The organism is Microcoleus sp. Aus8_D2 (genome assembly GCF_036702665.1).
Lineage (GTDB): Bacteria > Cyanobacteriota > Cyanobacteriia > Cyanobacteriales > Microcoleaceae > Microcoleus.
The window spans coordinates 206,899-264,569 of the sequence record NZ_JAUBUN010000003.1 but is presented as its reverse complement, the minus strand read 5'-3'; the positions used below and the strand labels follow the sequence as shown (position 1 = coordinate 264,569).

Here is a 57,671-nt window from a genome sequence, read left to right as displayed (position 1 = left end):
GCCTGAAGTTACCGGATGTTACCTGTATACTTTTTAACAAGGTAGCTGTAGGGTGTGTCAGACAGAAAACTCGAATTACCCGAGAAAATGTGAGGCTGCGGGGCACCCTACAAAACTCCCTCCCGGCAGACTGGCGCAGCGCCAGCAGTCAGGATTCAGGAAACAGCAGTAAAATTGCTCCTGAGTTGATAATTTCGGACGGACATCACACACAAGGCAAGATGAAACTGCGTCGGAAAACACTATCCATAGTTGGCCTTACGATCGCTGGACTGACTGGCATTCTCTATGCAGCCTCCTCCAGCATCCTCTTGGGCAGCCTGATCAAAGCAGAGGAACAAGAAGCCACACAGGTGGTCAAGGGAGTTCTCAGCGTGTTCGGGCAAACCGCAGACGACTTCAACTCGCGTTTTGCTGACTGGTCGGCTTGGGATGACACCTACACTTTTATCCAAAACCGCAACTCAGAATTCATTGCCTCAAATTTAGTTCCAGAAGGACTGAATAATTTGAGAGTTCATCTAGCCGTATTTGTCAATACTTCTGGCAAAATAGTTTACGGTACGGGTTTAGACAGCGAAAAGATGAAACTAACGCCTGTTCCAGAAGCCTTAAAACAGCACATTTCTCTCAGCGACCCGCTGTTGCAACACCCCAACGTCAAAAGCAGCCTCGCTGGTATGCTGCTGCTGCCCTCAGGGCCGATACTGATTACTTCCCGGCCAATTGTCACCACAAAAAGCACCGGCCCGATCCGAGGTACGCTGGTATTCGGGCGCAATTTGGATGCTGCGGGCATTGAGAAGCTTTCTAAAATTACTCGCTTGCCATTGATTGTACACAGCATTAATGAGCCTCATTTACCTGCTGATTTTCTGAAAGCGCGGCACAAACTGTCGGCAAAAAAACCGATTTTGGTGCGTCCTGTCAGCGAAGATTTGATGGCAGGTTATGCTTTGATCCAGGATATTTACGATCGACCGGCGCTGCTGCTGCGGGTGGATATGCCCAGAGAAATATACCGCCAAGGTCAAACCAGTTTGCTGTACCTGCTGGTGTCTGTAGGGTTAGCCGGAATGGGGTTTATCGGCTGCACTCTGCTGCTGATAGAGCGTCTGGTGCTGTCTCGATTGAGCAGTTTGGCGAAAGCAGTGAACCGCGTCAGCAGCAGCCAAGACCTCTCGGTGCGGCTGCCGGTGACGGGCGAAGACGAGTTGTCCGACCTTGCACATACTATCAACGGAATGTTAGGGGCGATCGCCAGCGCCGAAAGCGAACAACTAGAAGAAAAAGCCCGCTACCGAGCCGTAGTCGAGCAAGCTACAGACTGCATTTTCCTGTGGGACGCTCAAACCAAACGCATTTTGGAAGCCAATACAGCCTTTAGAAACTTGCTCGATTACAGTCTTGATACGATTTCGCAACTGACTATTTACGAGATCCTCGCTTACTCTAAAGACCTAATTGACAGCAATATCGAGTTCCTGCTGGCGGACAAACAATTGAGAATTGGCGAAGTTCTCTACCGCCGCCGAGACGGTTCCTGCGTGGACGTGGAAGTCAGCGCCAGCGTGATTTCCTACGGCGGCCGCGAGATTATTTGCACTGTTGTCCGCGACATTACCGAGCGCAAGCAAGCCGAAGCCGAACTCCGAGCCTCGGAAGAACGCTACAGACTTTTGTTTAAAAATAACCCCCATCCGATGTGGGTTTACGATTTAGAAACTCTGGAATTTATAGCCGTCAATCACGCTGCTATCGAGCACTACGGCTACAGTCGCGACGAATTTCTCAACATGACCGTTGCAGACATTCGTCCCCCCCAAGAACTGCCGAGATTGCTAGAAAATATATCCCAAGTAGATACCGGTATTGATTTTGCCGGTGTGTGCCAGCACCAGACCAAAAACGGCACAATTATTGATGTAGAAATTACTTCTTATGCCCTGATATTTGATAGCAGAAATGCAGAATTAGTGCTGGCTCACGACGTGACCGACCGCTTGCAAGCCGAGGCAGAACTTTACAATGCAAAAGAAGCCGCAGAAGCAGCTAATTTGGCTAAAAGTCAGTTTTTGGCTAACATGAGCCACGAACTGCGAACTCCTCTGAATGCGATTATCGGTTACAGCGAGATTCTGCAAGAAGATGCTTTAGATTTGGGCGAACAAAATTTTGTGTCTGATTTAGTAAGAATTCACAATGCAGGCAATCATTTACTGGGATTGATTAATGATATTCTGGACTTGTCGAAGATTGAAGCCGGTCACGCGGAACTTGAATTAGAAACTTTTGATGTGTCCGAGGCAGTTAAATATGTAGCGAAAACTGTTGAACCGCTCTTTTTAAAAAACACCAATCGCCTGAATGTTGAGTGTCCTAATAATCTTGGTGAATTGTATTCCGATCAAATTAAGTTTACTCAAATTTTGTTGAATTTGCTCAGCAATGCAGCTAAGTTTACTCAGCAAGGGACAATTACATTCAGCGTTGAAAGAATTAAAAATGATGAGAATAGTTGGGATGCTGAACAGTTAATTTTTAAATGTACTGATACGGGGATTGGGATGACTCCGGAACAGCTACAAAAGTTATTTCAACCTTTTACGCAAGCTGATGCTTCGACTACCCGCAAGTACGGAGGTACGGGTTTGGGTTTGGCAATAGCGCAGAAATACTCTCAGATGCTGGGGGGAGAAATTACTGTGAATAGCGAGTTTGGCAAGGGGTCAACTTTTACTCTCAGGTTGCCGGCACAATTGCAATAAGTAGAAGGAAGAAGGAAGATGGAAGTCGGAAGAAGGAAGATGGTAGAAGGAAGATGGAAGATGGAAGATGGAAGATGGAAGATGGCTATAACGCAATAGGGTTCATGTAAGATTTGTGATTGCGAGGAACGAAGCAATCGCAGAGACTAGGCGATTGCTTCGTTCCTCGCAATGACGAAAGGTTAATCACGACTAACCCGGATTGGGTATCAGATTGTTCTATAACCCAAGCGTATTTGTATCGGTAGGGAAACGGCACTGCCGTGTCCGATGCTTCGCGTTCATTGTCTCCCATACAAATAAGGACACAAAAATGTTATAGCGGTTCTCAGAAAGATGAGGTACGACTGGGCTCCGTGGGCTCCGTGGCCTCCGTGGGCTCCGTGGCCTCCGTGGACTCCGTGGGCATACATCACCACGCGATCGAACCGCTATATGTCCCTACAGAATATCTGTATTTCATCTGTAGGGAAACGGCACTGCCGTCTCCTGACTTGTGCCGTTTCCTTACTTCGCCTTCATTTAACCGAATCTGACATCATTTGAGGCCAAAAATGCTAGTCCTACTTCGCATCAGCAGGGATCAAAACCTTGTCAATTACGTGAATAACGCCGTTGCTAGCTTTGATATCAGCTTTCACAACATTAGCGCCGCTAACACTAACTTTGCCTGCGGCAACTGCCACCTTTAGCGAGGCGCCTTCAACACTTTTAACATCGCCGGATTTCAGGCTAGTAGATAAAACTGCACCCGGAACAACGTGGTAAGTTAAAATCTTAGTAAGTTTGGCTTTGTTGGCTGGTTTCAGCAAATCATCCACAGTGCCTGTTGGCAAAGCAGCAAATGCAGCATCTGTCGGTGCAAAAACAGTGAAAGGGCCTTTTCCTTGGAGAGTTGTCACCAAACCTGCGGCTGTTAAAGCCTTAGTCAGTGTCTTGAATTGAGCGTCGCCAGATGCAATAGCAACAATATCCTTAGCGGCGGCGGCTGTTGCCGGTGAAGCAGTTGGTGCGGGTGAAGCAGCGGTTTTCACATTTCCTGCAACAAGTTGAGTTGGAGTTGCATTTTTCACATTGGTGTTGGAGTTGATGTGAGCCCAAGCCGGGAAACCAATCAACGCGCTAGCGCCGATTACTCCTGCGAAACCTGTGAGTTGTTTCATCCAGCTAGGTACATTTTGATTTTTCATTGCGCTTGGATTTCCTTATGACAATAAAACAGTGAAGGTGAATTCTTGTGTTAGCCAAATTTCCACAAAAGTTAAGGTTGGGAAAGGCACTCGGTAGAGAGAAAATTTTCTGAGCTGAGCGATCGACTAAAAACTCCCTTACTATAGCGCAAGCTCAGGGAAAAAGAGCCTCAACCGCTAAATCTGTAACTCAAAACCTCAATCACCGAACCGGTTTGCGGTAAGTCAGCAGATTTGACCGAAATCGTGTCGTTATTCGATCGGCGTATCGATGTACCATCCATTAGGGCCAAGAATTCATCTAGCGACACTAAATCGCACGCAGCAGCATCAGCGGCTTGGGTTTTGAAGTGTGTGGGAATTACCATTTTCGGTTTAAGAAGTTGCACAGTTTGCTTCGCTTCCGCCGGAGTGTAAGCTTTCGGTCCTCCGCCCACGGGAATTAGCAAAATATCCGGCCGCCCGATTAAGATTTGTTCTTCTATGCCGATCGGGCCAGCGACTCCACCCAAGTGTAAAATCTTAACACCGGCTTGCTGCCACAACCAAGCCACATTCACCCCAAACCGCCTTCCTCCCTCACGGTCTTTTTGTGTGCGAATGCCTTGAATCTTCAGCCCGTTAGACCTATAAGTGCCTGGTTCGTACAAAAGACCAGGATTGCCCGAAAATCCGTCTACCGCCCCTTCATCGAGCAATCTGCTGCTAATCAGAATCAAATCAGTTGGCACTTTAGGAGAACGATAGCCTGCCGTACAGCCCAGGGGGCGAAAAGGATTCACCAGCACCCTCGCACCGCCACCGGCGAACAAGAAGCAAGTGTGCCCCAACCACTGAACCGACAAAGAATCAGCAGTTTGAGCTTGATAGCTTTCCCATCCAGAAGGCAAACCAGTGAAGAAAGCCGCTAGCAAACCCGTCTGTGCGTAACGTATTAATTGTCGCCGTTTCATCTTTTGGTTGCGGTTATCGGGTGTTGGTCGTATGACGTTATACCATAAAATGCCACAACGTGCGAAATGTGCGATCGAGTTTTATGGTAAATTGCGTAATGCGTACTCTACAAATCCAGAGAAACTCAACTAAGGAACGACAATTTAATAACTTAAACATTTTATATAATCCTTTTTGCTATAAGCTGCGAGGTAAAATGAGGCAGAGCCTCAAGATATTCGTTACCAGGAAGAGCCTGGTAACAAGAAATAAGCTGGCTGTGTCTGTCTTCTTCCTTCTTCCTTCTTCTTTGTTCCGACTTACTTCACGCTTGATTTCTTCCTGACATCCGTTACATCCGTTACATAATCCGTTGCCGAACTTCCTTCTACTTAAAGCCGTTCCAAAAAATTCCGTAATAATTGCTTTCCGGAAGTAGTCAAAATACTTTCCGGGTGAAACTGTACGCCTTCAATGTGGGGATATTCCCGATGCCGCACGCCCATAATCGTGCCATCTTCCACCCAAGCTGTAACTTCCAAAACTTCTGGACAACTCTGCTTTTCAATTACCAAACTATGATAGCGAGTTGCAATCATCGGCGATTCTACACCTACAAAAACTCCGACTCCTGCGTGTTCTACCTGAGAAGTTTTGCCGTGCATTAATACTGGTGCGGAAACAATGTTGCCGCCGAATACTTGACCGATACTTTGATGTCCGAGACACACGCCTAAAATTGGCAGAGTCGGCCCCAATTCTGCGATCAATTTCAGAGAAATCCCCGCATCTTCCGGCCGTCCCGGGCCTGGAGAAATCACCACTGCTGCGGGCTGCAATCGGCGAATGTCTGATAAGGAAATTTGGTCGTTGCGGTAGACTTGGACTTCTTTTGCTACGGGCAAATCAGCACCTAGTTCTCCTAGGTACTGTACCAAATTGTATGTAAAACTGTCGTAGTTATCGATGACTATAATCACGGGTTAAATTGGATTTTAGGTTTGAGATTTTTGATTTTAGATTGACTCGCTGCCTGAATGCAATAGTTTGAAGATTTTAGATAGATGCCCGAGATTAAAATAGCTGCAATATGTTACGAATCAAACCAAAAATCTCAAATTTGTCATCTAAAACCTAAAATTTAGCTTGCCCAGTCAAGTTTACTAACGGACGATCGCAATTTGAACAACTACCCACAACGGAGGAAGCAGCAGTGCACCAGCTACAATCGCCGCAGCCATTGCCGATACCAATACGGCTCCGGCAGCGCAGTCTTTGGCAATTTTCGCGAGTTCGTGGTAAGATTGCCCGACGGTTAAGTCTACCACTGATTCGATCGCCGTATTCAACAATTCCATTGCTAAAACTATACCAATTGTGACGCCGATCACTGATATTTCTACAGGTTTGAGGTGCAAAAATAGTCCGAGTCCGATCGCCAAAGTTCCTATAACAGTGTGAATCCGAAAATTGCGCTGAGTTTCAAAAGCATAGATCAAGCCACCCCAAGCATACCGAAAACTCGTAGCTAAGCTAGATGCGATTTTCCAGGAAAGCTCTCGCTTGTATTTCAAGGCTTTTTTAGGCTCGTGGACTGTAGGCATGGCAGAATCTGGAGGCACGATCGCAAACGGTGGGATGTTTGATGAAATTGACGGTTGATCTAGTGTCATAAACAACCAACTTTAAGTTACAGAGATTAACGAAAGCTAGACTTTGAAAATTTCCTTCACTAAGTCTAGTTAACTTTCCTAAGTTTTTACTAAAGTTTTGGTATGATTTCAGAAAGTTATGTTTGGCTTGACATGATTGGTTAAGTCACCATCAACGTCAGTTATGCTGTTTGGATCTCAAGTCCGATCGCCCGCAGCAGTGTTTCTTGTCGATCGAGCATTTGAGTCAGACTCTCCTCATCCGGGTGATCCCAGCCCAAAAGATGTAGAAAACCGTGGGATGCGAGCCAAGCTAGTTCAGTCTTCAGGGGATGTCCTTGCTGCTGGGCTTGTCGCTGCGCTGTATCGATCGAGATTACGATATCACCCAAGTATAGAGGTTCCGATGACTGGATTTCCTCTAGCTGAGGACAGTCTACCTCTAAAGCTGCGAAAGCTAGGACATCGGTCGATCGATCTTGTTGGCGATACTGGGCGTTGAGGGCTTGGATATCAGCATCGGCGGTTAAACGCAGACTGACTTCGTAGCCAGGGGCCTCTGGCACATCTGCTTCCTGGTTTTCTAGCCAAATGCTAAACCAATTTTCCCAGGTTTCGGCGGCAATCTCCCCGCTGGGTTGATTCTCCGGGAGGTTGTCAGCGTCGGCTAGTCCATAACAGTCTTCGACGTTCACCTCAATTAGCATTTTTGGGTTCTTTTGTCAAGGGATGTATTGAGTTTTTTGATAAGTGAAAATTGGGCGGGGTAATCGACTTTTTGCTTTTAGGAGGCAGATTACAATAATCTGCTGAAGATTGCAATGGGTCGATCGCACGATCGGATCAAACGGCGCGGTATTTAACCCGCTCTTAGAGTGCGTGAGTGTCTGTACCGACGCGGTTTCAACCGGTATTCTAAGAGTTGAAATAGCGATCGAGAAAAGCCAAACCGACGAGTACGCCCAAAAGTCCAGCCGCCGTCAAAGCAAAATGAAACAGAGAAGTCGCCCGCTTGCGAACCATATTCCGCATCGCTAGCTTGACATAACTCGGTGGAGGTGCATTGTTTGTGGGGGCGATCGGGGTTTCGGGGGCGGACTCGGAGGCGGCGGGAGTTGTGGAGGGAGGTTGAGTCATAGCGGTTATTTTAGAAGGTTAACACCAGAGGCTGCGGAGGACAGACTCGCCACGATGTTAACAAATTTGTAACGTTTTGTGTAGGATTTTTTAGCTTTCGGATGGCAGGAGGCTGGTTTCGCGCAGCAGAGAATCGGCCCAAACAGCATCGGATTCTGAAAGTGCAGGGACTAACTGGGCCGTATAATCGAGGGTAAAGTCATAGGCGGCGCGATCGTACACTGTATTCAGCAACGCCTGCAAATCGACGATCGGCTCAACATCGCCTCCCCGCAAAGGCAACGGAAAACAAGGGCTCGCATCTGGTAGATTAAATAAGTATAAATCCGCCCCAGGTCTTTGATTGCTCCGACTCACCAAAATTCGATAATGGGCTGCAATATCATTATCCAAAACTGGGAGAGGTTCCCAACCCCGCAACAAATCAATCTCCACAAAATTAGTGCGACTTCCGAATATCTTATCCCGCTTTTCCTCATACATTTCGCGCCCTTTTCCCGGACGTTTATTAGCAGGTGAAAGCACCTCAATTACCGTCACAACTTCCTTCGTTGCCATATCTATAACCTCTAAATATCCTTCTCTCAACTCCTCAGACATTGCTAATCTTACTTTCAAAGGTTCAGTAGTTCGTGTAGCCACAGCTACATTAGATGTACTTAAATTTCTCGGAATCGGATTGTGCGGGATCGAAACATCAGGAATCCCGACTAACAGCGATTGTTCTCCCTTAATTTCATAAATTCGCTTTTCAATAGCCACTCGATATTTGGGGATCAGTTGGGGAACTAAAGACTCCTGAATCATGCCAATCAGCAAGTGATGTACTTCTGGCCAAAAGTCAGGGCTTTCTAAATAGGGATTCATTCCCGGAAATGGATTAGGCATTGATTTAACTCCTGTTGATTGACCTACTGAGGACTTATGCAGGGGTAGCTAGAAACCGGGTTTTTTCGAGAAGATCGATACACCACCCAAAAACTGCGAAAAACCCAGTTTCTTTGATTTTGGGTGTGGCCAGAAACCGGGTTTTTTCCGATAAAAGCGATACACCACCCAGAAACTGCGAAAAACCCGGTTTCTTTGATTTTAATGCGTTCAGCCACTGTTATCATCCCCTCAATCCCCTCTCCCGCAACCAAGCATCAGCCCAAACAGCATCGGGTTCGGCAAGCGGCGGCACGGGTTCGGTAGTATAATCGATTCTAAAATCATAGGCGGCGCGATCGTACAAATCATTCAACAACGCCTGTAAATCTACAATTGGTTCCGCATCGCCGCGCAAAGGCAAAGGAAAAGCCGGAATTGCATCCGGTAGATTAAACAAATACAAATCAGCCATAGGGCGACAATCTCCCCGACTCACCAAAATTCGGTAACTTCCCTCAATATTGTCCCCAAAAACAGGCAGAGGTTGGTAACTTCGCAGCAAGTCAATTTCCACTAAGTGCGATCGCCCTGCGAACACTTTATACCGCTTTTCCTCATACATCTCGCGCCCTTTACCGCGCTTGTTTGTCGGCGAAAGCACTTCTATTACTGTAACTACTTTCCGAGTTTCCTGTTCGATTACCTGCAAATAACTTTCTCTAACTTCCACTGTTGTAGGCACTCTCACTCTCAAAGCCGTCACAGGCGATGCCATAACAGCGACATTTCCAGTGCTAGAAGTTGCTTGAATTGGCGATCGCTGCACCGCCACATCGGGAATACCGACTAATAAAGCATCTTCCCCGCTGATTTGATAAATTCTTTGTTCAATGTCCACCAAATACTTAGGTAGCAGTTGCGGAGTCAAAAAATCTGCGATCGCCACTATCAAGCGATTGTGAACAGCCCGCCAAAATTCAGGACTTTCTAAATAAGGATTCATCCCCGGAAATGGATTAGGCATAGAAATTTTAGTTGGGAAAGCGGGCAGTTTTTGCTGAGTTTGTACCCTTGATAGCTCCATAATAAACCATTAGCTCAAACGCCTTTCGGCAAATCACCGTTTTAGCTAGCACAAAGCAACGCTGACGCCGCTTGACGAGCGTACTGTGCCGCCGCCGGCCCGCCCTCCATACTTGCCATTACAATTGCTCCCCCGAACAAAATTACAAATTGCTGCGAAAATTCTTCTGAATTAGGCGAGCCAGCCTCCTCAGCAAGCTTCTGCACGTAAGTGCGAATTGCGTGTCTCGGGCCAAGTGCGGCCCGGTGTGCCGGATGTTCTGAATCAGCGAGTTCCGCCACGGCATTGATAAAAGGACAGCCGCGAAACTCAGGACTTCCAAACCACTCTTCCAACACGTCAAACATCGCAATTAGCCGCTCTTTCGCAGTGCTTCCCCGCTGTTCAACAGCCCCAAAAAACCAGCGGCACCACTGTTCGTCTCGATACCGCACAGTTTCTAAAATGAGTTGGTCTTTTGAGGGGAAGTGCTTGTAAAGCGTCATCTTGGCAACTCCAGAAGAGGCAATCACCTCATCAACGCCAACGTTGCGGATGCCTTTGCGGTAAAAAAGCTCTGAAGCTGTGGACAAAATTTTCTCGCGGGTCTTGCTAGATTTCGGTGGCATAAGTTATTCTATACAGACAGGTCTGTATATATTACAGGCTAGAAAGAATAGGACTTGCGCAGACTGAGGCTGTCCTGTTGACTTTTTGCAGTGGCAATTCAGCAATTGCCCCTACAAATAAAGCCTGATGCGCAAATCCTAAACCAAATAAACACAAACTATTTCTATTATGGCAACAACATCGAAAAAACCGGATCTGAGCGATCCAAAATTGCGGGCTAAGCTAGCAAAGGGCATGGGTCACAATTACTACGGCGAACCAGCTTGGCCCAACGAACTGCTTTATATTTTTCCAGTAGTAATGCTGGGGACATTTGCCCTCTGCGCTGGCTTAGCAGTTCTCGACCCCGCTGCGGTGGGGGAACCGGCCAACCCCTTTGCAACCCCCCTAGAAATTCTCCCAGAATGGTACTTGTACCCAGTTTTTCAAATCCTCCGCATTGTTCCCAACAAGTTGTTAGGAATTGTGGCAATGATTGCGATTCCGCTAGGTTTGATGCTAATTCCCTTCATCGAGAATGTCAACAAATTTCAAAATCCATTTCGCCGTCCAATTGCGATGGCAGTTTTCTTGTTCGGAACTTTAGTTGCCATTTGGCTGGGAATTGGTGCTACTTTCCCTATTGAGAAATCTCTCAATTTAGGGTTGTTTTGAGTTCGATATTTAATCGCAGATTAACGCAGATATACGAGGATACATCAAATATCATTATCTGCGTTAATCCCCGTGCATCGGCGGTTAAAAAAATCCCTTAAAAATCGCCGTAACTACTAATAGCAGCCTGCAATCTCCCAAGAACTTCATCAACCGAAATCGACCCCAACTCCCCAGAAGCACGAGTCCGAATATTCAAACTATTCGCCTCAACCTCCTTAGCACCCACGACACACATCACCGGAATTTTATCCTTCTCAGCATTGCGAATCAACTTGCCCAAACGCTCGCTACTCTCAACTTCCGCGCGAATATTCAGCGCCTTCATCCTCGCTTCCACTTCCTTAGCAAACGGCAAAAACTCCTCGCTGACAGGCAACAACCGCACCTGAATCGGCGCTAACCATATCGGGAAATCCCCCGCATACTGTTCGATCAAAATCCCGATTAAGCGTTCCAAAGAACCAAAAGGAGCGCGGTGAATCATTACTGGACGCTGGCGACTGCCGTCTTCAGAAACGTATTGCAAATCAAAACGTTCAGGCAAATTGTAATCTACCTGAACAGTTCCCAATTGCCATTCTCTATCCAACACATCTTGGAAAATGAAATCGAGTTTCGGCCCGTAAAAAGCTGCTTCCCCAATTCCCTCAAAATAATTCATGCCCAAAGTTTCCACCGCGCGGCGGATCGCACCTTGCGCCTTTTCCCAAGCTTCATCGGAACCGATGTATTTCTCTAAATTTTCTGGATCTCGGAAACTCAAACGCGCCTTAAAATTCTTCAGTTGCAGGCTCTTGAATACTGACAGAATCAAATCCACCACACTCAAGAATTCCGCATCCAACTGTTCCGGCGTGACAAACAAGTGGGAATCGTCCACCGTAAAGCCGCGAACTCTGGTCAAACCGCCCAATTCTCCCGATTGTTCGTAGCGGTAAACTGTGCCAAATTCTGCTAAGCGCATCGGCAATTCCCGATAGGAACGCAGTTCGCTTTTATAAATTTGAATGTGAAAAGGGCAGTTCATGGGTTTCATGACAAAACCCTGTTCGTTGGCTGCCGATTCTGCATCTTCCGCCATCAGCGGAAACATATCTTCTTTGTATTTCTGCCAATGTCCAGAAATTTTGAACAAATCGACTCTAGCAATGTGCGGAGTCACTACTTGCAAATAGCCGCGCTTGATTTGTTCTTGTTTCAAGAAATCTTCTAAAATACTTCTCAAAATAGTGCCTTTGGGCGTCCACAAAGGCAAACCGGGGCCCACCGGATCGGCAAAAATAAACAAGCCTAATTCTTTGCCTAATTTGCGGTGATCGCGTCTTAAGGCTTCTGCTTTGCGGTGCTTGTAGGCTTCCAATTGTTCGGGTGTTTCCCAAGCAGTGCCGTAAATCCGCTGCAATTGAGCTTTGGTTTCGTCGCCGCGCCAGTAGGCGCCTGCTAGGCTTTCAAGCTCGATCGCCCTTCCGTTCAACTCACTGGTATTATCCAAGTGGGGCCCAGCGCACAAATCCCACCATTCGTCACCCAAATGGTACAGAGTAATCGGTTCAATCAAACCCGCCAAAATTTCTAATTTGTAAGGTTCGTTTATCTGCTTAATTCGGCGTTCCGCTTCCTCGCGGGTGACTTCTTCCCGAATTACAGGCAATTTGCGATTGATGATTTTGATCATTTCTTTTTTAATTGCTTTGAGATCCTTTTCGGTAAAAGGTTCGGGGCAATCAAAATCGTAATAGAAACCATTTTCAATCCAAGGGCCGATTGTGACTTGGGCCTTGGGGAATAACTTCTGCACCGCCATCGCCATAACGTGAGATGTCGTGTGGCGAATTTTTTTTAGTTGTTCCGACTCACTCGTGCGGAGCAACTCAATCTTAACGGACTCTTCTGGAGCGTTCATGGATTCTGAGCTAGACATCGGCTGAATTATCAATTAATTTAGTTGCACTTGCTTCTATATTACTCAGGTTGGGACAGCAAGCGCCGACTTCCGGCTGGGGAACTGTTACAGGAGTGCTAACTAACCGTAGGGTGCGTCAGCGGGGCCAAGTCTTTAGTCTGGGGTAGTCAGATTCAGCCGGCTGACGCACCCTACAATCTAACCGTAGGGTGCGTCAGCGGGGCCAAGTCTTTAGTCTGGGGTAGTTACATTCAGCCGGCTGACGCACCCTACAATCTAACCCTTCGATCGTCATTTCCGGTTCCCCCCTTCTGAAGGGGGGCGCCGGGGGGATCGGCGGCCTAATCGTCAGACAGCAGACGGGTAGTGCGTTTGACCTTAAGTTGATACCTGTGGATGTTCTTGATTTTTGAAACTGTTGCTTTTGTTGTTTTCTGTATAACAAGCCTTCAGCTATACAGGCGCTGTATGAGCCGATATTTGGCAAAATTTGGGGATTTTGACTCAAAAATCGCTGCTGACACTGTTAAGTTTATGCACACCCACTGACTAATTTTTGTTAAATTATTGAATTTTTGTTAAAAATATGTTACAATTTGTAAAGCACGTTTAAGGTTAGAATAAATAAATAACCCAATTTTAATCCATGCTTAATTCCAACGTGCCCGAATCAGAATTGCTAAAAGCGTTACTGGAACCGCTGTTAGAGGATTTTAAATACTGGTTTGAGCGATCGACCACCTTCTTAGAAACTGAGGAAATTCATTTTCTGAGCGACGAAGATCAATCCGACTTGCTGGCGCGAGTGAAACAGGCTCAGCAAGAAGTAGGCGCAGCTAAAGCTCTATTTCAAGCAACCGGAGGGCAAGTTGCCATTGAAACCGCAGCACTCATGCCGTGGCACAGACTGCTCGCCGAATGCTGGCAAGTATCGGCGCGCTTTCGCTCATCGCAGTCACATTCCCCTGGAAAATAAAGAGGCGAGTTCAAGTTAAACCGGCAGTCAAATCCCACACCTTGGGAAATGTCTCGGCTCGCTTGACAAGCTCCAACAGATTTCCAGTTAATAAGTTATTACTTGCTGAAACACTTTTGTAAATTGCTGTGTGGCTATAACAGCCCGGAGGAGAAAATAATGTTACACCTGCTTTATATTTTAGCTTTCACCGTTCTTGCCTTTCTGGCCGTCGGTAACTTAATCCGCAGTCTAGTCACCGTAGGTATGGAGTCCCAGCGCCCCCAACAATTCAGGGCAAACAATCGCTACGCATCCTTTCCTCGCTCTCAAGCCGTACCCCATCCAGAACTGTTAGACGAATATGGAAATCTTGTCAACGAACCGCTGTTAGTCATGCGTTCGCTGACTGTCCAAGACGCCCGCGAACAATTAGATGCTCTTTACAAATCATCTCCCGGCGGCAGCGACGAAGGCGGCGAACTGGCCTGATTCATCGCACTCCGAGCATTTATACTCAGAGCCGATCGCCCTAAAAAAAATAATTGGCCGTTAGTTTATAACTAACGGTCAATTTGTAGTGAGTTTTGAGAGATACTTAAAAGGGATCGATCATAAGTTAAGTTCGATCGCTCCCGTTTTGTCATCGGCAAAAGTGCACGTTTTAAAGCTAGATGATCGTCCCAATTTCGCTACTGGCAGAACTTCTGCAAGCTTTGCCCCAACTCCGGGCACAAATTTATTTCAAATCTTCCATGACAGCGCTGTCTCACGCGATGGAAGACTTGGTTTTGGCGGGTTCCGACGACGAACCCCTAGTCATTGCCAGCTTTCAGCGAGAGCGCTTCTACCGCCAAGAAGCTCACCGCTACCGACGAATTGCCGATCGATCTTCTCAGGTATACGTGCTGGCTGCACCGGAAACTGAGTTTAAAAATTCCTCGGAATGTCACGAAAATGTGGCGTTTGCACCGGAGGACGGATTGAGTAAAGAGTGGCACTTAGTGGTGCTGGGGGAACACTACTCAACTTGTCTGATTTGTCAAGAAAAAATTGTGCCGATCGACAATCAGGACGATCGCGGGCCGCTGTTGATGGATCAAGCTCGCAGATTTGAAGGAATTTGGACGTTCGACAGAGAGGTAAGCTGCAAAGCTGCCGAGTTGTTGCTGGATAGAATAGTAATATATCGCCCGGAATTGGCAGAAAAGATCGATCGAGCGCGCGCAACTTACAATCTGGGCCAAAAACCCAAAAAAACGCGGAAATCCGCAGCTTCTAAAACAGCAAAACCCAAAAAAATTGCGGCCAAAGACTCAAGAATTCCCAATCCCAAATTGAGCGACGCTTTTGCTGAACGCTTAGTCACCTACTTGCAAGCAGGCCAGCACAAACTGCTGAAAGCATACAGCGCGATCGCCGCCCAGGAACGCAAAGAACGCCTCGTAAACTTAATTACCACTGCCATGCGGCAGTCTCTCAACCCGCAAGAAATCGTCGAAGTCGCAGTCCAAGAATTGGGAACAGCCCTGTCAGCAAGCCGCTGTTTGATTTATCGGTGCAAAGCCACAGATATTGTCGTCAAAATAGATCGCGAGTTTTTGCGTGTCGGCGCTACTTCTCTGCTAAATCAGACTTGGCCGTTGCAGGAAAATCCCATATTTCGGGACGCAGTAACGCGACAAGAGCGAGTTTACATCCAAGACACAGCACAACACCCGCAGATTGTCAATACAAAATCCCTCGGCGAAATTGTCAAAAATTGGCAAATTGTCTCTTGGTTGATGGTGCCAGTGCTTTATCAGGGGCGGGTGTTGGGGATGGTGGAAATGCACCAGTGCCGATCGACTTCGCCTTGGGAAGAAGACGAAATTGCTCTCGTAGAGGCGATCGCCACCCAACTCGGAGCAGCCTTAATTCAAGCGGAAACCTACGCTCATTTAGAAGAACTCAACCAACAATTAGAAGCATTAGACCGCACTCGCAGCAATCTAATTGCCATCACAGGTCACGAACTCCGCACACCACTTTCTACCATTCAAGTGTGTCTAGAAAGTTTGAACTCCGAGCCAGATATGCCCCAAGAATTGCGGCAAATAATGTTAGAAACAGCCCTCGGTGATGCTGACCGAATGCGGAAACTCGTGCAGGATTTCTTAACTCTTTCTCACTTAGAAAGCGGGCGAGTTCAATGGAATGTAGAATCGCTGACACTGCAAGAATGCGTTGACTTGGCCCTCAGCAGCGTGCGATCGCGCGGCGGAGTCGATCGACAATTACCCGAAATTATCGCCGAAGTGTCCGCAGAATTGCCCCTAGTGCAAGCAGACGGCGAATGGTTGGTGGAGGTGCTCTCCAAACTCCTAGACAACGCTTGCAAATTCACCACACCCCAGGGAAGCGTCACAGTACGCGCGAAATGCAACGGTTCTCGGATGGTGGAAGTGCTCGTATCCGATACGGGGAGGGGAATAGAGGCGAATAGTTTGAAAGTAGTGTTCGATCGATTTTATCAAGAAGAAGGAGCATTGCGGCGCAGCGCCGGCGGCACCGGTTTGGGATTAGCAATTTGCAAGCAAATTGTTGCCGGCTGGGGCGGTAAAATTTGGGTAGATTCCCCAGGAAAAGACCGAGGAAGCGAATTTCACTTTACAATTCCAATGGTTTGACTAATGACTGATCCTATAGAGTCCGAGCGATCGACCAGAATAAAATAGGTTCGTAGTGAGGACTTTAGTCCTATGATTGTGCGGACTAAAGTCCTCACTACAAACCATTTTTATGACTTGAAATTCAAGAAAAATGACCAATAGACCTCTTGCAAAAATAGTTAGGAACGGGCTCTTCTGCCCGTTCCACAAAGATATTTGTTTGTGGAACGGGCCGGAGAGCCTGTTCCTAAAGTTGATTAAAAAGACTTTTGCAAGAGGTCTAATGACCAATGACAACTGACAACTGACTAATGACAACTGACTAATGACAACTGACTAATGACAACTGACTAATGACAACTGACAACTGACAACTGACAACTGACAACTGACAACTGACTACATAGGAAGACTAATCACAAACTCTGTCCCACCTCCTAACGAAGACAAACATTCCAAAGTTCCTCCATGTTTTTCAGTGACTATCTGATAGCAAATAGACAGTCCCAATCCCGTACCTTTACCTTCTGCTTTAGTTGTAAAAAATGGCGTAAACAATTTTTCTATGACTGATTCTGGCATTCCCAGTCCATTGTCAGCAATCTGAATCACAATAGTGTCGATGATGTCCGGTTCTTGCTCGCAAACACCCACCGTAGAAATCATAATTGTATTCGGATTTTGTTCAAGTTCTGCGTAGGTTTTTCCGGCATTGGATTCTTCCAAAGCATCGATCGCATTAGCAATCAAATTCATAAATACTTGATTGATTTGTCCCGGATGGCATTTGAATTGTGGCAAATCACCGTAATGTTTAATAATTTTAATGGCCGGTCTGTTGTGCTTGGCCTTGAGGCGGTGAGATAAAATCATTAAAGTAGTTTCCAGGCCTTCATGGATGTCAACTGCTCTTTTATCCTGACTGTCGGTGCGGGAATAGTTCCGCAGAGATTGCATAACGTCGCGGATGCGATCGATTCCCATCTTCATGGACGCCGTAGTTTTCGGCAAGTCGGCTAATAGATATTCTAGGTCGATCGATGCAATTTCTTCTTCAATTTCTGCTCCCGGTTCGGGAAACTTTTCTTGATAAATATTCACCAACTTAATTAAATCATCAATATATTCTTGGATGTGATGCAAGTTCCCAGAAATAAAACCAATAGGATTGTTTACTTCGTGCGCTACTCCAGCCACCAGTTGTCCGAGTTGCGAGATTTTTTCTGTTTGAACTAATTGCGCTTGAGTTTGTTGCAGTTCGATTAGTATGACTTCTAAATTTTCAGCTTTGTCTCTCAGTTGAGCTTCTGATGTTTGTAAAGCTTGTTCCGCTGCTTTGCGCTGGCTGATATCGCGAATCACTGACAAAGCATGGGGTTTCCCTCTGTATTCAAAAAACTTTGCTCTTACCTCAAGATCAAATTCTGTACCGTCTTTGCGCCGCACCACAGCTTGACAATAAAATTCTTGTCGGGAGCTGATGGTTGTCATAAACTCGTCGAAGATATATACGTAGTTAGGGTGCAGGACACTTGAGATACTTAAGCTCAAAAATTCTTCCAGACAATAACCGTAAATTTCGCAGGCTATGGGGTTTGCTGCCACCATTTTTGCTGTTTCCAAATCGATTAAAATAAGTCCATCTGCTACACTATCAAAAATAGTTCGGTACTCCTCTTCTTTTTGGGCGAGTTCGGCTTGAGATTGTTGCAGATTTTCTAGGGATTCAGCTAACTGGCGGGATTTATCTTGTTCGCTAGCGTAGGAACGCGCATTTGCAATGGCAATTGCTGCTTGTGCTGTCAGCATTTCCAAAAGTGTCAAGCCTTCGCGAGTAAACGCTCCAGCGACTAAGTTGTTTTCTAAATAAACTATACCGATCGACTTTCCTTGATAGACAATTGGCACACACAAAACTGACTTAGGTTGCTGATGTTGAATGTAGGTATCGAATTGATAAAGTGTTTCTTGCGTCGCATCGACCAGCAGCAGCGGTTCCTGGGTTCTGGCTACGTAGTTGACGATAGAAAGAGGCACTTGGCAGTTATTTTTGACAGGGTGCAATTCTTCAAATATTGCATAATTCTGCGGATCGCTATCCGAGACTTCAACGAATAAGTATCCGTCTCGTTCCAAAAGAATGCACCCGGTTTGGGCACCTGCATTTTCTAAAATAATATGCAGCAGTTTTGTTAACAAGTTTTCTAAGACGATTTCGCTAGAAATAGCCTGAGAGGCTTTGATTACTGTTTTCAAATCAAAAATATTGGCATCAGTGGCGGTACTCGCAGTTGTATTTATCGTGATCCGCTCGTCCCTGATTTTGTTAAACCAATCTGGATAAGATTGTTCTAGTTGATGTACTTTGGCGGTTGCACCCCACTCGATATAGCAAAAGCGGGCATCGTTGAGATAGATTTTGGCGAGATTGGCACGATTTTCTGCTAGGTAAAATCTCGCAGCTAATTCATTAGCTAGCGCAGCATTTTGGACGAAGCCATTTTTGAGGGCGGAGGCGATCGCCCAATCATAATGTTGTGCTGCTGTATGGCTGTCTCCTGACAACCTGGCGATTTCTGCCTGAATTAATGAATATTTGTGCAGATAGTTTGCAGGACAGTGTTCTGCCAAATCTCGAAAATTCTCCAGACTAAGATTGAGCTGTTTTCGGTATAGTTTGTACTCGGTATCATTGGCGTTTGTGCAAGCAGCAGCTAGGGCGATCGCGTGATGGAACCGAAAAACTGGGTTGACAAAATGACCGGCACCACCTTTCAAAAATTCCGCGCCTGTCAGAGCATATTCTAAGGCGCGATCGACCTCGCCAAACCAATTAGCCTGGGTGAGCTTGTAAAGATAAATGACAAAAACAGTGGTAAGATCGGCTGAGGATTTTGCAAATTGTAAAAGCTGGTGTTCGTCGATGAAGGTTTCCGCCTCTGGGTTGGTTTCTGGTGAGCTGGTAAGTTGGGCGATCGCATTTTTGGTCAGCAAGTGATAAGCTAGCATATTGCGATCGACCTTTGAGAGTACGGGAATAAATTGAGCGGCAATTTCTGTAGTTTTGCTCAAACATTCGTTGCCAAAAAAGCAAACCCACAGATAATTAATCGAAGCATATCCCGACCATTGATAAGCACCTGTTTCTAAACCGCTATTGAAAGCTTTTAGCATAAAAGGCTTGCACTCATCAATATATTTCATGTAATGTAAAGTTAAAGCCCCCCACATATGAAAAATACAAGTACCTAACTCTTTATTGTCACAGCCTTCGTAGAGGTTGAGCGAGAGTTCTCCGGCGGCGCAGCCCGCCTTGATTTCGCGGTATTTGTTGACCAAGGTAAAGGCGTACAAAGTGTAACCAAAGGCGGAAAGTTGGGAATTTCCGTATAGGATGCTCGTCTGTACAAACTTCATCGCGCAGAGATATTGAGCGTTGGGACTGGTAAAATAGGCGATCGGGAAAAGTTCTTTCAAAATCCGATGAGCAGCGAGTTGTAGCGGATCGGTAAGTTCGGGTAAATCTGCTAATATATCGATCGATTGCCCGATCGTCCTCTTCGTCTCTGCTAATTCTCTGGCTAGAAATTCATCATCCGGGTACGGTTCAATCTCAACCCCCAAAGAATTTAACGTTTCAATCCCTAACTGATAAGCAGCAGATAAGTCATTCTTCATCCGCAGACAAGTTATTTTCAATTCTGCGATCGCACACTGTTCTAACAAAGTATTAGTTTGAGGCAGAATCCTGTCAATAATTGCTAAAGCTGCATCATTCTTGCCATTTAAATATTCTGCTTCTCCCAGCTCTAAATGTAGCGCGAAACTCAATGTATAATTATCTTGCCAACTTGAGACAGGCAAACAATCGCAGCCCGCTTGGAAAAAAGTAAGCGCATCTTCAAAAGCTGAAGCAGATGCGGCAGTTTTACCGGCTTGTAAATTTAATTGTGCTAATTGATAAAGTTCTTCAGGATTAGCAATCAACTCGCGAGCAAAGTTCAAATGATTGACAATATCAAAAATCAGTTCTTGGCGTTGGGCCTCATTACTTCCTTGCAACAACAAACGTCCCAGCTTCCAGTGAACCGATTGTTTTTGCGAGTCAGGAATCATCACATAAGCGGCTTGTTGAACCCGATCGTGCAAAAACTTGTAGCGCACTTTGCCGACTATTTTACCCAAATTTTCTAATTCCTGCTGCTCAAATACTTGCGGTACTCTATAGGCGCCACCTACAGGCAAAATTAACCCTACTTCCAGCGCTTCCCACAAATCTTGCGCTGTCTTTGTTAAAGATTGTTCGCTCGCTACTGACAATATATCCAAACTAAATTCGTTGTCTATACAAGCAGCCAACTGTAAAATTTTCTGAGTTGGCTCAGACAAATGTTGAATTTTTTGCACCATTAAATCCACCACATTTTCGGAAATATTCTGGTGCTGAATTTCCTGAGTGTCCCACTCCCATTCGGCAAATTTAGTGTTATAAATCAGCAGTTTTTTTTGATGCAATGAGTGCAGTAAGTGCTTGACAAATAAAGGATTGCCGTGAGTTTTTTCTACTAGCAATTTACTGAGAGATCCCGATTTTCTAGGAGAACAGTTCAAGCTGTCAGAAACTAATCGATTTACATCATAAATTGCTAAAGGTTCCAGGTGAATATTTGCGATTGAAATTCCTGTTGCCCTCATTGCCTCATTTACCAGCATGAAGGGATGCGTTGGACTTACTTCACGATCTCGATAAGCAAGAATAACCAGCAAGTAAGAGTTTTCTCCCATGCAATTGTGTTGGTACAAATTGATGGTTCCAGCATCCATCCACTGACAGTCATCGAGAAATATCACCAACGGATGTTCGGCGGTGGCAATTGCTTGGACAAACTTCTGCATGACTCGGTTGAAGCGGTTTTGAGATTCAATAGCACCGAGTTCGGGTACGGGAGGTTGCTCGCCCAAAATTAATTGTAACTCGGGAATGGCATCGATCGCAATTCGAGCATTTTTCTGCAAAGCGTTTAGTAGTGTTTGTCGCCATGCTGCTAGCTGAGTTGGGCTTTCCATCAAAATTTGCTGCACGAAATTGCCCATAGCTTGAGTAAAAGAAGCGTAGGGAACATTCCGTTTAAACTGGTCGAATTTACCGGAAATGAAATAGCCGCGCTGCCGCGTTATATCGCGGACAATTTCATGAACTAATGCAGATTTGCCGATGCCGGAATAGCCGCTTACTAGGACAATTTCACTGCTGCCTTTGCAGGCGCGATCGAATACTTCTAATAGTTCTGCTATTTGGGTTTCTCGTCCGTAGAGTTTCTGAGGAATTGACAACTGACTCAGGGCATCGAGTTCTCCGGGAATAAAGTTGGAAATTGTCCCTGAATTATTGATTTGATTTTGACAGCGTTCTAAATCCGCTAACAATCCTGTGGCACTTTGATACCTATTTTCGGCATTTTTTGCCATGAGTTTTGCCACAATTTTGGTCAAAATAGGGGGGATTTGTGGGTTTAATTGTTGCAGGGAAAGGGGTTGTTTGGCTATGTGACAGTATACCATTTCTAAGGGGTCACTGCTGGTAAATGGTAATCGTCCTGTCAGCAATTCGTAAAAGGTGACGCCGAGAGAGTAGAAATCAGTGCGGTAGTCGATGGAACGGTTCATGCGCCCGGTTTGTTCCGGAGACATATAGGCCAGGGTTCCTTCTAGGCGATGGGGATTTTTTAAGTCGGGCTGTTCTTTTCTTAACTGGGAAGCGATGCTAAAATCAGCAAGTTTTACTTGCTTTGTTTGGGGATTTATGATAATGTTATGCGGCTTAATGTCTTTATGGATGATTTGATTTTGATGCAGGAATACTAAAGCTTTTGCCAAGGGCAGGGCTGTGTTGAAAAATTCGGTAAGGGATAATGGGTAATTGGTGGCATTCGCTGCTGAAGTTTCGGTTTCGCGCCCGAATAATTCTGGTTTATCTGCTAGGATTTTGAGCCAAAATTTCAGGGATAGCCCTCCGATATCTTCTAATACTAACACTAAAGAAAAATGATTAATTTCGAGTCGATAGACTTTGATGACATATTCAGAGTCGAGATGTTTTGTGATTTGATATTCGTGTTTTAAACTGGCACTCTGTTCTAGGGTGGGACAGTCTGTGTTTAAGACTTTTAGAATGACTAACTGTTTGTCTGCTGTCGATATTGCCCGATAAATAACTGTGTTAGTTCCTTGGTGAATGAGTTCTTGTAAGTTGTAACCAGAAATCCCTGAAGCTGGCAGCATAGTTGATTTTCCTAGTAGATTATCAATCAATTCCCTATTCTAGAATGGCACATATGGAACCCAGATGAATGGCGGGCGATCGCCGCTGGGCCAACAAGCAGCTTGGAGCGATGTATCCATAGATCGCACAATTTTAAAATTACTTACGTATTTACAGGTGTTTCTTTAAAAGAGGTCGAGCGACCGAGAAATTGCAACCCTTGATTTTTCCTTCCTCCTGTGGAAGTGTTACAGGCTTTTAATGAAATCTTACAACATCGCGCCTAGCGTTGTAAATTAGTTTATCAAACTTTAATAATAAAAGTGAGGGAGTAGATAAATAGCTGGTGATGGCGAGTTGGGGAAAGCAATCGCAGAATTGGGAGATTGCTTGACCCAACAAAAAATCACAGAAATACCTGGTTTTTATAGGTAAGTAAGGCGCACTTGACTTACTTACAAAATTTTATTGTAGGGTGCAGGGGCTCGCACATTACTTACGTGTGAAAGATTATTTTAGACTGCACGCTGCGGACATTACTTAGCTAAAAACTCTTTTTGTAGGCGGCGGCCGGCGCAAATTCACAATAATTGCGTAAAAACTCGGTTTTTTAAGGAAAATAGTTGGTTAAAACCCAGAAACCCAGTTAAAAAACCGGGTTTCTGAGCGTCTCAGGGCGTAAGTCTCGATCGAGTTAGGAATGAGAATTAAATAACTTACAATTTGATGGTTCTTGTGGGATGGGCTCTTGTAGCCCGTCCCACAAACTTGTGTAAATTATTTAATTCGCGATCGACTGTCGATCGATGCACGATAGCACAGAAAAATTTTCACAGCCAAACCAGCCTCCGCTGCCACACCCCCTCTCACCCCGCCCAAAAAACGGATACAAGTTTCCGACACTCAGAGTGAAGATCCCAAAATTTTAGACTCTGGTTCGGGCTCCGGTGATTAATCTGTGGATTCAGTTGACCTGTGACCGCTTGACCTGTGACCGCTTGAGGGCACTTGACAAAGGAAGTCCGAGGATTGGAGTAATGAATCGTCTTCTTTTAATTTCTCCCGATCGGGCGGGCGGGCTTTAAACCGATTTTTTCTGGTAAATCTAAAATTATTCAATTCTTTAATCTCAAATCTAAAAATGGAAAATCGACTCACCCTCACCCTGTGAGATAGGTCTTACAGGTGATGCAGCCCGGCGGTGTTGGGCCTTAGGATCGAAAGTATCAAAGCAGATTCAGGATGCGTTTGCCCTCTTAAACCCGGTTTTTCGGCAAAATTTAGGGTTTGGCCCTAGGGATGCTTGCGAGAATGAAGTCGGAAGGTGCACGCCTCTTGAGGCGGTAAAAGTCGATCGAATCTGTTGAGACATTGGGGGCGCCAGTGTTGATTCGTGAAAAGTTGAGGATGCCAATATTTCGCCCGGAAAAGGTTTTGTGGCAGAAGAATACTCAAACCTCAAGGAAAATCGATTATGTCACCTACAACCAAGATGAAATCTACCCAAGCTATCGCCAACAAGCCGCAACTGCAATTAGGTGCTCAAGGTCAAGCGGTATTGGAACTCGAACAACTGCTAACCAAGTTGCGGGTTTACCGGCAACCTGCTAAAGGAATTTTTAACTCATCAGTTGAATTTGCCGTGAAACTGTTTCAGTTTCGGGTTTTCTTGTCGCCGGACGGCATTGTGGGGCCGCTGACTTGGGAGGCGCTTTATACTGAAGCTCCTGTGAATATGCCGGTACTTAAATTGGGCAGTTCTGGGGAAGCAGTCACTACTGTTCAGGAAGTTCTCAAGATTTCCAAGCACTATGGCGGCCAAATTGACGGCCAATTTTCTACTTTGACCCAGAAGGCTGTGCGCGCATTTCAGAAAAGCTTTGGGATGAAGGCCGACGGGATTGTCAACCAAGAAACTTGGACTGCTTTGAGTCAAATTCCGCGCGGCTATGACCCGAATTGGTTCTTGACTTAGGCTGCGGTAAATTGTGCGATGTGTGTGTGTGGGGAATTGGGGGAATGTGCGATGCTTCGGGTGCTTATAGCGCACCCGAAGCATTCCTATTTTTTTGATTGTTTTTTCGGGATTTGTGAAGATAGAATTCTATTTTATAACTTTGGTGAAAAATCCCAATTATCAATTATTAAATACTAATTAGCAATTATCATAAAAGATCGAGCGCCAAAAAACTGTTAATTTTCCTTACAATTTTGAGAACAGCGTACAGCCTTGATGATAGGATGCCGTAAAAATCCTTTGGATATATCTATGGCAGAAGAACTGACTGGACAACCTCCTCTCTTCGGCGGCAGCACCGGCGGCTTGCTGACAAAGGCGCTAGTTGAAGAGAAGTATGCTATCACTTGGACTAGCCCCAAGGAGCAGGTGTTTGAAATGCCTACAGGTGGCGCTGCGATTATGCGTCAAGGCGACAACTTGCTGTATCTGCCTCGGAAAGAGCAGTGTATCGCTTTGGGCGGCCAGCAACTGCGGGCGAAATTCAAAATCTCGAACTACAAAATTTACCGCGTTTTTCCTGACGGTTCTACTGAGTACCTGCATCCCAAGGATGGCGTGTTCCCTGAGAAGGTGAACGAAGGTCGTGTTGCTAATGGTAGTGTCCCTCGCAATATTGGCAGCAATCCCAATCCGATCAAGGTGAAGTTCACAGGTAAGAAGACCTACGATCCTTAAGCGATCGCTCTATTGCTGAGCAAAACATAAGTAATATTGCTTATTTGGGACTCAGTTAAGACTGATCCCCCCTAGCCCCCCGATAGTCGGGGGGGACAGGAGCATTCTCTTTCGTCTCCTTCTTAAAAAAGGATAGGACAAGAGCATTCTCTTTCCTCCCCCGACTATCCGGGGGATTGAGGGGGATCGGGACTCGGATCAAAGCGAGAATACAAAGGTTTTTAGGGTTAATTGGGCAGCAAAGGGCAGGACTCAGCTATACTGCCAACTTCCAATATAATTAAGAATTAATCGTTAAATTAAAAATGAATGTCGCAATCAGGCGATCGCAGATTTCTGATATCGATGCTTGCGCTCGCATTAATTATCAAGCTTTTAAAGATATTTCCGATCGCCATCAATTCCCTACAGATTTTCCGACGCAGGAGTTTTCAACCGAAATTATTGGCCTTCTGATCGAAAATCCGTCATATTTCGGCGTTGTAGCCGAGAGTGACGGTGCGGTTGTCGGCTGCGGTTTTATGGACGAACGCAACCCGATTCGCGGTATCGGGCCTGTGGGTGTCGATCGCACTTTTCAAGGCCGCGGCGCAGGGCGGGAAATCATGAAAGCCTTACTGGAACGGGGAAAAGACGCTCTGGGCATCCGTTTGGTGCAAGAATCTTTCAACATGGCTTCGCTGTCGCTGTACGCTTCTCTGGGTTTTGAGGTGAAGGAACCTTTCGTGTTAATGGAGGGGAAGTTTCACAGCCCGCCACAGTATGGGTTTGAGGTACGGCCGATGGCTAGTGAGGATGTTGGCGAATGCGCGGCTTTGTGCGAAAAAGTCTGTGGGTGCGATCGAACTTCCGAGATTGAATACGCCCTGAATCACCTTTTTCCCTTGGTTACTTACCAGCAACGTCGGATTGTGGCTTATACTTGTGCGGTGTCCACTTTGGGTCACAGCATCGCCGAAACCGAGACAGATATGCAGGTTTTGCTCTTGGGGGCTGCTGCGTACAGTTCCGAAGAAATGCTAGCTTTTCACTTGCCGCTGAGATATGCAAGTTTGTTTCGGTGGTGCTTGAAAGAAGGGCTGCGCGCCGTCAAACCGATGGCGGTGATGGCAGTTGGCGAGTACCAATCGCCGGAAGGATGTTGGTTTCCGTCTTTTGTTTATTGATTGTATAGCAAAGTTAGTATATGATATTTCCCGATTTCTCACAATTTTCGGAACTGGCGAAACAAGGCAATTTTGTACCCGTGTATCAAGAATGGGTGGCTGATTTGGATACGCCTGTATCTGCGTGGTATCGGGTTTGTGCCGGTCAACCCTACAGTTTTCTGCTGGAGTCGGTGGAAGGCGGGGAGAAGGTTGGGCGTTATAGTTTGTTAGGGTGCGATCCGTTGTGGATTTTGGAGGCTAGGGGCGATCGTACAACTCAAGTTTACCGCGACGGTTCTCAAAAAGTATTTACGGGCGATCCGTTTGCCGCTTTAACCGAGTGTTTGCAGCCTTACAAACCGGTGAAATTGCCGCAGTTACCGCCGGGAATCGGCGGGTTATTCGGTTTTTGGGGTTATGAGTTAATTAAGTGGATAGAATCGCGAGTACCGGTGCATCCAGCGGGCGAGAATGATTTGCCGGATGGGTTGTGGATGCAGGTTGATAATTTGCTGATTTTTGACCAGGTGAAGCGGAAAATTTGGGCCGTCGCCTATGCGGATTTGCGCGAGACTGGCGTTGATTTGGCCCAGGCCTATGGGGTGGCGTGCGATCGGGTTTCTCAGTTAGTTGATAAACTGAAATCGCCGCTTTCACAACAATCTACTCTGATAGAATGGACTCCGCCGAGTTACGGGCAAGATGCCAGTTCCACAACTGAAAATACAGAATTAGCTTACAGCAGCAATACCAGCCGTGACAAGTATTGTGAAAATGTATTGAAAGCCAAGGATTATATCAAAGCCGGAGATATTTTTCAGGTAGTGATTTCGCAGCGGCTGGAAGCAGAATACAGCGGCGATCCTTTTGCACTTTACCGCTCTTTGCGCCTGATCAATCCTTCTCCGTACATGGCATATTTCAATTTTGGAGATTGGCAGATTATCGGTTCCAGTCCCGAGATTATGGTGAAAGCCGAAAATACGGCTGACGGCAAAAAGATGGCAACTTTGCGGCCGATTGCTGGAACCCGCCGCCGAGGTGCAACTCCAGAATTAGATGATGCTTTGGCTGCGGAATTGTTGCAAGATCCGAAGGAAATTGCGGAACACGTGATGTTAGTTGATTTGGGCAGAAATGATTTAGGCAGAGTGTGCCGCAGCGGTACTGTAAAAGTTGATGAATTGATGGGAATTGAGCGTTATTCTCATGTGATGCACATTGTGAGCAATGTAATCGGAGAATTGGCTGAAGATAAGACAGCTTGGGATTTGTTGAAAGCTGGTTTTCCTGCGGGTACGGTTAGCGGTGCTCCCAAGATTCGGGCGATGGAAATTGTGCACGAGTTGGAAGGTTGCCGTCGCGGCCCGTATTCTGGGGTTTACGGGTATTATGATTTTGAGGGACAGTTGAATAGTGCGATTACAATTCGGACTATGATTGTTCGTTCTCAGGGAGGCGATAAACATTCGGTTTCTGTGCAAGCTGGTGCTGGTTTGGTGGCTGATTCTAATCCGGATATGGAGTATGAAGAAACTCTCAATAAAGCCAGGGGTATGTTGCAGGCTATTCGCTGTTTGAAGTAGCAACTTATGAGGACTAAAGCATTGGTGTCAACAATTGCTTAACACCCTTTTGATCTCTTGTTTATAGCCGAGGCCAGATCCCCCTAAATCCCCCTTAAGAAGGGGGACTTTGAGATCGCTCCGGTTCCCCCCTTCTTAAGGGGGGCTAGGGGGGATCGAGACTCGGCTATAAACGAGAGATACAAATGGTTTTTAGTCTTAAGTTGACACTAATGGATATAAAGTCCTGACTGCAAACCATTGTTGAAAGAGAGAAATATGAATTTTTATATAGTTGACGTATTTGCCGAGTCAAAATATGCAGGCAATCAGCTAGCTGTGTTTTGCGGCGCGGGAGTTGCGGAGCTCTCCGAAGCCCAAATGCTGCTGATAGCAAAGGAAATCAATTATTCGGAAACCACGTTTATTCGATCGCCCGAATCGCGAAATAACGGCTACGACGTGCGGATATTCACGCCCAAGAAGGAATTGCCGTTTGCCGGCCATCCGACGCTGGGGACGGCGTTTGTGTTACAACAAGAGATAATTGGCCAAAAGGTCGATCGGGTAATTCTCAATTTAGCCGTTGGTCAAATTCCAGTCACCTTTAATTATCGCAACGAAGCCGCAGATATCTTGTGGATGCGACAAAAGCCGCCAACATTCGGTCAAGTTTTATCAGCCGAAAGTCTCGCCAGCGTCCTAAATTTAGAACTCGATGAAATTGATTCTAGATTTCCGATTCAAGAAGTTTCTACCGGAGTACCGTTTATAATTGTACCGCTGAAAACCCTGGCATCGCTCAAAAAAGCCAAAGTCAACTTAGACAAATATTTTGAACTAATCAATACCACAGAAGCCAAAGAAATTTTAATATTTTGTCCAGAAACTTACAGCGACATTAATGATTTAAACGTCCGAGTTTTCGCCCATTCCTTAGGAATTCCAGAAGATCCAGCAACGGGGAGTGCCAATGGCTGTTTAGCTGGATATTTGGTAGAATATACTTATTGTGGGGAATCAAAGATTGATGTCAGAGTCGAACAAGGTTATGAGATTGGTAGACCTTCACTGCTGTTGTTGAAAGCAGAAAAAAATCAGGAAGAAATAGAAATTTTGGTCGGAGGTAAAGTGGTGATGGTAGCGAAAGGAGAATTTATTTAAAATCGTCAAATACAGGTTCATATATAGGTTCGTAGTGAGGACTTTAGTCCTTCTTTGTTGCGGACTAAAGTCCTCACTACGAACCAATTCAGCTCTAGGTTCGTAGTCAGGACTTTAGTCCTTCTTTGCTGCGGACTAAAGTCCTCACTACGAACCAATTCAGCTAATATGAGGTAGCTCATATTCATTGCTGTGCGTTACTGGCATAGTGAAAGCATCATCTCTACTAAATACTTTCCAATGTTACCAACATTTTCGCGCACTTTAAATTTATCCCCTGACGATTCCGAAGCCCTGCTTGCACTTCCATTAACCAGCTTGCTAGATTCACCGGAATTAAATCAACTGTTGGGAAGTCTGGATACTGGTTTGCTCAAAGAAACTTTGCCAACTGCTGGCGCTGTTTTATCCCAAAAACTCCCAGCTTTTTATGACTGGTTGCAAACTGAATTAAGAATTACAAATGTCCCGGACAGTCCCGATCATGCCACAAAATGGGTAGTTGGTTTTCTGAAAAATCAAGAAAGTTTAACTCATCTAGTTGAGATGCACAAATCGATTCCCAGCAAAGCATTAGAGCGATCGATTCCTCGGTTAGTTGGCGCCTTTGATGAGGTTCAACCCACCGCCGTCAAGAAAGAGTGGGAAAAAGCGATCGCAGCGCTTTGTCTGGTACTCGCCGCCGCAGCACGAGAAAATCAGCCATCGGCGGTATCAAAGGCTTTGGTAGGCGTTTAGGTAAAGCGGTTTTTTCGGAAAATTTGCAGTTGCGCGCGATCGATCTCAACGACTACCGGCTTTTTCTGGTTGAGGACGATCGCATTATGCCGATTCAACAACAGCCACTGAGCCAATATTACCACCAGGACTCGCCTTTTGCGAAACTTGCGTTCAAAATGAGCCATGCGGACGATCGCCTCTTCGATTTTATACCACCAGTTTTTCCCTTTCTGGGAAATTATCAAAACTGTTCCCGGTATGTAATCGCCTCCATTTGCCCAGAAAGCATACCTTTCGCCTAAAGTAAAGTAGTGAAAAACATTCTTAGCGGTGCAAGTTTGAGCTAACTTTTCCGCAACGCCCAAAGAATTAAACGTTAAAGTCGATCGCAAATAATCCGGGTATTTTGCTACAATCTGTTGAGCAACCTTGCCGCCCAAACTTTCTCCGATGACATCCGCCGGACTTCCGCTGCGAAATTGCTGTTTAAGCCAATCTATAGCGCCTACAGTTTCCGCCGCTTTTAACTGGCGTTGTACTTTTGCCATAAATACATCGGGCGTATCTTCCAAAACGCGATCGAAAGGATACCACGAACCGTATCCGCGAATCACGAGCACGGGCGGATTATTCCCAGAAACCGGAAGGCGACTTTCAGCATAAAAACCAGTGCGAATGTCTTCAAAGACTTTTTCTATGGTATAATTTCCATCAACAACTTGCCCCGATTCGTGCCGAACATAAATTGACGGATTGCTGGGCTCCTCAGTATCGTGGAGTTGGGGTTTGGCAAACTTTTCGTAGAGGGAATCTAGCAAGTGCCTTCCTGTAGGGCGATCGACAAAATCCAAGTTTATTGATCCATACTAAACTAAAAAAGCTCTAAAAATGGTTCGTAGTGAGGACTTTAGTCCGCAAGAAGAAGGACTAAAGTCCTCACTACGAACCTGGTGGAATTCTTACAAAACTCGCAACGTGCTCGCAATACTATCGACTGCTTCCATCGCCCGAATTTCATCGAGCGCTTGCTGAAAATTCCCTTCCCGAACATCGTGAGTCACCACAACAATTTCTGCTAAATCGCCGTGAATTCCCGTTTGCACAATTGATTCCAAACTCACCTTGTAGTTCCCGAAACAAGTGCCGAGTTTGCCAATTACCCCCGGAGTATCCCGCGTCAGAAAACGCGCGTAAAACCGAGTCACAAGTTCCTGCATTTCGGCAATTTTGCAGTAATGTTGGTGAGAGCAACTCAGCAAAGGATGGGGAATCGGCACAGTTTCGGTTTTCAAGATAGCCGCCACATTCAAAATGTCCGATACCACCGCACTCGCAGTCGGCCCAGCCCCCGCACCGCGTCCGTAAAGCATCAATTGCCCGATCGCATCTCCTTCGACTAAAATTGCGTTATAAACCCCGTTAACACTCGCCAGCGGATGAGCTTTCGGGACAAAAGTAGGATGCACCCGAATCGAGAGAAGTTCCCCTTCTGCATCTCCATTTTGCGCGGAAATTTTGCTGGTTTCTGTAGCAATAGCCAACAATTTAATTACAAATCCCAGCTTGTCGGCGTAGTCAATATCAGCCGCGCTAACTTGCGTGATACCTTCGCAGTGAATATCTGCTAATTTGATGCGCCCGCCAAAAGCCAGCGAGGCTAAAATAGCAATTTTATCAGCCGCATCTAATCCACCTACATCCGCTGTCGGGTCAGCTTCAGCATAACCTAATTGCTGAGCGTCCCTGAGCACTTCGGCAAAGTCTGCACCTTCTGTCTGCATCCGCGTCAGGATGTAATTAGTTGTGCCATTAACGATGCCGGTAACACTTTTGATGCGGTTTGCACCTAAAGATTGTTTGAGGGTTTGAATGACTGGAATGCCGCCGCCGACAGCGGCTTCTAGCATTACGTAAACGCCTTTTTCGTTAGCAGCGTCGAAGATTTCATTACCGTAGCGGGCGATAACTGCTTTGTTGGCGGTGACTACGTGCTTCCCGTTGGCGATCGCTTGCAGAATGAGCGATCGCGCCGGTTCCAATCCGCCAATCAGTTCTACTACAATATCAATTTCCGGGTCAGTGGCGAGATCCTCTAGGTCAGTTGTCAGCACATTTTCTGGCAATTGTAAAGACCGAGTTCGAGAAATATCGCGCACTCCCACCCGATAGATTTCCAATTCCTGTAACAGCGGATGGCGGCCGTCTGGAGAGAGCAAAATCTCTGCTGTTCCCGCGCCAACTGTACCTAAACCTAGCAAACCAATTTTGAAAGCCACGACTTTGACCCGTAGAAAATCACTTAATCTACCATCATTGTATGACAACCGGGCATTCACAGAGTACCCACAGGCTCGACTTCTTTAAAAAGTCAGACTCTATATCATATCATATCCGGTCAATCACTCGTAATAAAAACGGTTCGTAGTGAGGACTTTAGTCCGCATAATTTGAGGACTAAAGTCCTTACTACAAACCAATTTGATTGGGATAGTTTTCTGCGGACACTATCTGACTAATTCATCCAGACTTTGAATAGCAATTTAAAGTTCTGTATCCATCTCTACACCCAAATCTCGGAGCTGTTGCGCCAATATTTCGGCGCGCTGCCTTTCTGCAATCACTTGCTGTTCGAGTTGCACATTTTGCTGTTCGAGTTGCACATTTTGCTGTTCGAGTTGCACATTTTGCTGTTCGAGTTGCACATTTTGCTGTCCTAGTTGCTGAAGCTGTTCTTCTTCTTCTCGAATTAAAGCTTCTACTAGGGGCGGATCTAGCACTTCATTCACCGATAAAATAAATTCAGCGAACTGCACAGATTGAACTTGCTCTCCCGGCAAAAATTCCTGATGAGAATAACTGCTTTCATTTTCGGGACGGCTGCATACTCGTATTTTAGGTCGAGTGGGATCTACAATCCAATATTCAGGGATATCAATTAAGTCATATTCTGCCCGTTTGCGAATGTAGTCGTCCCGCCAATTTTGACTGGTAACTTCGACAACTAACAGCGGTTTTTCTTCAAAGTCCAGCACTGCGGAACCAGGTTGCGCGCAGACTTGTTCCCACAGACTCTGAGTGCAAATTACCACATCAGGAATGCGGGAAGAGTTTTCCTCAGTTCGCACTGCGGTAGTCACAATTGCAACAAGAGGTAGGTTGTGTGTTGCAAAGAAGCGCCGGAACTGGTAAACCAAAAATTCGCAAATTTTGATATGTATGGCTGTAGGTGTTGGCATTTCGATTAGATTGCCCCGATATAATTCATAACAAACACCTGACTCTCCCTGATAGTTCAGATATTCTTCAAAGGTGAGTTTTTGGGTAGAAGTTATAACCATGTTCAGTTATCCCCCTTTTTCGGTGAGCTTACTGTATATTTTACACTTGTATTGGGTGAATAAGCTGCTACGGTTATTAACCGTATATAAATTATCTGTCCTCGCGTCATAACTCTCGGCCGGACACGGCAGTGCCGTTTCCCTACAGGTGAAACCGTATATAAATTATCTGTCCTCGCGTCATAACTCTCGGCCGGACACGGCAGTGCCGTTTCCCTACAGGTGAAAATGTCTAATTTCTGATTCTGCAATATTTCTTTAAATTGGTATTACTCAAAAATTCAAACAGTTTCAAAAAATATAGGGCGAGCCAAAGCCCGCCCTACAAATCAAATTAAATCAAGCTACACATTAATAAGTTTCAACGTGCCAGCGATGCTCTTTCTTCAACTGTTTCTGATAGCCAGCCCAGTCAATGCCATGCTTGCTAGATGCAGCCGACATTCCCTCATCGATGCCGCCTTCCATGCCCTTCAAACCGCAGATGTAAGTGTGAGTTTTTGGCTTTTGAACCAATTCCCACAGTTGGTCTGCGTTCTCTTGAATCCGGTTTTGAATGTACATCTTACCGCCGGCTTCAGTTTTTTGCTCGCGGCTGATCGCATAAGTTAAGCGGAAATTATCGGGGAATTCGCGCTGCAATTGCTCCAATTCTTCTTTATAAAGAATGTTGGGAGTGTAAGCAACTCCAAAGAACAGCCAAGCTAAACCTTTGAATTTGTAATCTGGATTATTTTCTTTAAACATCCGCCACAAATAAGCTCGGAAAGGAGCAATACCCGTACCAGTAGCCATCATAATCACGGTGGCATCTTCGTCTTCGGGCAACAACATTTCTTTGCCTACCGGGCCGGTGATTTTGACATCATCCCCAGGCTGCAAACCTGTTAGAAAAGTCGAACAAACGCCGAACACTCTTTCGCCACTGTTCGGGTCATTGTACTCCAGCCGGCGGACGCACAGAGAGACAGTTTTGTCATCTACATCGTCGCCGTGACGGGTAGAGGCGATCGAGTAAAGCCGAATTTTGTGAGGTTTACCGTTTTTATCAGTCCCATCGGGAATAATCCCGATACTTTGACCTTCGAGATAGTGCAAATTGCCACCAGAAATGTCAAATTTGACGTGGCGGACTGTGCCGTCGCCGCCTTCTCTGACCAATTCTTCTGTAGAAATGCACTTACCAATATAGGGATTGGCCGGCTTGTAGAGGTTAACAGGAACCTGAACTTTTTCTTTGGCTTGAGTCATGGGCTTAGTTTTTTCTCCAGATTTCTGACTCTGTAGCCCTGCTTCTGGTGCAACTTTGCCATTGGTTTCGGGAGCGCCGTTTGAGGGGCGGATGCTGACGATTTTGCCACCCATGCGAGCAATTCTGCGCATTTCCTGATTCATGCGATCGTAGGGCACGGAGATAAACACGCTGCCGCTACTGCGAATCTGGTGACTTGTTTGGTCAGTTGCTTTGCTCTGACGCATACCCTCCACTTCGTAAACAAAGATGCGGCTGCCTGATTCTGAGTTGGCAGCTACACCAGATATGCTTGGGCTGTACATTTGTTGCTTGTCCTTCACGATACAGAGTTATAAAGAGAGAGAATGTGACGTTAGACTCAATTTACTTTTTTCTTAAGGCCACCTGGACTAATTGCCCGCGCGAATCTTTGGGCCTCGCCGCGCAGGCGGGAGTGTCAAGTTGAGATCGCTCTGCCTCTAATTCCCCATTAGCCGATCGCCCCGCAAGGCATGGCCCGGCTGCGTTCAGGTGTTGACCTATAGCTATTGTTGTCTGCGTACTGGCAATATTTTACCCGATCGGGGGATCTGCCCCGATAACTCGTTCTGATTTGGGGAGAGCGCGAGATAGTCCGATGGGGAGACGATCCCATGGGGACAGGATTTGACGATTTTTCCTACGGCTGAAATATACAATTTAAATGCTGTCTTGCTGAAAGTAGGATTAAGCTAAATGACGTTGAGCTTGTAGGGGGCGGACGCATTCTGGTAAGATTAACCACTAAAGTTAGTATTAATTTCTTGCCTTGAAGATTGCTTGGGTCTTCCCGGGCAGGCAGTCAACTGACTCCTGTATGCTGGTGAGTGCTCGATCCTCTCGGGGTAGCAAACCCGCAGAAAGCCTGCTTGTAGCTACCTGCGGGCTGAAATTTTGTGGAATCTAGACTTCAGTTACTTAGTAAACAGTGATTTTGTTAGAGGGAAACTATGACCAGTAAGCCGGATCGCGTGGTTTTAATTGGCGTAGCCGGAGACTCCGGTTGCGGAAAATCTACTTTTTTGCGCCGATTGACAGATTTGTTCGGGGAAGATTTCGTGACTGTAATCTGCCTCGACGACTATCATTGTCTCGATCGCAAGCAGCGCAAGGAAACAGGGATTACCGCCCTTGACCCCAGAGCGAACAATTTTGACCTGATGGCCGAGCAAATGAAGGCCCTCAAAGAAGGTCGGGGAATAGACAAGCCGATTTACAACCACGAAACCGGTCTGCTCGATCCTCCAGAGCGGGTAGAGCCGAATCACGTGATTGTGATAGAAGGGTTGCATCCGCTGTACGACGAGCGAGTGAGAAATCTCCTCGACTTCAGCGTCTACCTCGACATCAGCGACGAAGTAAAAATTGCTTGGAAAATCCAGCGCGACATGGCGGAACGGGGCCACCGTTACGAAGACGTGCTGTTTGCGATCAATGCTCGCAAACCGGATTTCACAGCCTACATCGACCCACAAAAGCAATATGCTGACGTGGTAATTCAAGTATTGCCGACCAACTTGATCAAAGATGACAAAGAACGGAAGGTTCTGCGCGTCCAAATGATCCAGCGCGAAGGTATCGCCAACTTTGAACCTGCGTATTTGTTTGACGAAGGTTCGACAATTAACTGGATTCCTTGCGGCCGCAAACTGACTTGTTCCTATCCTGGAATTAAGATGTACTACGGGCCAGATGCTTTCTACGGCCACGAAGTCTCGATTTTGGAAGTAGACGGTCAGTTCGAGAATCTCGAAGAAGTGATTTACATCGAAAGCCATTTGAGCAAGACTTCTGCGAAATACGAAGGCGAGTTGACTCACCTGTTACTCCAACACCGCGAATATCCTGGTTCCAACAATGGAACAGGTTTGTTCCAAGTATTGGTCGGATTGAAGATGCGGGCGACTTACGAGAAGTTGACTGCAAAAGAATCAAAAGTTGCTGTTAGTGTTTAGAACTCTGACATGAAAGATTTGAGAGGCGCGAGTGCGCCTCTTTTTTTTGTGGGTGAAATGAACGGCCGACGGTGATTCAGTTGACAGTAGACAAGTGACAGTAGACAAGTGACAGTAGACAAGTGACAGTAGACAAGTGACAGTAGAGGGCGACCTCTACCTAGAAGGAAGAGGATTGGAGTAATGAATCGTCTGATTTTAATTTCTCCTACAATGGAGAGGCTTTAAACCAATTTTTTATGGTGATTTTGGGGCAGAGAAGAGTTAGGGCATAATATAGCAGTTGACAGTTGACAGTAGACAAGTGACAGTTGTGGCAACCAAATCAAACCGCTTATGCTGGAGGGGTCAGGAATCTATTCATGAGTTTATTTCTGTCCTAACCGATGTGGCGGTTGCTATACAATTCATTTCCGAAATATCGGAATTTAAAAAAATGCCTGTATTGCCTATGAAATCGTCAGATGAGATTCGTAAAAAAGCGTTAATCCAAGCATACAGAGTTAGGGTAGAGTGTTTGATAATAGAGAGTTTACAAATGTTTTTCAGGCTTGATTGAGGGAAGTTCTACTTTCTTGAATTATCTATAGCGGCCCTCCCAAAGATGAGGTAAGCTGTTACGCATTTAAACCACTAACGAGGCCCTCCGGGTGCGTCAGCTCGATCGCCCCAAAGGCTAAGGGAAACGCTGCGGCCCGTGGCACCCTACAATACTATTTTAAATGCGTAACAGCTTATTCACCAATTCATTAACTAACGAGGCCCTCCGGGTGCGTCAGCTCGATCGCCCCAAAGGCTAAGGGAAACGCTGCGGCCCGTGGCACCCTACAATACTATTTTAAATGCGTAACAGCTTATTCACCAATTCATTAACAATTACAAAATCCCGTAATCCCCGAATCCTCCAATCCTCGAATCCTCCAATCCCCTAATCTAAAATCTAAAATCTAAGTTGTACCTCATCTTTCTGATAACCGCAATAATTCGATGCAACCCTGTCTGAATATCGATTAAGAATGCCAAAAACTTTACTGCTGCACCATTACCTCTTCCAGCAATAGCTTGATTCGGTTGCCGATCGCCCCGACATTGGGTTCCTGTAAAATACCGAGATGGTCTCCAGGTATATCGTAAATGGTCAGATTGTCTTTGAGATAAGGTTTCCAGCCTAGATCCGGATCGAGACTGACACTTTTGCCATCTTCAGAATCCAGCGCTCGAAACATGACTACTTGACCAGCATACGGTTTTGGCACGTAAGCTCGTTCTGCTTGCTCAATCCTCTTGTCTGTCATCAAATAGTCGGTGGTGCAAGACATTAACTCTGTAGGTTCTTCCGCCTTAATGTATCGCCCGATCGTTTTGCGGGCTAGCATTGTCATTCGATCTGTAAGTGCGATCGCGCGATCGACGACGCTACTGACGATGTAACCTATACCCTGCTTAGCAATTTTTTGGGCATGGAAGCGCAGCCGCTGCTGAATGGGTAGGGGCTTGTAGGCAGAGGGTAACATGGAATCAAACATCACTAATAACGCTGTTTCCTGTCCTCTAGCTGCCAATTGCTGAGCTACCTCAAAGGCCACAATACCTCCAAAGGACAAACCACCCAAATAATAAGGGCCCTCTGGTTGCAGCTTCACTAGCTCATTGATGTAATAGTTTGCGATCGCCTCAACCTGATTGACTGGCCCATTCACGCCATCTTTAACAAGAGCAATTAAGCCATATATCGGCCGATCTAGCCCCAAATATGGAATTAACGGATGATAAAGAGACACTCCTTCAAACAGAAATAGTGGTGGCTGAGAACCCTGCGGTTGAATCTCAACTAGGGAAAAACTTTGGTTGGGGATATCGCCTTGACGTAGAATCTCGGCTAGTTGTTTGATGGTTGGGGCTTGGAAGATAATTGATAGTGGGAGACTCTGCTGCAACTTTTCGTCAATTTTGTCAGCTAAGCGAGCGGCTAACAGGGATGTACCGCCTAAATCCATGAAATTATCGGTTGTGCCGATCGGCTTAATATTGAGCACTTGCTCCCAAATTTGGACGAGTTGAGCTTCTAGTCCATCAATAGGCAACACAATTTCACTGTACTGAACCAGATCGGCAACCTGCGGTTCTGGAAATGCACGACGATCGACCTTACCATTAGGCATCATCGGGAAGCTCTCCATCACTACAACGGCTGCCGGAATCATGTATGCCGGTAGCTTTGTTTGTAGAAAACTACGCAATGCAGACACCTGAATTGATTGCCCGTGCTTCGGAATGATATATGCGACTAAGCGCTTTTCACCGGGTACATCTTCCCGTGCCAAAACTATGCCTTGCTGCACAGATTGGTGCTGTTCCAAATAGGTTTCAATCTCTAGTAACTCAATCCGAAAACCTCGAATTTTTACTTGAAAATCGATGCGGCCAATAAACTCCAAGGTTCCATTGGGTAAATAGCGGGCAGTATCCCCTGTTCTGTAAAGTTTGGCTCCAGGTCGATCGCTAAATGGATTAGCAATAAACTTACTTGCAGTGCGTTCTGGCAAATTGAGATATCCCCTCGCCAGCCCTGGGCCGCCAATATACAGTTCTCCAATATCGCCATCTGGCACAGGATTTAGGTTTTCATCGAGAATGTAAATTTGGCTGTTGGGAAGAGGACGACCGATCGGAATGTCTGCTTCACTGCTGAGATCGTAACCTTCAGCGATCGGGTCAAAAATAGTTGCCGTCACGGTGGTTTCAGTCGGCCCGTAGGTATTGAGCCAACGGGGATATTCCCCAACCAATTGCCGCCATTCAGCATAGATAGCCCGAGAGGCTTTTTCACCGCCCACAATCACCAACCTTACATCTGGGGACATGGGAACGCCTAGCAATGAGAGTCCGCTGACAAGGCCATGCCAAAAAGCAGTTGGCAAGTCCAGAATAGTAATGCGTTCTTGCTCAATAAATTCGAGGAATTGGCGGGTAGAGCTAATACTGTCCTCAGTTCGCAACACGATAGTTGCGCCACTTACCAAGGATGGAAAAACTTCTTCAATGATGATGTCAAAGCTCATGCTAGAGAATTGCAGTACCCGATCGCCCAATCCGAGAGCAAATTCCTGTGCGATCGCCTTACTATGGTGAATCATACCCTGGTGGGTAATCATCACACCCTTCGGATTCCCCGTCGAACCAGAAGTGTAGATCGCATAAGCCAAATGCTCGGGCTCTGTCAGTACAGGCAGATTTTCTGTGCTGTAGTCCACGATATCGTGCCAGTCTGTATCTGGACAAATCACACGAGCATTGTGTTCGGGCAAAAATTCAACCAGATGCTGTTGAATCAAAATGAATCGCACAGCGGCGTCTCGTAACTTGTACGCTCGACGTTCGTGGGGATAGGCTGGGTCGATCGGCACATAGGCCGCACCAGCTTTCATCACGCCCAAAAAGCAAATCACCATTTCCATGCAGCGATTCATACAGATAGCAATCAGTTCATCCGGTTGCACTCCCAGTGCTTGAAGGTAATGGGCGAGCTGGTTTGCGCGTTGATTTAAGGCATCGTAGGTTAATTCTTGCCCTTGAAATGACAGGGCGATCGCATCAGGAGTCTGCTTAACCTGTGCTTCAAACCATTGATGGATACTCGCATAGTCAGATGGAGTTAGATCGACTTGAGAGTCCTCGACAGAGGAAATATCCTGACTAGATAATGGAAGATCGACACAGACATCGTGGGTAGTTTTTGGTGCATCAGTTTCTTTGTTGGGTAAGTACCCATCACCACTCGTCAAAACATCTTGAGAGTTCATCATATTTGTGATTTAAGTAGGGCGAGCGAGGTTAAGAGATGGCACCCTGTGGGTAGTTCCTTGTCCGGCATTCATCCAGCTCACAGCTTTTTGTGGATTGCTTCTTGTGCAGTGTCGAAACTGTCACAGTGCAGTAATACTGCGTCGAACCAATCTATCACAGTTGCCAGGTCTATCTGAATATGGCGGCGCAAATCAATGCGCTTTTGGGGAACGGAAGTTGTTTCTGGATAATTGCTTTTTATGCTTCTTGCATTATACGACTTATTAATTAAGCTGTTGTACATCGAGACAGTTTTGGGGAGTGTCTCATTAGCGATCGGCGGCGATCGCGCTAAAAAAGTAAAACAGAGATGCTCCCTTACAGATTCAATGGAACCCAACTGCTTTATCTGTAAAGGTTTCAGGTATTTGCTTTTTTTGCGTGTCTTGACAATTTGGACGTTTTCTTAACTTATCACCGAAAAACGGTGTTTGGAAGTAGAGAGCTTAAAAATATCTTTCCGGCTTCAGTGAGAGCGTCATCTAGCGAAAATTTGAGACTGCGAACTCGGATATCGCCAAATGTCTTGTCTAGTGGCTGTTTGAGGTCTTGCGGGTAGATGAGAATAGCATTTTTACAGTTTACTGCTGTTGCGTAGGCAATTATTTGATGGCGGTCACTACTGGCTACTCGATCGGGAGCTTTGTATTTGGTATCGAGGACGTATTGAACTTTTCCTGTTTCAATATCGCACAGGAGTAAGTCAATGCGATCGGAATAATTTTCGTCATGTATGACTCGGCGTTGTTGCTGGACAAAAAAGCCTTTTGGTGTATTTGCGTTGAGCCATTCAGCGACAAATTGTTCATATAAATTAGCCATGTCTATGAGAAAAGGAAGCATTTCGCGATCGCCTTTTTCATGACTTGGCCCAGTATTCTCCAGAAAGAAGCGACAGAGGGCGTGTAATATTTGATAATCTTGATTCAAACGGTGATAATTTCTATCAATACAAGCTTCAGGTTTAAAAGATATTAGAGTGACAAATCCTTGGAGTGCGTGAAAGGCTTTTCGCACAGTCGATGAGACAGATTCGCTGCACAAACCGCTGCGGCAAATAATGAAGAGTGTCCAAGCCAGAATTTGATTGTCTTCGATATCGCCTGTTTGTTCGTTATAGTGGCATTTTAGTTTAACCTCCCAAGGTTTTTGCACAGCTTCCCTGACATCAATCCGACCGCGAATATAGGAAAGTTTTTCTGTTTTGGGTAAGTAATCGCGATATAATCCTTTGCGACAGCGTTCGAGAATTTTCTGAGCAAGGATGTTAGCTAATCTTTCATAGACTTGTTCTAAATATTCGCACTCAATCTGTCCATTCGGAAGATTTATCTTAAGCTTGTAGGCATAGTCAAGCATTCCGAATAAATTTGCGATCGGAACCTTTGGGCGGATGACCATGTGAAATTCTGGAGTGATTGGAATATTGCCAACAATGCCTTTAGATGTTAATTCCCATTTATCTTGAGTTTTACGGTTGGGAAATTCTATATTTATTTCCTTGGCATAATTTTGGTGAATTTTCTCTCCTACTAATTCGGGTATTGCATCTCGGTCAAAAGTAGCTAATTGATATTCTGTGAGTTCGATGATTTGGGGTGATTCTCGTTTCATAGATGCTATAATATCAACTTTTATAATTATTGCAAAATTATTCGTAGGGTGTGTCGCCACCAACAATCCCTCAATAAAAACCGACAATCTCACAGATCCGCACCTTACACCTAAATTTACTAATTTTTACAAGATTATTCGTAGGGTGTGTCGCCACCAACAATCCCTCAATAAAAACCGACAATCTCACAGATCCGCACCTTATACCATTTATAAAAAAGCTTGCTTAATACAAAAATGTTGGGCGGAGTGAAACAGAGGGTTGATTTCTCAGAGCGCGATGGAGCAGGTGCGTCGCTATTAGATTGTCGCTCTTGATTGAGGATTGTCGATGTATCCACACCCTACGGCTACTTGCTCAATTTATCTTTAATTTTATCCCATACAAATTCATCCATTTTTCCAACATCATCAAAAAAGTATTCTTCGAGATATGACTCAATTTCCATTTGCCAAATATCTGGGATATCTTCACCTAAGGTTTTGGTCAAAAAGAAGGAAATGCCGAGTTCATAATGTTTGTTATTAATTGCCAGATTGACATTTTTGAGAATGCCAATTAATTTCTCAACGGCAAAACCTGTTTGCTCTCTCTTATGATAGTTTTGCAGCAGTTCATAGTTAGGATAAAGAGGGATGAATGCGAAGCGGCGGCGGAGGGCTTGATCGACTAAAGCAATAGAACGGTCTGCGGTGTTCATTGTACCAATAATGCGGACATTTGTAGGGATTCTAAACTTTTGACCGCTAGCTAGTGTAATAAAACGTTTTGTATCTTGTCGGTCATCTAGGAGATACATTAATTCGCCAAAGACTTGGGAGAGATTTGCGCGATTAATCTCATCAATAATGAGAACACAAATATCTTCACAGGCTGCGGCTTTTTCGCAGAATTCCAGGAATCTACCGGGAACTATTGGATAAGTTAATTGCCCATCTTGACTTTGGGGACGGAGGCCTTGAATAAAGTCTTCATAAGTATAAGCTGGATGAAATTGGATCGTGTCTGAGAAACCGTCACCGCCACCGATTAAGTGTTGGGCTAGTTTTTGGGCGAGGAAGGTTTTTCCGGTTCCGGGCGGGCCTTGGATGATGGTTTGGCCTTTGCGGTTAATGGTGTGTATCCATTGGGTTAGTTGGGTTGTTTGAAAACCAGTAGTTTGTGAAATCTCTTCTAGTTCATACACTGGATTAAATTCCTTTTCATATACTGAGAAATATTGACTTACAAGAAGAAGTATGTCATAATTATCGCAATGAGATATTAACAATAAAGGAAATAATTTTTTAAATGCTTGTGCTATTTTGTAAATTAACTGTTTAGCAGAATATCCTAATAATTCTTCCGAGTTATTAAGTGACAAGGCGACGAGAATATTATCATAAGAAACCATTCCCTCTTCTATTGAATCGATAGTAATTTCTTCCAAAATACTTTCTAATAGATCATAAATAGATTTGTTTGGTTTCATTGTGCGATCAAACTCCTCCCAACCATTATAATGATAAGCTTCACCGCCATATTTTAAACGATACTGATGCCTATTGGGAAGGTTATAAAGTTTAAAAAAATTGAGTAAACCCACATCATGTCTATAATGACTTTGGTAATTTATTACCATACGACTCAAAAAAGCATCTGCTGCATGAAAGCCAAAAATTAATCTTGATTCTTGAAGTAGTAATATTAACTTAGAACTGTCATCGCTCTCGTGAAAACACAAGCCTAAACCGTAAGCTGGTGATTGCTCATATTTTGTTTCAATGTCAAAAGCCCAGATCTCATGCTTTATATTTAGATATTTTTTCATAAAATCAGGCAACTGCTCTTCTACCTGGCTTAAAATATACTTTAATGGATCTTCTACATATTTTAAGCAATTTTTTTTGTGTGCCATGTAAAAATCTGGGCTTTTGCCTGCATAAAATTGTGCCAATAGGTTAAATGTCTCTACTGAAAAAGGGCATTCAGGATGTACAAAAACTTTTTCCATGTTTTCCGTGTTTTTAAGGTGACTTAATTGTTGTGATTAACTTATTGTACCCGATCGCCCTTCGTGAAACCAGACATCTGAAAGGCGATCGCACCCGTCGCATTCCCGTATCACACTAATAGCAAAAAAGGAAGTACCAACGGAGCAACCACCCCAGAGCCGCCACTCCAGACAAACATCCGAAAGTTATGCCAAACTTACCTAAAAGTGCTATATTCAACTGCGTAAACCCTGAACAGCGCTTTCAGGTCTGCCAAAATTATCAACGAGTCAACTAAATGCCCTTTACTTTCAAGAAATTAGCTTCGATCGCAATCTTCTTCGTAGCCGTAAAATTTTTAGTTGACTCTCCGCAGTTCCAACAAGCTGCCAATGATATCACACACAGAAACCCAGCAAGTGCCACATCAGACACCGAAACTCTGCGGCAGAAATCCAGCAGCCCCGCAGCCACAGAACCCCACAAATCACCCGATCAAAAGTTCGATGTAGTAGTATATGGTGATGAAGTACCGGGGATATGTGCAGCTATATGGGCAAAGAAGACTTTAGGTGAAAAGGGAAAAGTTGCTGTGGTGCGATCGAACTACGCAACAGCTCTTTTGGGTGGCGTACTCACCCGCGGCGGTTTGGGTTACGTCGATTTAGATAAAATCCCCGACTGGTACCGCCAACCCTACGCCCAATGCTTCCGCGAATTCTTAGACAAAGCCAATGTCCCCGAATCTTGCTTAGAACCAAAACTGGCAGACAAAGCTCTCAAAGAGATGCTTGCGGAAGCAGGAGTTAAAGTTATTTCCCACTCAACTCTTACTCCTCACGTAGTCAATCAAAAAATTGAATATGCCGAAGTTAAAGAGAGCAATATCAAAATTCAAGCTAACTCTTTTATTGACGTAACCCAAGACGCGGAACTGGCAAGAAAAGCCGGATTATCTTATTATACAGGATATGAATCGCAAAACATCAAATCAAAAAATGAAACTTTAGCTGTATCTGTAGTTCCGATAATTACGGGGCTAACGATGGGAGACTTCCGCAAAATAGAAGATGACATTCTTTACGACACCCCTTTAGTAGAAAAGATTAAAGCAAGCATTACCAAATATAAAGACCCCGCAAGTACAGAATTCTGGATGAGAAATTTCTGGAGTACGATTTATCAGGCATATCGAGACGGCTACAACATCAGAAGCGTAGCCCTAGGGGCGGCATATCACGTAGACAGGAACTTGCCCTTTACTCAAGATAAAGGATTCTTCTTTGATAAAGCCAATGTTTGCGTTTATAAAGATAATTCGCTGTCGTGGAACGGGTTTTTGTTTAAATACCAAGTTGATGAATTGATGAAGATGGAAGCTAACGGCAGAAAACCGACTCCTGAGATGGTGAAAGAAATGTCGCACCTCCAAGAATGGCTGCAAAAGAAATCTGGTAAAGATGTGAGAGTGTTTATCCCGGAAGAGATTTATATCAGACAAACATTGAATGTCCGCGATGTGGTAGCTCCGCTGACGGGGAAGGAGATTATTCAAGGGGGAACATTACCCGAAAAATCGATCGGCAGTTTTTCCTATGATTTCGACTTGCGGGGTGGAGTCAAGGATTTAGGTTCGAGAATTCCGCCGCTGCCGACGTATAATTTTGGAATAGAGAGCGCTTTGGCTAGTAAAGTGAGTAATTTGGCGATCGTAGGGCGATCGTCCGGTTATGTCGGTATGGCGGTATCGGTGGGGCGAATTGCGACGGTAAATATTTATCAAGGACAAGGTGTGGGCGTGGCGGCGGGTTTGGCTAGCAAGTTGGGAGTGCCGCTGAATACGATTACGTCGAGTAAAACGAGGGAAACTCTGGAGACTTTAACGGGGAAAACTACGTATTTGTCGGGGAGAGATACGAGTTATGGGGTGGATTATAAGGAAGTGAAATAGATATTAAGAGGATTTTACCGCAGAGGGCGCAGAGGGCACAGAGAGGAGAGGGAGGAGAGGGAGGAGAGGGTTTTTTAGGAGAGGATGAGGCGGCGGATTCCTTCTTTTAAAAAGCGGACATTAAAGTTGATGAGAAGGGCGAGAGGATGACCTGTCATTTTGAGGTAGGATATAACTTGAGCTTCATGGATAGGAGCTAGGGTTTGGACTGATTTTAATTCAACAAGGAGAGTGTTCGCCACCAGCATATCGTATCTGCCTTTCCCAACCAGAACACCCTTGTAAATCACATTGACTTTAGGCTGAGGTTGAAAAGGAATTCCCCGACGATGGAGCTCTTCACGTAACGAATTCTCGTATACCACTTCCAAAAACCCCGGCCCCAACTCCTTATGCACCTCCATAGCCGCCCCAATCACAGCATAAGTCAACTCATTGAGCTCATCTCCCAACTCTCTTCTCTCTGGGTTCTCTGGGCCTCTGCGGTTCATATCTCTTCCCTTCTCAAACAGATGTCATAATTTTAATCCTAAAAACCGCACACCACAATTCTACCCACCCAAAAACCCTCCCAACACTCTTCCCTCAGTGTCCTCTGCGCCCTCTGCGGTTCATATCTCTTCTCTTCCCTCTCCTGTGGCACAATCTTAATATAAAACCTGCACCCTCTCGCCAATGACCGCAAACCTACCGCCCCAATACGACCCCTGCGCCACCGAAACCAAGTGGCAAAAATACTGGGAAGACAACCAAACCTTCAAAGCTGACCCCGAAGCAGGCGGCGAACCCTACTGTGTCGTCATCCCGCCGCCCAACGTGACCGGCAGCCTCCACATGGGACACGCCTTTGAAGAAACCTTAATTGATGTCCTCGTTCGCTATCACCGCATGATTGGACGCAATACCCTGTGGTTGCCGGGAACGGATCATGCTAGTATCGCAGTTCAAACTATTCTCGAAAAGCAACTCAAAGCAGAAGGCAAAACTCGCCACGATTTAGGTCGAGAAAAATTCTTAGAACGGGCTTGGGAATGGAAAGCTGAGTCTGGCAATACTATCACTAATCAACTGCGTAGTTTGGGCGTGTCTGTCGATTGGTCGCGGGAACGCTTTACGATGGATGAAGGCTTATCTGCTGCGGTTTTAGAAGCTTTTGTCCGCCTCTACGATGAGGGGCTGATTTATCGCGGCAATTACTTGGTGAATTGGTGTCCCGCGAGTCAGTCTGCTGTGTCGGATTTGGAGGTTGACCAGCAGGAAGTTGAGGGGCATTTGTGGCATTTTCGCTATCCTTTGACGGATGGTTCCGGTTATTTGGAGGTGGCGACGACTCGGCCGGAGACGATGTTGGGCGATACGGGAGTAGCTGTGAATCCAGAGGACGATCGCTACAAGCATCTTATCGGTAAAACTGTGACTTTGCCCATTGTCGATCGCGAAATTCCCATTTTTGCCGATGAATTAGTTGATGCGACTTTCGGAACCGGCTGCGTCAAGGTGACTCCCGCCCACGATCCGAATGACTTCGAGATGGGTAAGCGTCACAATTTGCCGTTTATCAATATTATGAACAAGGACGGCACTTTAAATGAAAATGCCGGAGAGTTCAACGGACAAGACCGATTTGTTGCTCGAAAAAATGTAGTAAAGCGGTTAGAAACTGACGGCGTTTTAGTAAAAATAGAAGATTACAAGCACACAGTACCGTACAGCGAACGCGGCAAAGTTCCCGTCGAACCGTTGCTATCTACACAATGGTTTGTCAAGATAGATCCGCTTTCTAGGCGCGCCTTAGAAGCATTAGACCAAAGTAACTCACCAGTCTTTGTTCCTGAGAGATGGACAAAGGTTTATCGCGATTGGTTGGTGAAGCTGAAAGATTGGTGTATTTCTCGCCAATTGTGGTGGGGACATCAAATCCCCGCTTGGTATGCTGTTAGCGAAACTAACGGCGAAATTACTGACACGACGCCGTTTGTGGTGGCAAAAACTGATGCTGAAGCCAGGGAAAAAGCGGAGGCTAAGTTTGGCAAGGATGTCGAACTAGCAAGAGATCCAGATGTATTGGATACTTGGTTTTCGTCGGGATTGTGGCCTTTCTCAACTATGGGATGGCCGGATGAAACGAAGGATTTGGATTTTTACTATCCGACAACTACTCTGGTGACTGGTTTTGATATCATCTTTTTCTGGGTGGCTAGAATGACGATGATGGCAGGACATTTTACTGGTAAGATGCCGTTTGAGACTGTTTACATTCACGGTTTGGTGTTGGATGAGAACGGTCACAAAATGTCTAAGAGTAAAAATAACGGTATCGATCCGCTGCTGTTGATTGCTAAGTACGGTACTGATGCTTTGCGCTACACTTTGGTTAAGGAAGTGATTGGGGCCGGGCAGAATATTCGCATGGAGTACGATCGCAAAACTGATGAATCGAAATCAGTCGAGACTTCCCGGAATTTCACGAATAAGTTGTGGAATGCGGCCCGGTTTGTGATGATGAATCTGGAAGGACAGACTCCGCAGCAGTTGGGTAAACCTCTCACTCAGGTTCGTAGTGAGGACTTTAGTCCGCAGGGGGAGAGGACTGAAGTCCTTACTACAAACCAGGTTCGTAGTGAGGACTTTAGTCCGCAGGGGGAGAGGACTGAAGTCCTTACTACAAACCAGGTTCGTAGTGAGGACTTTAGTCCGCAGGGGGAGAGGACTGAAGTCCTTACTACGAACCTTACTACGAACCTTACTACGAACCTTAGCGATCGCTGGATTCTTTCTCGCTATTATCAAGTTGTGCAACAAAGTCGCACTTGTTTGGAAAATTACGGTTTGGGAGAAGCGGCGAAGGGACTTTACGAGTTTATCTGGGGCGATTTTTGCGACTGGTATATTGAATTAGTCAAGTCTCGCTTGCAACAGGATGCTGAACCGAATTCTAAGAAAGTAGCCCAGCAAACTTTTGCTTTTGTGTTGGAAGGGATTCTGAAACTGCTGCATCCTTTTATGCCGCACATTACTGAGGAAATTTGGCACACTCTGACTCAAACGGGTGATGACAAATGTTTGGCTTTGCAAGCTTATCCTGAACCGGATACATCGCTAATTAATCCAGAATTAGAACAGCAGTTTGAGTTGTTGTTCGGGACTATTCGCACTATTCGCAATTTGCGGGCAGATTCTGACATCAAACCCAGCGTGAAGGTAACGGTGATTTTGCAAAGCGAAAATGAGAAGGAACGCCAAATTCTCTCGGATGGAAGCGTTTATATCAAAGATTTGGCAAAAGTCGAAAATCTGACGGTGACAGCTAGTTTGGATGCAGAACCCCCCCTTAATCCCCCCCTTGGTAAGGCGGGACAAGGGGGGTCAATTGCTGGGGTTGTCGGTACTGTACAAGTTTTGATTCCTCTGGCTGGAGTGGTCGATTTGGTGGCTTTGCGTGGTAAGTTGGAGAAGAAGCTGGCCAAGGTGGAAGCTGAAGTTAAGCATACTGCGGCGCGTTTGACTAATCAGAAGTTTGTGGATAAGGCTACTCCTGATGTGGTTCAGGGCGCGAGGGATGCTTTGGCGGAAGCGGAAAAACAAGCTGAGATTTTGCGCGATCGGCTAAAGTTGTTTTAAGGAGTCATTAGTCAGTAGTCAGTAGTCATTAGTCATTAGTCATTAGTCATTAGTTGCGGGTGAGGTGAGAAACCGGGTTTCTTATAAATTTTCTGTTTGGTTACGATAAATCTCGCAAGAAACCCGGTTTCTGAGGTTATTACAACCACTCATTCGCGGGTGAGGTGAGAAACCGGGTTTCTTATAAATTTTCTGTTGAGTTACGATAAATCTCGCAAGAAACCCGGTTTCTGAGGTTATTACAGCCACTCATTCGCGGGTGGGGTGAGAAACCGGGTTTCTTATAAATTTTCTGTTTGGTTACGATAAATCTCGGAAGAAACCCGGTTTCTGAGGTTATTACCATTCTTATTTATTGTGAAGCCTCGCTTCATAAAAAACCTCCCCAAATCCTGTAGGGGCGGGTTCACCAACCATCTATGAAACTCACCAATAATTTCATAAACCCGCCCATCTTCGCGATTGTTTACACCAACATTTTACAAATCAATTCACCGTACATTTTTATTGTTCGTGGGCGGGGGCGGGTTTATAATATTACTCGTTTTTACCAGAAATGGTTGGCGAACCCGCCCCTACAAATTGGTGTTTAAATAATCTAACAATTTCTTATAACACGGGCAGTTACAATTCCCAATTCCCAATTCCCCATTCCCCATTCCCCATTCCCCATTCCCCATTCCGCTGATGCTATATTTAGCCCAAGTACAAAAGAAGGAAATTTCAGGTAAGATAAGTCTGCAATTGTTGGCTTGTCAAAATTCCGATCGCACTTGGGCTATGCTTTTTCAAGAAAATGCCTTGACGCTACCGCCAGATTTGGCTCAAACTGTTTTAAATGAAGGGATGCTAGTATTAGCAGATATTGGCGAAAATAGCAAGGTTTTGCATATTCAATCGGCTACCAACTGGGTGCTAGAATTAGTTCAGAAGTATTTAACCACAGGCTTTTCTCCCGATTTTTTACAGCAAGAAGCCCAGAAGGCGGAAGGGTGGCGGCAATCTCTCACTTTGCAGAGTCAAGAGTTGTCTCGCCGATCGATCGAAGTTGAAGCCCGCCGGGAACAAATTCAAAATTTAGAGGCAAAACTACAACAAGAAAAGGAATTGCTCGAAAGTACGATCGCCCAATTGAAAAATTCACCGACTACACCACCAACTTGACTTAGATTAACACGCGACAGTTAAGGACACGGCACTGCCGTGTCCCTACAAATCTTATCTGCAATTTGCTGGACATCATATAATTTGTAACTTCACAAATACCCCTTACCCGTTGCCGAATCGCCAGCCAAATTGCCCGCTGCTAAAGCACTTTTGACTTTAGCCAAGCGGCGGGGATGCACAGCAGTTTCTGAGAATTGCTAACATAAGCCCGCTTCTGAAACACATCGTACTGATTGCGTTCGATCGCATTTAAGATCTTACTGTACAGCATCGTCGCAGCCCAAACTGTCCAGCGGATATCGGGACTGAGCACTTTAATTCCCGGTTCGGCGCTGGCGTATAATTTGCGAGCTCGCTGAATTTGAAACTTCATCAATTCCCGCCAGCGGTTGTCAATCACACCGTTGAATAAATCTTCTTCAGTGTAGTTAAACAGCGCTAAGTCTTCTAGGGGAATGTAAATGCGGCCTCGGCGGGCGTCTTCTCCCACATCGCGCAGAATATTCGTCAACTGCTTAGCAATTCCGAGGGCGACGGCTTCTTCTTTGGGAATTTTATTCCCCCAGTGCCAATTCCAGTTGGCAGCGGAGTTGGATTCGTCTACGCCCATCACAGACATTGACATCAGCCCCACAGTACCCGCTACTCGATAACAGTAAAGATTGAGCTCTTCAAAAGTTTCGTAGCGGCTGCGGTACAAGTCCATTTGCTGGCCCGCAATCATCTCTCGAAACGGCTGAATGTCGATCGGGAAACGAGACAGCGTATCCACCAACGCCACGTCATAATCGTCGTGGGGATGGCCCGCAAACACCGATTCTAGACGTTTTTCCCACAAATTTAGAGTTTCAGGGGTCGTAGCCTCAGAACCCGGCCCATCCACGAGTTCGTCGGTGCGGCGGCACCAGACGTAAATCGCCCAGATTGCCCGACGCTTGGCTTCGGGCATGAGTTGAGTGCCTAAATAAAAATTTTTGGCATAACTCGCTGTGACTTGGCGGCACAGTTCGTAGGATTCATCCAAAGAGGCCAGAGTTCTCATGCACTGGAGTTTTGACAGTTGCAGCATCCGAGAATAAGAAATTTAAAGATTAGAACTGACATTCCCTCGTTGAGACAACGGGAGATTTTTTTACATCTTTAGGACTTACGCATCTGAACAAAGAAACCGGGTTTTTGAACCGAGATTGAGGGTTTTAAGCAAATATTTTGGCTAAAAACCCAGTTTCTGGTCGCCCGTGCGTCAGTCCCAGTCTTTATGAAAAATTCTTAATTTTTCATTTTTTATTGGCTGTTGAAATAGCCTGCGCTGTCAGCTTACCAGAAAGCACAGCACCTTCCATACTCGCAAGATAACGCTGCATTGTATAATCCCCCGTTAGATAGAAATTGCTAATCGGAGTTGTTTGGGTGGGACGGCACTCTTGACGGCCGGGGGTGGCTTTGTAGACGGAACGTGGGGTTTTGACTACGTGATATTTGAGCAGTTTGGCGGGTTCTGGGATTTGGTCGGGAAAGAGCTTTTCTAACTCAACCATTGTGGCGGCGACGATATCTTCGTCAGATTTGCCTATCCAGTCTTTGGCCGGTGCTAAAACCAGTTCCAGCATGGATTTGTCTGGGTTGGCATATTCGCGGCAGGTGTTGCTCATGTCGGCGTAGACGCTCAGCAAGGGCGATCGCGAGAACAGCAAATGGTCGATATCTGTGAGTTTGCGATCGAACCACAAGTGTACATTAATCACCGGTACTCCCTCCAAACCTTCGAGCTTTTTGAAATAATCCATTTCGCCCCAAGGTTTCGGCATCATCAACTTCAGCGGGTCAACCGGCATCGCCGAAACGTAAATATCAGCCGTCAGAATTTCTGACTCTGCCCCCTTGACGCCGCCAATGTGGAAACCGCGCACCGTGTTGTCATCGTTGAGCAAAAACTCTCTAATGGGTGCATTCAGCCGGACTTCGCCACCGCGTTCAGTTATGTAGTCTACCATCGGCTGGCACAACCTCTCTGTAGGGGAACCGTCTAAAAAGGCCATTTTCGAGCCTTTTGTCTCTTGCAAGAAACGGTTGAGGGCTGTCAGCAGAATGGTTGCAGATATTTCGTGGGGGTCGATAAAATTCAGCGCCTTAGACATGGCGATGAATACTTCTTTTTCGACTCTGGGGGGGACATTTTGCTTTTTCAGCCAGTCGGAAAACGAGTATTTGTCCATTTCTTCGACATATTTTTGGCCCTGAAGCATCGCCGGAATCAAACCGATGCCGAAGCTGATTTTTTCAGGCCAGGTCAGCATATCGTTGTTTCTGAGGATAGCCACAACGCCGTTGAAGGGTGCCGGAATATTGGGAAAGTCAAAGCGAGAATAGGTTCCGGGGGTTTCCGGCTGATTGAAAATCATCGAGTGCTCTTTCCATTGCAGCCGGTCTTCGATGTCAAGTTCTTTGAATAGTTGGAGCATATTTGGGTATGCACCGAAGAAGATGTGGAGGCCGGTTTCGTACCAGTCGCCGTCTGCATCCTTCCAGGCGGCCACTTTACCGCCGAGTACGTCCCGACTTTCTAGGAGGATGGGGGTGTGACCCGCATCGGTGAGATATTTTGCACAGGATAACCCTGCTAGGCCGGCTCCGGCGATCGCAACTCGCATTTAATACTACTGCCCTCTGTTTGCTTCGGTCTCATTATAGTTTACAACTCGTTACATTTTCTCTGCCACGCAACGATGAATCAGAAACCGGGTTTTTCCGACAATCTTTCACTTTCACCCACAAACTTGGCAAAAAACCCGGTTTCTCGGCCACGCAACGATGAATCAGAAACCGGGTTTTTCCGACAATCTTGCGCTGTCACCAACAAACTCGGCAAAAAACCCGGTTTCTCTGCCACGCAACGGCGAGTCAGAAACCGGGTTTTTGCGACAATCTTGCGGTTTCACCCACAAACTTGGCAAAAAACCCGGTTTCTCGGCCACGCAACGGCGAATCAGAAACCGGGTTTTTCCGACAATCTTTCACTTTCATCCAAAAACTTGGCAAAAAACCCGGTTTCTTTGCCACAAACCGCGAGTCAGAAACCGGGTTTTTCCGACAATCTTTCACTTTCATCCAAAAACTTAGCAAAAACCCGGTTTCTCTGCCACCAACGGCGAATCAGAAATCTCATCCCCAACTGGTTTTCGCTGCAAAGGTGCGATAAGCTGCTAATGCTGCTTGTTTGACGGCTGCTTCGACAATCGGAAAAGTGGTGAGAATGTGAGCAAATTCTGCTTCAGTTAATCCGTAAAGGTGAGCGATGATGCCATCTAATTCTGCTCGCAATTTAGCCCTTTCTGTTTCATCGGTAACGCCTTCTTTGTGGGAGTTTAAGCCGACTTCTGCTGCTAATTCGTCAAACTCTGGGGCGGTGCAGATGAGTTTGGCGGCGCGCTGTACGATGTCCCAGAAGTATTTGTCGCCTGATGTTAAGCGAGGAACTGGTAGCTGGTAGACATAAAAGAAATTTATGTTGGCTGAAACTCGGAATCGAAGTGCATAATCCAGAATAAAACTATTCCAAACAGAGACTAAATATAAACAATGCTGATTATTAGGTGGACTTTCACTGCCTTCTGAGCAACGCAACACTGACTGAAAATTTTCTGCTTGAAAGTTTGGTGGGATAACTGTTGCTATCATTGTTCTTGTGTCTGTATTTCTTGCAATCTTACGAAATCCAGTCCTATAAGTCTGATAATCTAGAATTTGACCCCTATCCTGTTCTTTGCCAAGTACCGCCACTCTTCCTTCTGATTCCTCTATCCAATAACGCGGTTCGCAAAGAGTATGAGTAAACTGCTCAATCATCTTCCCTTCATAAAGTGGCAATCTCCCATTCCCCGGTTCTTGCTTAAATAAATGACTGTCATTAGTCATGTGAAATTCAGCAGTTAGCCGCAGATTCCACTTACCATCAATCTTTTCGCCAAGTAAAGGGAATTGGAGCATTTTCTGGGCAATCCGAATATCTCCCAGATTTTTAAACTCCATCACCGACAGAGAATCAGGAGATAACCTTCGCACCAATTCAACGCTAATTTTCAAACTCTCATCATTGGGAAAACCTTGAAGTTCCTGCACATCTTGCCGCATAAAAGCCGACGGAAAATCAGTAGTTGTATTACCTTTCTCAAAAGTGAGGACAACAATTTTAAAACGGCTATCAACTCCCTCAAAAATTGTGCGCCGATTCTCCAAGCAAAATAAACCAGTGACTTGAGTTTGCTCGAACAACATTTCTCGCAATTGCTTAGTCCCCAAATCGGTGTAGATCCCGCTAGGAATCACAATTCCACAGTCACCACCATCGCGAAGTAAATTAAAGCAGAGTTCGACAAAAAGCTTGTACAAATTAATATCTGTTCCCGCTTTTTTACCATTAACAACTGAAATCTGATTTTTATACTGTTCAGCAGAACGATAGTAAGCACTAATATGAGGAAATTTGCTTTGATATTCCAACCAAGCATTAGCAATTTCCTTATTTTGTAAGAGTTTTTTTTGCTCCTTTTCAAAAGCTTTAATATCCATCTTATTCTTCGTCACCAATTCGCTATGCTGAGCAAAGAACTCCTTAGCTTGCGGCTTGAAAGTTTCCCAAGGCGGATTGGCAATAATCGCATCAAACCCGCCGCGTTCCAACACTCTGTCAAAGTGATAGCCCCAATGAAACGGTTGCAACTCTGCAATATCATCAATCGTTAAAGCTCGTTTTTTAGGCTTCCCCGATAACTGTACTTCTTCGTACTTTATTTTCAGCCGTTGAGTAAACTCATCCAACAATAACTGATTTAACTTAGCTTGCGACTCCCGATTTAACTGTTCAATATGCTGCCGCAAATTTAACAGCCGCGATTCTTGAGAAGTTCCCTCTTGTTCCCCCGACAAAAAAGCGTGTTTTTTGTACAAATCGATCGATTGATTCTTCTCGGCTAAAATCTTCTGGTAATCCTTAGCGGCTAAAGGTTGCAGCAAATTTCCTTGCAGCGAACCTCCCACCGTATCAAATCTGGTTTCGTCTACCCGAATCAATCCAATTAACGAATTGCCCGCCATAATATTAAAATCAATATTCGGCAGCGGTTCCAACTCGCTGACATCGTGGGCCGCCGAAACCAAAGCTAAAAACAGCCGCAATTTGGCAATTTCCACCGCTTCGGGCATGATATCTACGCCGTAGAGATTATCGCTAATAATCCGTTTTTTGATATAATAGTTGAGGGACAAATGTTCGGATTGTATTTTTTCGAGTAAGTCTTTGAGGTGGTGGTCGGTTAAAAACTGGGTTTTACCGATGACAGTTGAATAGATGTAAATTAGGGTTTTCATCGCGGCGACTAAGAACGCGCCGGAACCGCAAGCTGGGTCTAATAAGCTTAAATTTGGCAGGATTTCTTCTAGCAGGCGGCGGCAAAGATTGGCATCTAAATTGGTCAGTAGTTCGTTGATGGTTTCAAATTGGGGAGATCCCCCCCGGCCCCCCTTCTTAAGGGGGGAGGAAGAGGGAGAGGTAGAAGAGGGAGAGGTGATGGTTTCAGATTGGGGAGATCCCCCCCGGCCCCCCTTCTTAAGGGGGGAGGGGGAGGAAGAGGGAGATTCCCCCTTGTTAAGGGGGGAGGAAGAGTTTACTCGGTCTAAGATTAGCTTGTTAATTGTTCTGTTGCACAAATATTCTGTGATTTCCGGCCGCGTATAATAAGCGCCAAAAGCTTTTTGGTTAATGTATTTCTCAAAGATGTATCCCAAAACTGCCGGATTAATTTCGTTTTCGTTCCCGCCTACTGTATCGTCGAGATTCCAAGAATATCGCCTAAATAAATCAAAGATTTTATCAAAGGCGGCATCGGCGATCGCGATGTTAGGATATTGTTGTTCGATGGGATGTTGCAGAAACAGTCCGCCGTTCAAATATTTAATTTCCCCAATCAAGTTTTGAGCGTCAGGCTGCCGCAAATCTGAGGGTTTGGCAAATCCTTCAAAAAATAGTGCTTTCAGAAATTCTGAGTAAAATAAATCGGTGCCCCGCTGCTTGCTTGCGGTTAATTTTTCCTCCAAATACTCCATTTTGCCGCTGTCAATAAACCCTTTGCGCTGCAAAAAATAAACAAACATCAATCGGTTGAGTAAAACCGAAGTATACCAGCGCCTGTCGCTTTCTTTGTCGATTCCCCGAATCACTTTCAGGAATTCAGCGTGCTGCTGTTGGAATTCATCAAAAAACTTCTTGGTAACTCGTTCGACATCAAATCCTGCTTGCAATCTTTGGGCGATATCAATCAGCGATGTTGTGTCTAATTCTTCTAATGAAATTTTCAAGGCGCTGATTTTACTCAGCAACAAATCGCAGGGTTCCTGTTTGATATATACGCGATCGCGGGGATACAATTTTGTGCCGTCTCGCTTCACCCAATACCACAGGCTTTGGGTGCGGTTTTCGCTGACAAATATCAACAGGTTTTCGCCGGATATCTGGACGATTTCGCGATAAATTGCGAGTCTTTGATTGCTGTTGGGAATTTGACCGCTAGCTGCGGTAATTTCAAATACGGCTGCTCCTAAAAGTTGGGCGATTTGTTTGCGGGTGTAAGTCTCGCCGCCTACCGATAGGGATATGGTTTTGTGGGAATCTGGATTTGACCAACCGAGTTCGCGGATGAATAAGTTGCTAAAGTCAAAGTCTTGGATGAATTGGCGGGCTTGTTGAATGTTTAGAGACATAATACGATTTTAGATTTTAGATTTTGGATTAAAGGTTAGTAGGGGCGGCGAGAAACCGGGTTTTTCCCAGAATTTTGGGCGGGAGTCGGGAGATTAGGTAAAAAACCCGGTTTCTTGAGTTGAGGTGTGTAGGGGTGGCGAGAAACCGGGTTTTTCCCAGAATTTTGGGCGGGAGTCGGGAGATTAGGTAAAAAACCCGGTTTCTTGAGTTGA

38 protein-coding genes are annotated in these 57,671 nt (G+C 45.5%); 15 read left to right on the top strand and 23 right to left on the bottom strand.

Going from position 1 to position 57,671, the window contains the following annotated elements:
* The first annotated feature begins 89 nt into the window (after nucleotides 1–89).
* Entirely contained in the window at nucleotides 90–2,768 is a 2,679-nt protein-coding gene (locus QUB64_RS04140; RefSeq protein ID WP_333267792.1) for a CHASE4 domain-containing protein, read from the top strand.
* A gap of 563 nt (nucleotides 2,769–3,331) precedes the next feature.
* Here QUB64_RS04140 and QUB64_RS04135 read toward each other — a convergent pair.
* The 9 genes from QUB64_RS04135 to QUB64_RS04095 all read right to left on the bottom strand — a co-directional run bounded on the left by QUB64_RS04135 (nucleotide 3,332) and on the right by QUB64_RS04095 (nucleotide 10,242).
* Nucleotides 3,332–3,958: a fasciclin domain-containing protein gene (locus QUB64_RS04135; protein ID WP_333267790.1), complete on the bottom strand. Its 627-nt coding sequence runs from the start codon at nucleotides 3,956–3,958 to the stop codon at nucleotides 3,332–3,334.
* Nucleotides 3,959–4,128: 170 nt separating this feature from the next.
* Nucleotides 4,129–4,911, bottom strand: coding sequence for an MBL fold metallo-hydrolase (locus tag QUB64_RS04130; RefSeq protein ID WP_333267788.1), 783 nt, complete (start codon nucleotides 4,909–4,911; stop codon nucleotides 4,129–4,131).
* A gap of 372 nt (nucleotides 4,912–5,283) precedes the next feature.
* Nucleotides 5,284–5,871 (bottom strand): anthranilate synthase component II, encoded by a 588-nt coding sequence (locus QUB64_RS04125; RefSeq protein ID WP_333267786.1) that lies wholly within the window; start codon nucleotides 5,869–5,871, stop codon nucleotides 5,284–5,286.
* A gap of 183 nt (nucleotides 5,872–6,054) precedes the next feature.
* Nucleotides 6,055–6,564, bottom strand: coding sequence for a diacylglycerol kinase family protein (locus QUB64_RS04120; protein ID WP_333267784.1), 510 nt, complete (start codon nucleotides 6,562–6,564; stop codon nucleotides 6,055–6,057).
* A gap of 161 nt (nucleotides 6,565–6,725) precedes the next feature.
* Nucleotides 6,726–7,250: an rRNA maturation RNase YbeY gene (gene ybeY, locus QUB64_RS04115; protein ID WP_333267782.1), complete on the bottom strand. Its 525-nt coding sequence runs from the start codon at nucleotides 7,248–7,250 to the stop codon at nucleotides 6,726–6,728.
* Nucleotides 7,251–7,458: 208 nt separating this feature from the next.
* Nucleotides 7,459–7,680, bottom strand: a complete 222-nt coding sequence (locus QUB64_RS04110; protein ID WP_333267780.1) for a DUF3285 domain-containing protein — start codon at nucleotides 7,678–7,680, stop codon at nucleotides 7,459–7,461.
* Between the two features lie 90 nt (nucleotides 7,681–7,770).
* Nucleotides 7,771–8,568 (bottom strand): DUF4058 family protein, encoded by a 798-nt coding sequence (locus QUB64_RS04105; RefSeq protein WP_333267777.1) that lies wholly within the window; start codon nucleotides 8,566–8,568, stop codon nucleotides 7,771–7,773.
* 223 nt (nucleotides 8,569–8,791) lie between these two features.
* Nucleotides 8,792–9,574: a DUF4058 family protein gene (locus QUB64_RS04100; RefSeq protein WP_333267775.1), complete on the bottom strand. Its 783-nt coding sequence runs from the start codon at nucleotides 9,572–9,574 to the stop codon at nucleotides 8,792–8,794.
* 101 nt (nucleotides 9,575–9,675) lie between these two features.
* Nucleotides 9,676–10,242 (bottom strand): TetR/AcrR family transcriptional regulator, encoded by a 567-nt coding sequence (locus QUB64_RS04095; RefSeq protein ID WP_333267773.1) that lies wholly within the window; start codon nucleotides 10,240–10,242, stop codon nucleotides 9,676–9,678.
* Between the two features lie 169 nt (nucleotides 10,243–10,411).
* On the opposite strand from QUB64_RS04095, the gene petD reads away from it, so the two are divergent.
* Nucleotides 10,412–10,897, top strand: a complete 486-nt coding sequence (petD, locus tag QUB64_RS04090) for a cytochrome b6-f complex subunit IV (RefSeq protein WP_333267771.1) — start codon at nucleotides 10,412–10,414, stop codon at nucleotides 10,895–10,897.
* Nucleotides 10,898–10,994: 97 nt separating this feature from the next.
* Here the strand turns inward: petD and thrS are convergent, their stop codons facing one another.
* On the bottom strand, nucleotides 10,995–12,821 hold the full coding sequence (thrS, locus tag QUB64_RS04085) for a threonine--tRNA ligase (RefSeq protein WP_333267768.1): 1,827 nt from the start codon (nucleotides 12,819–12,821) through the stop codon (nucleotides 10,995–10,997).
* Nucleotides 12,822–13,449: 628 nt separating this feature from the next.
* On the opposite strand from thrS, the gene QUB64_RS04080 reads away from it, so the two are divergent.
* The 3 genes from QUB64_RS04080 (at nucleotide 13,450) to QUB64_RS04070 (ending at nucleotide 16,427) form a co-directional block, all read left to right on the top strand.
* Nucleotides 13,450–13,779 (top strand): DUF2605 domain-containing protein, encoded by a 330-nt coding sequence (locus QUB64_RS04080; RefSeq protein WP_333267766.1) that lies wholly within the window; start codon nucleotides 13,450–13,452, stop codon nucleotides 13,777–13,779.
* Between the two features lie 159 nt (nucleotides 13,780–13,938).
* Nucleotides 13,939–14,250 carry a DUF2973 domain-containing protein gene (locus tag QUB64_RS04075; protein ID WP_333267764.1) on the top strand — a complete coding sequence of 104 codons (312 nt, stop codon included), beginning with the start codon at nucleotides 13,939–13,941 and terminating at the stop codon, nucleotides 14,248–14,250.
* 182 nt (nucleotides 14,251–14,432) lie between these two features.
* The gene (locus tag QUB64_RS04070) at nucleotides 14,433–16,427 is read left to right on the top strand and encodes a DICT sensory domain-containing protein (protein ID WP_333267762.1); all 1,995 of its coding nucleotides are present in this window, start codon (nucleotides 14,433–14,435) and stop codon (nucleotides 16,425–16,427) included.
* A 381-nt stretch (nucleotides 16,428–16,808) separates the two neighbouring features.
* Here QUB64_RS04070 and QUB64_RS04065 read toward each other — a convergent pair whose 3' ends face one another.
* Nucleotides 16,809–22,691 carry an AAA family ATPase gene (locus tag QUB64_RS04065; protein ID WP_333267760.1) on the bottom strand — a complete coding sequence of 1,961 codons (5,883 nt, stop codon included), beginning with the start codon at nucleotides 22,689–22,691 and terminating at the stop codon, nucleotides 16,809–16,811.
* A 1,454-nt stretch (nucleotides 22,692–24,145) separates the two neighbouring features.
* Between QUB64_RS04065 and QUB64_RS04060 the strand changes: the two genes are divergently transcribed.
* The 6 genes from QUB64_RS04060 (at nucleotide 24,146) to QUB64_RS04035 (ending at nucleotide 29,981) form a co-directional block, all read left to right on the top strand.
* Nucleotides 24,146–24,646: a peptidoglycan-binding domain-containing protein gene (locus QUB64_RS04060; protein ID WP_333267758.1), complete on the top strand. Its 501-nt coding sequence runs from the start codon at nucleotides 24,146–24,148 to the stop codon at nucleotides 24,644–24,646.
* 294 nt (nucleotides 24,647–24,940) lie between these two features.
* Nucleotides 24,941–25,366, top strand: a complete 426-nt coding sequence (locus QUB64_RS04055) for a photosystem I reaction center subunit II PsaD (RefSeq protein WP_333267756.1) — start codon at nucleotides 24,941–24,943, stop codon at nucleotides 25,364–25,366.
* A 305-nt stretch (nucleotides 25,367–25,671) separates the two neighbouring features.
* Nucleotides 25,672–26,532, top strand: a complete 861-nt coding sequence (locus QUB64_RS04050) for a GNAT family N-acetyltransferase (protein ID WP_333267754.1) — start codon at nucleotides 25,672–25,674, stop codon at nucleotides 26,530–26,532.
* 20 nt (nucleotides 26,533–26,552) lie between these two features.
* Complete coding sequence (locus QUB64_RS04045) at nucleotides 26,553–28,100, top strand: anthranilate synthase component I family protein (protein WP_333267752.1); 1,548 nt, start codon at nucleotides 26,553–26,555, stop codon at nucleotides 28,098–28,100.
* 258 nt (nucleotides 28,101–28,358) lie between these two features.
* Nucleotides 28,359–29,243 (top strand): PhzF family phenazine biosynthesis protein, encoded by an 885-nt coding sequence (locus QUB64_RS04040; protein WP_333267750.1) that lies wholly within the window; start codon nucleotides 28,359–28,361, stop codon nucleotides 29,241–29,243.
* Between the two features lie 240 nt (nucleotides 29,244–29,483).
* Nucleotides 29,484–29,981, top strand: a complete 498-nt coding sequence (locus QUB64_RS04035) for a hypothetical protein (RefSeq protein WP_333267748.1) — start codon at nucleotides 29,484–29,486, stop codon at nucleotides 29,979–29,981.
* On the opposite strand, the gene QUB64_RS04030 is transcribed toward QUB64_RS04035, so the two are convergent.
* The 4 genes from QUB64_RS04030 to petH all read right to left on the bottom strand — a co-directional run bounded on the left by QUB64_RS04030 (nucleotide 29,978) and on the right by petH (nucleotide 34,858).
* Nucleotides 29,978–30,814 (bottom strand): hypothetical protein, encoded by an 837-nt coding sequence (locus QUB64_RS04030; protein ID WP_333267746.1) that lies wholly within the window; start codon nucleotides 30,812–30,814, stop codon nucleotides 29,978–29,980. The genes QUB64_RS04035 and QUB64_RS04030 overlap by 4 nt on opposite strands.
* A gap of 108 nt (nucleotides 30,815–30,922) precedes the next feature.
* Entirely contained in the window at nucleotides 30,923–32,239 is a 1,317-nt protein-coding gene (locus QUB64_RS04025; RefSeq protein WP_333267744.1) for a homoserine dehydrogenase, read from the bottom strand.
* A 264-nt stretch (nucleotides 32,240–32,503) separates the two neighbouring features.
* Nucleotides 32,504–33,301, bottom strand: a complete 798-nt coding sequence (locus tag QUB64_RS04020) for a Uma2 family endonuclease (protein ID WP_333393967.1) — start codon at nucleotides 33,299–33,301, stop codon at nucleotides 32,504–32,506.
* 351 nt (nucleotides 33,302–33,652) lie between these two features.
* Nucleotides 33,653–34,858 carry a ferredoxin--NADP reductase gene (gene petH / locus QUB64_RS04015; protein WP_333267741.1) on the bottom strand — a complete coding sequence of 402 codons (1,206 nt, stop codon included), beginning with the start codon at nucleotides 34,856–34,858 and terminating at the stop codon, nucleotides 33,653–33,655.
* 666 nt (nucleotides 34,859–35,524) lie between these two features.
* On the opposite strand from petH, the gene QUB64_RS04010 reads away from it, so the two are divergent.
* Complete coding sequence (locus QUB64_RS04010; protein ID WP_293144172.1) at nucleotides 35,525–36,529, top strand: phosphoribulokinase; 1,005 nt, start codon at nucleotides 35,525–35,527, stop codon at nucleotides 36,527–36,529.
* 1,028 nt (nucleotides 36,530–37,557) lie between these two features.
* On the opposite strand, the gene QUB64_RS04005 is transcribed toward QUB64_RS04010, so the two are convergent.
* The 4 genes from QUB64_RS04005 to QUB64_RS03990 form a co-directional block, all read right to left on the bottom strand.
* Nucleotides 37,558–40,335, bottom strand: coding sequence for a non-ribosomal peptide synthetase (locus tag QUB64_RS04005; protein WP_333267738.1), 2,778 nt, complete (start codon nucleotides 40,333–40,335; stop codon nucleotides 37,558–37,560).
* A gap of 77 nt (nucleotides 40,336–40,412) precedes the next feature.
* On the bottom strand, nucleotides 40,413–40,715 hold the full coding sequence (locus QUB64_RS04000) for a hypothetical protein (RefSeq protein WP_333267736.1): 303 nt from the start codon (nucleotides 40,713–40,715) through the stop codon (nucleotides 40,413–40,415).
* Nucleotides 40,716–40,789: 74 nt separating this feature from the next.
* A complete protein-coding gene (locus tag QUB64_RS03995; RefSeq protein WP_333267734.1) occupies nucleotides 40,790–41,989 on the bottom strand; it encodes an McrC family protein in 1,200 nt (399 codons plus the stop codon).
* 350 nt (nucleotides 41,990–42,339) lie between these two features.
* On the bottom strand, nucleotides 42,340–43,983 hold the full coding sequence (locus QUB64_RS03990; protein WP_333267732.1) for an McrB family protein: 1,644 nt from the start codon (nucleotides 43,981–43,983) through the stop codon (nucleotides 42,340–42,342).
* A gap of 278 nt (nucleotides 43,984–44,261) precedes the next feature.
* Between QUB64_RS03990 and QUB64_RS03985 the strand changes: the two genes are divergently transcribed.
* Nucleotides 44,262–45,914, top strand: a complete 1,653-nt coding sequence (locus QUB64_RS03985) for an FAD-dependent oxidoreductase (protein WP_333267730.1) — start codon at nucleotides 44,262–44,264, stop codon at nucleotides 45,912–45,914.
* Nucleotides 45,915–45,988: 74 nt separating this feature from the next.
* Here the strand turns inward: QUB64_RS03985 and QUB64_RS03980 are convergent, their stop codons facing one another.
* Nucleotides 45,989–46,405 carry a GxxExxY protein gene (locus QUB64_RS03980; protein ID WP_333267728.1) on the bottom strand — a complete coding sequence of 139 codons (417 nt, stop codon included), beginning with the start codon at nucleotides 46,403–46,405 and terminating at the stop codon, nucleotides 45,989–45,991.
* A 184-nt stretch (nucleotides 46,406–46,589) separates the two neighbouring features.
* On the opposite strand from QUB64_RS03980, the gene QUB64_RS03975 reads away from it, so the two are divergent.
* Complete coding sequence (locus QUB64_RS03975; RefSeq protein ID WP_333267725.1) at nucleotides 46,590–49,535, top strand: valine--tRNA ligase; 2,946 nt, start codon at nucleotides 46,590–46,592, stop codon at nucleotides 49,533–49,535.
* A gap of 687 nt (nucleotides 49,536–50,222) precedes the next feature.
* Nucleotides 50,223–50,699, top strand: coding sequence for a hypothetical protein (locus QUB64_RS03970; protein WP_333267723.1), 477 nt, complete (start codon nucleotides 50,223–50,225; stop codon nucleotides 50,697–50,699).
* Between the two features lie 142 nt (nucleotides 50,700–50,841).
* Here the strand turns inward: QUB64_RS03970 and crtB are convergent, their stop codons facing one another.
* The 3 genes from crtB to QUB64_RS03955 all read right to left on the bottom strand — a co-directional run bounded on the left by crtB (nucleotide 50,842) and on the right by QUB64_RS03955 (nucleotide 57,458).
* Nucleotides 50,842–51,771, bottom strand: a complete 930-nt coding sequence (gene crtB, locus QUB64_RS03965) for a 15-cis-phytoene synthase CrtB (RefSeq protein WP_333267721.1) — start codon at nucleotides 51,769–51,771, stop codon at nucleotides 50,842–50,844.
* A 208-nt stretch (nucleotides 51,772–51,979) separates the two neighbouring features.
* Entirely contained in the window at nucleotides 51,980–53,353 is a 1,374-nt protein-coding gene (gene pds, locus QUB64_RS03960) for a 15-cis-phytoene desaturase (RefSeq protein WP_333267719.1), read from the bottom strand.
* A 511-nt stretch (nucleotides 53,354–53,864) separates the two neighbouring features.
* Complete coding sequence (locus tag QUB64_RS03955; protein WP_333267714.1) at nucleotides 53,865–57,458, bottom strand: Eco57I restriction-modification methylase domain-containing protein; 3,594 nt, start codon at nucleotides 57,456–57,458, stop codon at nucleotides 53,865–53,867.
* Between the last annotated feature and the right edge of the window lie 213 nt (nucleotides 57,459–57,671).

Excerpts from the sequence above, each read along its gene's own strand:
- petD (WP_333267771.1), top strand. The coding sequence starts at position 10,412 with ATGGCAACAACATCGAAAAAACCGGATCTGAGCGATCCAAAATTGCGG.
- QUB64_RS03995 (WP_333267734.1), bottom strand. The coding sequence starts at position 41,989 with ATGAAACGAGAATCACCCCAAATCATCGAACTCACAGAATATCAATTA.
- QUB64_RS03955 (WP_333267714.1), bottom strand. The coding sequence starts at position 57,458 with ATGTCTCTAAACATTCAACAAGCCCGCCAATTCATCCAAGACTTTGAC.
- QUB64_RS03970 (WP_333267723.1), top strand. The coding sequence starts at position 50,223 with ATGCTATATTTAGCCCAAGTACAAAAGAAGGAAATTTCAGGTAAGATA.
- QUB64_RS04130 (WP_333267788.1), bottom strand. The coding sequence starts at position 4,911 with ATGAAACGGCGACAATTAATACGTTACGCACAGACGGGTTTGCTAGCG.
- QUB64_RS03985 (WP_333267730.1), top strand. The coding sequence starts at position 44,262 with ATGCCCTTTACTTTCAAGAAATTAGCTTCGATCGCAATCTTCTTCGTA.
- QUB64_RS04020 (WP_333393967.1), bottom strand. The coding sequence starts at position 33,301 with ATGGTTATAACTTCTACCCAAAAACTCACCTTTGAAGAATATCTGAAC.
- crtB (WP_333267721.1), bottom strand. The coding sequence starts at position 51,771 with ATGCTGCAACTGTCAAAACTCCAGTGCATGAGAACTCTGGCCTCTTTG.
- QUB64_RS04095 (WP_333267773.1), bottom strand. The coding sequence starts at position 10,242 with ATGCCACCGAAATCTAGCAAGACCCGCGAGAAAATTTTGTCCACAGCT.
- QUB64_RS04080 (WP_333267766.1), top strand. The coding sequence starts at position 13,450 with ATGCTTAATTCCAACGTGCCCGAATCAGAATTGCTAAAAGCGTTACTG.
- QUB64_RS04010 (WP_293144172.1), top strand. The coding sequence starts at position 35,525 with ATGACCAGTAAGCCGGATCGCGTGGTTTTAATTGGCGTAGCCGGAGAC.
- thrS (WP_333267768.1), bottom strand. The coding sequence starts at position 12,821 with ATGTCTAGCTCAGAATCCATGAACGCTCCAGAAGAGTCCGTTAAGATT.
- QUB64_RS04040 (WP_333267750.1), top strand. The coding sequence starts at position 28,359 with ATGAATTTTTATATAGTTGACGTATTTGCCGAGTCAAAATATGCAGGC.
- QUB64_RS04055 (WP_333267756.1), top strand. The coding sequence starts at position 24,941 with ATGGCAGAAGAACTGACTGGACAACCTCCTCTCTTCGGCGGCAGCACC.
- QUB64_RS04050 (WP_333267754.1), top strand. The coding sequence starts at position 25,672 with ATGAATGTCGCAATCAGGCGATCGCAGATTTCTGATATCGATGCTTGC.
- QUB64_RS03975 (WP_333267725.1), top strand. The coding sequence starts at position 46,590 with ATGACCGCAAACCTACCGCCCCAATACGACCCCTGCGCCACCGAAACC.
- QUB64_RS03990 (WP_333267732.1), bottom strand. The coding sequence starts at position 43,983 with ATGGAAAAAGTTTTTGTACATCCTGAATGCCCTTTTTCAGTAGAGACA.
- petH (WP_333267741.1), bottom strand. The coding sequence starts at position 34,858 with ATGTACAGCCCAAGCATATCTGGTGTAGCTGCCAACTCAGAATCAGGC.
- pds (WP_333267719.1), bottom strand. The coding sequence starts at position 53,353 with ATGCGAGTTGCGATCGCCGGAGCCGGCCTAGCAGGGTTATCCTGTGCA.
- QUB64_RS04070 (WP_333267762.1), top strand. The coding sequence starts at position 14,433 with ATGATCGTCCCAATTTCGCTACTGGCAGAACTTCTGCAAGCTTTGCCC.
- QUB64_RS03980 (WP_333267728.1), bottom strand. The coding sequence starts at position 46,405 with ATGAACCGCAGAGGCCCAGAGAACCCAGAGAGAAGAGAGTTGGGAGAT.
- ybeY (WP_333267782.1), bottom strand. The coding sequence starts at position 7,250 with ATGCTAATTGAGGTGAACGTCGAAGACTGTTATGGACTAGCCGACGCT.
- QUB64_RS04120 (WP_333267784.1), bottom strand. The coding sequence starts at position 6,564 with ATGACACTAGATCAACCGTCAATTTCATCAAACATCCCACCGTTTGCG.
- QUB64_RS04035 (WP_333267748.1), top strand. The coding sequence starts at position 29,484 with ATGTTACCAACATTTTCGCGCACTTTAAATTTATCCCCTGACGATTCC.
- QUB64_RS04005 (WP_333267738.1), bottom strand. The coding sequence starts at position 40,335 with ATGATGAACTCTCAAGATGTTTTGACGAGTGGTGATGGGTACTTACCC.
- QUB64_RS04045 (WP_333267752.1), top strand. The coding sequence starts at position 26,553 with ATGATATTTCCCGATTTCTCACAATTTTCGGAACTGGCGAAACAAGGC.
- QUB64_RS04060 (WP_333267758.1), top strand. The coding sequence starts at position 24,146 with ATGTCACCTACAACCAAGATGAAATCTACCCAAGCTATCGCCAACAAG.
- QUB64_RS04105 (WP_333267777.1), bottom strand. The coding sequence starts at position 8,568 with ATGCCTAATCCATTTCCGGGAATGAATCCCTATTTAGAAAGCCCTGAC.
- QUB64_RS04100 (WP_333267775.1), bottom strand. The coding sequence starts at position 9,574 with ATGCCTAATCCATTTCCGGGGATGAATCCTTATTTAGAAAGTCCTGAA.
- QUB64_RS04075 (WP_333267764.1), top strand. The coding sequence starts at position 13,939 with ATGTTACACCTGCTTTATATTTTAGCTTTCACCGTTCTTGCCTTTCTG.
- QUB64_RS04065 (WP_333267760.1), bottom strand. The coding sequence starts at position 22,691 with ATGCTGCCAGCTTCAGGGATTTCTGGTTACAACTTACAAGAACTCATT.
- QUB64_RS04110 (WP_333267780.1), bottom strand. The coding sequence starts at position 7,680 with ATGACTCAACCTCCCTCCACAACTCCCGCCGCCTCCGAGTCCGCCCCC.
- QUB64_RS04135 (WP_333267790.1), bottom strand. The coding sequence starts at position 3,958 with ATGAAAAATCAAAATGTACCTAGCTGGATGAAACAACTCACAGGTTTC.